Genomic DNA, 44,061 nt, shown 5'->3' with positions numbered 1-44,061 from the left:
CCGCGACAACCGCCCACAACAACAGGACGGCCACGACGGCGGACAACTGGAGCAGCAGGAGCCCGGACCGCCCGGGGCCCCCGGGCCGGGCGCGCACGGTGGTGCGCACCCGGCCGGGGGCCGGACGCCGGCCCTCGGTGGAGATGGCCATGGTTGGTCTACCTCTGATGTCTGTCAGCTGCCGGTGGTGGTCGGAGCCTGGTCCCAGTAGATGGCGCTGTCCTTGGGCGAGCTGCTGAGCAGCCCGTACTGGTGCATCTTCGTGATGACGGTACGCATCACGGTCGTGTTGACGGTCTTGTCGTAGTACGAGACCTGCTCCTCCTTGATGTAGTCGGCGGACAGCTGGGTGTACTTCGACTGGATCGCCTTGACCGCCTCGGGGTGCGCGTTGGCGTAGTCGATCGCCTTGGCGACGGCGGCGGTGAACTTCTTGGCCGTGGCGGCGTTGGCGGACAGGTACTTCTGGGTGGAGAAGAGCACACCCTGGGGGATGCCCGGCAGGTCGTTCATGCCGTTGCCGATCGACTGCAGTCCGGCCGACTTGGCGGCCGAGTAGAAGGCGCCGAAGGAGTAGACGGCGTCGGTCTTGCCGGTCTTGGCCGCGTCGGTGAGCGAAGTGGTCGGCAGCGCGACGAACTTGACCTTGCTCGGGTCGCCGCCGTCCTTCTCGACCAGGTACTCGACGATGAACTGGATCGTGCCGCCGAGCGCGGCCAGGCCGACGGTCTTGCCCTCCAGGTCCTTGAAGGACGTGATGGAGCTGCCCTTCTTGACCAGCAGGCCGTCCGTGGGGTCGGTCCTGGTGGTGGCGGACTGGAGTCCGGTGGCGATCCGGATCGGCATGTTCTTCGCCGCGCCCTTGAGGAAGCCCGAGCTGTCCGTCATCGCGAACTGGGCCTCACCGTTCAGCACGGACGGCGCGTTCTGCGAGGTGTCCTGCGCGCCGGCCTTGATGGTGACGTCGAGGCCCGCGGCCTTGAAGTAGCCCTGCTGCTGGGCGATGTAGAGCGGCTCGAAGATGGCGCCGTTGGAGCGCAGCACGGTGATCTTCGTCTTGCCGTCGGCGGACGTCGTCGAGCCGGAGGAGTCCGATCCGCAGGCGGCGAGCGGAGCGGTGACGGCGAGCGTCACGAGGGCGATGGTGAGACGGCGGCCCAGCGGACGTCTCGTGAGCTTCGACATGAAGGTGTGCTCCTTTGCACGGTTGTTGCAGCTCGTGGACGCGTTCCCACGAACGGATGCGGCTCTGAGGGTGTGCGGTACTGCTGTGGGGTTCGGGGTGTCCGGGCGCGGCCCTACGAGCGCGCCGCGAGGGCGAGAGCGGTGGTGGACTCGGCCGGCGCCATGTAGGTCCGGAAGAATCCGTCGGGGTCGTAGGCGGCGCGGACCTTCTCCAGCCGCTCGGCGTTCTCGGCGCTGAGACCGAGGTCGTGGCGGTCGGCGACGTTGTTGTCCGAGAACTGCAGGCCCTTGGACAGGTGTTGTACGGCGGCCAGGGAGCCGTGCACCCAGTTCTCGTGGGCCAGGTCCTGCGCCGGGTCGCTCCAGCCGGCGTTGGGCGAGAGGTAGGCCTTGGCCTGGGCGGACCAGCAGGCGTCGGGACGCGGCGGGTAGTGGCCCCACAGCATCCACAGCACGAAGCTGGTGCCGTCGGGGATGCCGTCGAGGACGGGTGCGGAGGCGGTCAGGATCTCCTCGGCGGCCCCGTCCGCCCATATGCCGTCCACGGCCCAGCGCAGGCCTTCCGGGTTGAGGCGGTCCGCGATGTCGTACAGTTCCTCGATGGTTGTCTCCTGGCCGACCAGGGCACGTATGGCCTGATCGCGGAAGGGGGCCTGTTCCAGGGGCGCCAGGGCTTCCGGGCCGTGGTCGGGGGTGCAGAAGGCGGTGGCGGTCAGGGAGACGGTCCGGGCGTCGAGTCCGGGGGTGAAGCCGACCTTCGCGGAGAACTCCACAGTGGTGGGCAGGGTGTCCAGGATGTCGTAGGACCAGGCCAGCACCTCGTCGCGGAGGGCGAGCGGGTAGCTGTGCACCGTCCGGACGATCTTCGTCGGGCGGTCGTGCACGTCCAGGTGGAAGCGGGTGACGATGCCGAAGAATCCGGGGCCGCTGCCCCGTGCCGCCCAGAGCAGGTCGGGGTGCGTCTCGTCGGTGGCGTGCACGAGGGTGCCGTCGGCGAGGACCACGTCGATCGCGCGGATGCTCAGGCAGGCCGGTCCGAGGTGACGGGAGTTCCAGCCGTAGCCGCCGCCCAGGATGAAGCCGCCGATGCCGACGGTCGGGGCGTGGCCGGTGGGGAAGAACAGCCCGAGCTCGGCCAGTGCCCGCTGGATGGCCGGGCCCTTGGCGGCCGGCTGGACGGAGGCGGTGCGGTTCCCGGGGTCGACGGCGATCTCCGCCAGCCGGGAGAGGTCGATCAGCAGACCGCCGTCGCGCACCCCGTTGCCGACCCAGCTGTGGCCGCCGGAGCGGACGGAGACGCGCAGCCCCTCCGCACGGGCGAGGCGCACGGCCCGGACGACGTCCTGCTCCTCCTCGGCGATGACGATGACATCGGGGAACCGGTCCGGCTTACGCTCGTTCCACACGGCATCGAGACGGGCCTTCTCATAGCTCGCGTCACCGCGCCGGATGACAGCTCCGCGCAGGGACCGGGCAGGGTTCGGATCGGGCGACCTGGACAAGTGGGGCTCCTTGGGTGGTGCAGACATCCCGACGGTACTGTCGACACAAAATGGCGGTCAAGGGTCTGTAGCGGCCCTCTTTCACCAATCTGTCGACACTAAGGGGTCGTTCGTGTTCGCCGCCGCACGGCGAGCGCCGTTGTGGACTCCTGGGGGGACAGATAGGTGCGGAACAGCCCCTGGGGGTCGTAGCGCTGCCGCAGCCGCTCCAGCCGGGCCGCCTGCTCCGGCTCCAGCCCGTGGTCGGGCCGGTCGGCCGGATTGGCGTCGGCGAACTGGGTGCCGTGCGCGACCGGCGCCATGGCCCCGAGCGCCTCATGGGCCCAGGCCTCGTTGCGCAGGTCGTCGGCGGGGTCGTGCCACACGGCGTTCGGTGAGAAGTACAGCCGTGCCTGCGTGGACCAGCAGGCGTTCGCCCGGGTGGGCTGACCTCCCCAGAGCATCCACAGCAGGAAGCTGTCCCGGTTGGGCAGCCCGTCCAGCACCTCGCGCCCGGCGTCCAGCACCCGCTCCACCGGAGCACCGGTCCACACCCCGTCGACCGCGTACCGGCGGCCCTTGGGGGTCAGCCCGTCGGAGAGGGCGTACAGGTCGTCCAGGCTCGACGGCAGCCGCTCCGTGCTGCGCAGGGCGTGCCGCAGGAAGGGCGCCTTCTCCAGCGGCTCCAGCATCGCGGGCCCCTCGTCCGCGGTGCAGAAGGCGGCCGCGGTGATCATCGTGGTGGGCCGCTCCGCCCCGGGCGTGAAGGCGACCTTGGCCGACATCTCCAGCGAGGCGGAGATCTCCGGCACGGTCTCGTAGCTCCAGGCGAGCACCTCGTCGCGCATCTCGTGCGGGAAGACGTACGCACTGCGCAGGATCCGCTCGTACGCCGGGTACACCCGCAGGTGGAAGCGGGTGACGATCGCGAAGAAGCCGGGCCCCGCGCCGCGTACGGCCCACATCAGGTCGGGGTGGGTGTCGTCGGTGGCGTGCACCAGCGTGCCGTCGGCGAGCACGGCGTCGACCGCCTCCACACTGAAGCAGGCCGGTCCGAGCGCCCGGGAGTTCCAGCCGTAGCCGCCGCCGATCAGGAAGCCGCCGACGCCCACGGACGGGCAGTGGCCGCTGGGGAAGACCAGGCCCTCGGCGGCGAGCAGCGCGTTGAGGCGGGTGCCCTGGACCGCGGGGCGGACGGCGGCCCGGCGGTTCGGGGCGTCGACGGCCACCCCGTCCAGGGCGGACAGGTCGATCAGCAGGCCGCCGTCGCGCACCCCGTTGCCGATCCAGCTGTGGCCGCCGGACCGCACGGAGACCCTCGTCCCGCGCGCGGCCGCCCAGCGCACCCCCTCCTGGACGTCGCGGTCCGAGGCGGCCACGAGGATGGCGTCGGGGTGGCGGTCGGGTTTGCGCTCGTTCCAGACCGCGCCGAGCCGGGCCTCCTCGTAGCCGGGGGCGCCCTGGGTGAGGAAGGTGCCGTCGAATCCGGTCATGTGCGCTCCGTGGGCGAGTCGTGCGAGCAGTTCGGGTCGTGCGGGTCGTGCGGGTCGTGCGGGTCAGGCAGGGCGGACGGGCCGGAGAGGTCACGCGGACCGGACGGGCGCGGCGGACCCGGCGGACCGGGAGGCCCGGACGGACCGGGCGGGAAGTCGAAGAGGTCCGCCGGGTTGTCCACCATGAGCCGGCGCAGCAGGCCGGGGTCGGGGGCGATGTCGGCGAGCAGGTCGACCAGCAGGCCGTCGTCCGGTGCGGCCCCCTCGATGTTCACGTGCGGGTAGTCGGTGCCCCAGACCACCCGCTCGGGCGCGTGCGCCACGAAGGAGGCGGCCAGCGCGACGGCGTCCGCGTAGGGCGGGCCCTGCCGCGAGACCCGGTCCACGCCGCTCACCTTGAGCCAGACGTCACCGGTGTCGAGCAGGGCGCGCAGGCTGCGCAGGGCGGGGTCGCGCGGGCCGGCCGCCAGATCCACCCGCGCGAGATGGTCGACGACCACCCGGCCGGGGAGGGAGCGGATGAGGGACTCGTACCGGGCCGCCTCCTGCCCCTTGAGATGGAGCTCGGTGACCCAGCCGAGGCCGTCCACGCGCTCCAGCACGGAGTCGATCTCCTCCCGCGTCGGCGCGGTGCGCAGGTGCGGCAGGAAGTTGAGGCGGAAGCCGCGGACTCCCGCGCGGTGCAGTTCCTCGATCTCCGCCCGGGTGGTGGTCTCGCCGATCAGGGCGACCCCGCGCAGCCGGCCGCCCCCGGCGGCGAGCGCGTCGAGCAGCACCCGGTGGTCGGAGCCGTTGCAGGACGACTGGACGACCACGGCGCGCGACAGACCCAGATGGGCGTGGAGGGCGGCGGCCTGTTCCTTGGGGGCGTCGACCGGGGTGAAGGTGCGCTCGGGCGCGTACGGGAACACCGCGGCCGGACCGAGGATGTGGCAGTGCGCGTCGCAGCTGCCCGGCGGCAGCACGAGGGAGGGACTGCGCGGCGCCGGGTGCGGGGGCGGGCAGCCCGGGGAGGGCGCCGCGTCGTGCAGAACCGGTTCAGTCACAACGGGCCGTCATTCCGCCGTCGACGACGATCTCGGTGCCGGTGACGAAACGGGCCTCCTCGGACGCCAGGAAGAGCGCCGCGTACGCCGTGTCCCGGCCGTCCCCCATGAACCCGAGCGGGATGCGGGACTGCCGCTGGGCGAGCAGCTTCGCCACGTCGCCGCCCGCGCGCTGCCCGGCGAGCCTGGCCTCCACCATCGGGGTGTGCAGCTGCCCGGGAACGACGGTGTTCACGCGGATGCCGTCGGGCGCGTACTGGACGGCCGTGACCCGGGACAGCTGGATGACCGCCGCCTTGGCCGCCGCGTACCCCACCTGCGCGGCACCGGTCCAGCGCAGTCCGGAGCAGGACGCGGTGTTGACGATGGCACCCCCGCCGCCGCGCCGCATGATCGGCACGACCTGCCCGCACGCCAGGAAGGCACTGGTGAGGTTGGTGCGCAGCTGGCTGTCCCAGTCCTCCAGGGAGAGTTCGGCCGCCCCGCCGGCGCGGGAGCCGCCGACGTTGTTGACAAGGATGTCGATCCGGCCGGCCTGCCGTTCGGTCTGCTCGAAGTAGGCGGCCACGGCCTCCGGTTCGGTCACGTCCAGAAGTTCGGTGTGCGCCTCGCCGCCCTCCTCCCGGATCTGGCGGGCGGTGACCTCCAGCGCGTCCTTGTCGCGGTCGGTCAGGTACACGGTGGCGCCCTCGCGGGCGAAGATCACAGCGGTGGCGCGGCCGTTGCCCCAGCCGGGACCGACGCTGCCGGCGCCGCTGATCACGGCGGTCCGTCCGGCCAGCCGGCCGGGCCGGGCGGTGGGCACGTCTTGGCTCACGGATGTCTCCCTCGGTTCGCGAATGGCGTTCCAACTGTCGAAAGTTTCACTTAGTGTCGACAGAAAGTAAACATCGAAAGGAACCGATGCCGGTCGAGCCGTCAATACAGAGGCTAGTGTCGACAGCATTGAGGTGGCGGTGCTTGAATGACAGAGCAAAGACCGCCCCAGACAGCCGCCCGGAGGGCCCATGGACAAGCCGGCCGTGTTCACCGACGAGGAGATCGCCCGCTTCCGCGCGGAACTGGCCGCCAAACGCGCGCCGGGTGCCTACGAGCCGGGACGCTGGTCGGTGAGCCCGCTCAACCGCCGGCCGGAGGTCCGCGGACCCATGCCCGGATCCGTACGGCTGCGCGACGCCACCCTGCGGTCGGTGGAGACGCTCCCCGGCGTCGTCGCCTCCACCGAGGCCAAGGAGGCCTACCTGCGCCGGCTCGTCGGTGCGGGCGTCCACGAGGTCGTCACCGCGGGGCTCGGCGGCCGGGACGACAAGGCGCTGCGCACCGAGGTCGAGGTCATCAAGGGCGAGAACGGCGACTGCCGGGCCGTTCTGCCGCTGCTGCGCACCACGCAGGACATCGACCGCGCCGCCGACGCGGGCTACGACGCCGTACAGATCTGGGTGCAGGGGCTGGGCGAGGCGTCCCTCATCTACAACCCCGCGATCTACCAGAAGGCGTGGCGGGGCGAGGAGTGGCGCACTCCGGACACCCCGCGCGGCCGGGCCGACGTCCTCGCCCGGGCCGTGCCCCTCGTCCGGCACGCCCGGTCCCGGGGCCTGGACGCGATCGTCCCGATGCTGATGGTGTCGTACCTCACCGAGGAGGTCCTCGAGGAGTCGGTCGCCGTGCTCACGGGGGCGGGCGCCACCGAGCTCACACTCTTCGACGGCCCCGGCGCCATGAGCCCCGAGGCCTACGGACACCTCGTCGCCCGCACCCGGGAACTCGCCCCCGGCGTGCAGGTGGGGCTGCACCCGCACAACACCTTCGGGCTGGCGGTGGGCTGCGCGGTCGCCGCGGTCCGGGCCGGCGCCGACGTCGTCGAACTGTCCGTCAACGGCTACTGCGGCGGCCCCGGCAACGCCGATCTCGCCGCCACCGCCATGGCGTTCGAGACGCTGTACGGGGTGAGCACCGGGATCAGGACCGAGCGGCTGACGGAACTGGCCCGCGCCGGCGAGGCGCTGACCGGCTACCACCTCGCCTGGAACCACCCCGTCACCGGCACCAGCGCCTTCTCCTGGGGAGGCATGGACCTCATCACCCAGGAGACCGCCGTCGACCCGCTACTGCACAACTGCCTGGAGCCCACGCTCGTCGGCAACGCCCGCAGGGTCCCCTTCACCCCCGACAGCGGTCCCTACACCCTCGCCGACAAGCTGGCCGCGCTCGGTGTCGACACCACCCCCGCTCAGGTCGACGAGGTGCTGCGGCGGGCCCGCGCGGTGATGGCACGCGAGGGCCGCCTCCTCACCGACGCGGACCTGGCGTCACTGGTGTCGCAGGTGTCGCAGGTGTCGCAGGTGTCCCAGGCGAGCGAGACCGCGGACGGGTCCGCGACGGACGGGACCGCAGCTGACGGGACCCCGGCTGACGGATCCTCGGCGGACGACGGGACGACCGCCCGCTCATGACGTCCGCACCCCGCACCGGCCGGCTGCCCCTGTTCCACCCGGACCGGCTCTCCCCCGAACAACAGGCCCTGTACACCGAGATCACCGGCGGCCCGCGCGCCGCCGGCCCACGGCTCTTCGCCCTCACCGACGACCGGGGACGCCTCCACGGCCCCTTCAACGCCATGCTGTCCAGCCCCCCGCTGGGCGGCGCGCTGCAGGCCCTCGGCTCGGCGATCCGTTTCGCCACGGACCTGCCGCCCCGGGTGCGCGAGACCGCGATCCTGGTCGTCGCCACCGTGTGGGACAGCGACTTCGAGCGGTACGCCCACGAGGCCGTCGGCAGGGCCGCGGGACTGACCGAGGCCGAACTGCGCGCGCTGCGCGAGGACACCGACCCCGCTTTCGCCGACCCGTTCGAACACGCCGCCTGGTCCGCCACCCGTCTGCTCGCCGCGCATCCGGAACGGCTGGACGACACCTGGTACACGGCGGCCCGCGCGGCCCTCGGCGAGGCCGTCCTCTTCGAACTGTCCACGCTCGTCGGCTACTACGCCACCCTCGCCCTCCAACTGCGCCTCTTCGGCGTCCCCGCACCGGACCCGGCAGCCCCGAGCCGCCCGACCTCCCCCGCCAAGGAGCCCCAGCCGTGAACAAGGTCTGCGCGACCGCCGCCGAGGCGGTCCACGACATCACCGACGGATCGTCGCTCGCCGTCGGCGGCTTCGGCCTCAGCGGAGTGCCGGAGGTCGTGATCGACGCACTGTACGAGCAGGGCGCCACCGCGCTCTCGGTGGTGTCCAACAACTGCGGCGTGGACGGCGCCGGGCTGGGCGTCCTGCTCGCCGCCCGCCGCATCGCCCGGGTGACGGGCTCGTACGTCGGCGAGAACAAGGAGTTCGCCCGGCAGTACCTGTCCGGGGAACTGGAGGTCGAGCTGGTCCCCCAGGGCACCCTGGCCGAGCGGCTGCGCGCCGGGGGCTGCGGCATACCGGCGTTCTACACGCCGGCCGGTGTCGGCACCCAGGTCGCCGACGGCGGGCTGCCCTGGCGGTACGGCCCCGACGGCTCGGTCGTCGTCGCCTCCCCGGTGAAGGAGAGCCGGACCTTCGCGGACCGGACGTACGTCCTGGAACACGGCATCACCACCGACTTCGCGCTGGTCCGCGCCTGGCGCGGGGACCGCCACGGCAACCTGGTCTTCCGCAGGTCCGCCGCCAACTTCAACCCCCTGGCCGCGATGTCCGGCCGGGTCACGATCGCCGAGGTCGAGGAACTGGTCGAGCCCGGCGTCCTCGACCCCGACCAGGTGCATCTGCCCGGCGTGTTCGTGCAGCGGGTCGTCGCCCTCACCCCCGAGCAGGCGGCCGCCAAGAAGATCGAGAAGAGGACGGTACGACTCTGATGGCCTGGACCCGTGACCAGATGGCGGCCCGCGCCGCCCTGGAGCTGACCGACGGCTCGTACGTCAACCTGGGCATAGGCCTGCCCACCACGATTCCCGGCAACCTGCCGCCGGACGTGCAGGTCACCCTGCACTCGGAGAACGGCATCCTCGGCACCGGTCCGTACCCCTACGAGGCGGACGTCGACGCGGACCTGATCAACGCCGGGAAGGAGACGGTCACCGTGCTGCCGGGCGCCTCCTTCTTCGACTCCGCGCTCTCCTTCGGGATGATCCGGGGCGGTCACATCGACACGGCGGTCCTGGGGGCCATGCAGGTGTCGCAGGCCGGTGACCTCGCCAACTGGGCCATCCCCGGCAGGATGGTCAAGGGCATGGGCGGCGCGATGGACCTGGTGCACGGCGCCCGACGGGTCATCGTCCTGATGGAGCACACCGCCAAGGACGGCGGCCCCAAGCTCGTCGAGCGCTGCACCCTGCCCCTGACCGGCCGCGCGTGCGTACACCGCGTCATCACCGACCTCGGAGTCCTCGACGTCACCGCGGACGGGCTCACCCTCGTCGAGACGGCCCCCGGCACCACCCCGGACGACGTGATCACGCGCACGGCCGCACCCCTGCGGGTCCGCATCCCCGCGTAGCCGGCACCCGCCGCGCGACAGCGGTCACCACGACTGCGCGACCGCCGGCCGCACCCGCGACCTGCCGACCACAGCGACCACAGGCCGCTGGGCCGACTGTCGTGCCGTGCTGTGCGTGACGGCGGGGGAATCGGATGTCCGAGCACGTGATCGAGGACCTCCGAATCGCGGTCGTCGGGCGGATGCCGTTCCAGGGGGGGCGAGGCAGGCCCAGAGGGCCCCGGATCGGCTCGGCCGCGGCGGGCAGACGGCCACGCCCCCACTCTCGTCAGGGCAGCAGTTGCCGTACGAGGGCGTCCGCCGCCCAGTGTTCCCAGCGGGCCGGGGGCCAGCCCTGTTCCGTCACCAGCAGGTGGTAGGTCTCGGGGCCGAGGAGGGCGGTGGCGATGTCGGCGGCCGAGGCCGCGTCGTGGCCGTCGCGCAGGGTGCCGCCCGCCTTCTCCACCAGCGCTTCGGCGAAGAGCAGCTGGATGGTGTGCCGCTGCCCGGTGTTCGTCCGCCACAGTTCGGCGAGTTCCGGGTCGGCGGCGGCCACGGACCGGACCACTTCCAGCACGGGGGCGGCGCGCTCCAGCACCTGACGAGCCCCCGCCGCCTGCCGGGCCAGCTGGGCGTCGGGGTCGGGCTCCGCGACGACCTCCCGCGCCCAGGCACGGTCGAGGGTGGCGACCGGGTCGGTGTCACCGGCGACCGCGGTGTCGAGGACCTCTTTGAGCAGCTTCCGCTTGTTGCCGAACGTGAAATAGACGGTCTGCACGCCGACTTCCGCGGCGCGTGCAATGTCCTCGACGGTCGTCCGCGTCCAGCCGCGCTCGACGAAGAGACGGTGAGCGGCTTCGAGCATCCGCCGCCTGGTGCGGAGGGTCTTCTCGGCGCGGGTGGTGGGCACGGGGTCAGCCTTTCTCGTTTTTGACTGTAGTGAGACTACAGTGTAATTCATTGGAGCATGACTACAGCGAGAGAGTCCGGACCAGGCACTGGCACCGAGGGGCGCATTCTGGTCGTAGGCGGATACGGCGCCGTCGGGTCGACCGTGACCTCGACACTGGACGAATGGTTCCCCGGCCGTGTGGTGCCCGCGGGCCGTGACGAGGCGAGAGTGCGGCGGCTCGGAGGCATCCGTGCGGACGTCGCCGATCCGGACGGATTCAGGCGCGTGCTGGACAACGGTGACGTCGCGCTGGTCGTGCTCTGCGTGGAACCCCCGGACGTGACCGTCGCCCGGCTCTGTCTGGAGCGAGGCGTCCACGTCGTCGACGTCGGTGCGACCGTGGACCTCCTCGACGGGGTGGCCGGTCTGGATCCGCTCGCCCGGCGCGCGGCCGCCTCGGCCGTGCTCAGCGTCGGGGTGGCGCCCGGCCTGACCAATCTGCTCGCGCTCCGCGCCCACGAGGCGGTCGGCGGTGCGGACCGCATCGATGTCACCCTGCTGCTCGGGTCCGGCGAGCGCCACGGCGCCGACGCCCTGCGGTGGACGGTCGAGGGCCTGGCGACGCCCATGCCGGGCCGGCCCGCCCGTGTGGAGTTGCCCGGTTACGGCACCAGAACCGCCCACCCGTTCCCGTTCTCCGACCAGTACACCCTGCCCCGGACCCTCGGCATCCCACAGGTCACGACCCGGCTCTGCCTGGACTCCCGCTTCCTGACGAGCGCGCTGTTCGCACTGCGCCGCGGCGGTCGCGCGGGCCTGGCCGGGCGGCCCGCCGTACGACGGCTGCTGACGAACGCCATGGGCCGCGTCCACCTCGGCGGTGACGGATTCGCCGTGCGCGCCGACGCCGTACGGGGAGACCGGCACGCCGGGTACGTACTGGCCGGCCGCGAGCAGAGCCGGGTCACCGGCCTGGTCGCGGCCCACACCGCCCGGGCGATCCTCACCGGCACGGTGCCCCCGGGCGTCCACCACATCGAGCAGACGGCCGGGTTGGCCGACCTGCCCGATCGACTCGCCCGGTACGGAGTGGAGGTGCGGCGTTCGGCGAGCGGTGGACCGAGGTGACGCGGAACGGCCGACACGGCACCGGTGAAACTCGGATGCCCGGTGCCGGTCCGCCCCGCTACCGTCCTCCGCGTGCAGGTGCGCAGGCTGCGGATACTTCGCCTGAATGCGGGTGACGCGGGTTCGAATCCCGTCGCCGGCCCCGGCCGGTGTCGTCCAGCGGCCGAGGACGCCTATGTCTCCGCCGCCGACTCCGATCTCTGCACACCGGCGACGGACCGTACGGGGCGGCGCTCAACTCCCGGTTCGTGCGCGTTCCGCGTGCGCTTTCGCGTCACGGAGCGAGTCGGGCGGTCCTGTCGGCTCGTCCCAGGCGGAGTGCGGAGAGCAGGAAGAAGACCCCGCCCAGGAAGGCGTAGCCGCCCAGGGAGCTGAAGGAGGCGTCGGTCCTGTCCGCCTGGGCGATGAAGGAGGCTCCCGCGAGAGTGGAGATGGCACCGCTGGCGATCATCGGCCAGTGGCCCGCCATGGCGCGCCGGTGCACGCCGACGACCAGCTGGACGAGTCCCGCGGTGACGGCCCACGCGCCCCAGACCCGCAGCACGGCCGGGATTCCCGAGGTGGCGGCGGCGACGAGTCCCACGGTGGTGAGGACGCTGAGCGCGATGTTCGCGTAGAGGCCCCGCACCGGGCCGCCGCTCGTCCGGGCGGACCTGAGGTCGACGACCGCGCAGGCCACGTCGAACAAGGGGTAGACCACCAGCAGCGTCGCGCCGAGCGGGGTCAGGGTGTGGGCGGAGGCGAGCAGAAGTGCGGCCCAGACCGTGGCGAACGCGAAGCGCAGGAGGTACAGGCGGCGCAGCGCCGCGGTGCCGCTCGCGGCGGGGGCGGCGGCCGGGGCGGCGACGGAGGAGTCCATCGGAGTCCTTTCGGCGGAGGCCGACGGTGACGGCGAGTCGGGTCCCGGGGCGCCGTGATCCGCACGGGCGTGCCGCAACCCTCCGCGCGCCGGTGATCGGCTTCAGCGGGATGATGAGGAGGAGGAGATAACGAGGGAGAACGTTCGGTCTCTCTCCTCATCTAAATCACGCCCTCGCTCCCCTGTCAAGACCGAACGTTCTCCCTCATCGGCTGGTACCGTGGGCCCCATGAGTGCGGGCACAGAAGGCAAGAGCATGTCCGAGGCGCGGGCACGGCTGCTCGACACGGCGACCCGGATCTTCTACACCGAGGGGATCCACTCCGTCGGCGTGGACCGGATCATCGCGCAGGCCCAGGTCACTCGCGCCACCCTGTACCGGCATTTCAAGGGAAAGGAGGAGCTGATCCTTTCCTACCTGCAACTGGCCGATCACGGCATCCGGGGACAGGTCGACGCCGTCCGGGCGCAGGGCCTGCCCGCCGCCGACACGGTCCGGGCCGTGAGCCGGTCGATCGCCGAGGGCATCCGGTCCGCCGGGTTCCGCGGGTGCGCCTTCCTCAACGCGGCGGCCGAGTTCCCCGACCCGGCACACCCCGTCCACCGGGCCGTGCTGGCCCACCGGCAGTGGTTCCTGGACACCGCGACGCGGTTGCTGGAGGACGCCGGCTGCGCTCCCGCCGACGCGGCGGGCCGGCACTTCGTCATGCTCCGGGACGGCGCGATGGCAGCGGGCTGCCTCTTCGACCCGGCGCTGATCTGTGAGACGTTCCTGGACGGCGTCGAAGGCATCCTGCGCGCGGGCACGGCACCGGCGCGGGCGTGAAACGTGGGCGGCGATCCGCCGCCCACGGGGCGGGGCTTCAGCAGAGCAGGGAGCGGCTCAGGGGGCCCGACTTCAGGTGGCGGCCTCGGGGTTCGGGCGCCACGAGGCGGCCCGCCGCCACCACGGGGCGGCCTCCGACCACCACCGTCTCCGGCCAGCCGGTGACCTCCATGCCCTCGTAGGGCGTGTAGTCCGTGGCCATGTGCAGGTCCCCGCTGCGTACGGTGCGCGTGGTGCGGGTGTCCCAGACGGCGAGGTCCGCGTCGGCGCCGGGGGCGATGACCCCCTTGCGGGGGTAGAGGCCGTTGAGCTTCGCCGGGTTGGCGCACATCAGCTCCACGAAGCGCCCGACCGGCAGACCGCCCTTGACGACCAGGTCGCTGAAGACCACCGGCATACGGGTCTCGACCCCCGGCAGGCCGTTGGGCATGGCCCGTACGTCGTGGCTGACGGACTCCTTCTGGGCGGTGTCGTAGCAGCAGTGGTCGCTGCCGATCGTCGCCACCTGGCCCATCAGCACGCGTGAGCGCAGCCCCGCGACCGTGCCGGCGCCGCGCAGCGGGGGGCAGCACACGAAGCGCTCCGGGTGCGGGCCCGCGTAGGCGCTGTCGTCCAGGGTCAGGTGGTGGGCCACGGTCTCCGTGAAGGCGCGGACGCCCCGGCCGCGGGCCCGGGCCACGAGGTCCACCGCCTCGGGCGTCGACTGGTGGACGAAGTAGACGGGGGCGTCGACGGACTCGGCGATCGCCAGGATCTCGGCGACCGAGGCGTTCTCGGCCAGTTCCGGTCGCGTCCCGGCGTGATGGCATGCGCTGATGCCGCCCGCCGCCTCGCCGCGCTCCTGTGTGTCGGCGATGATGTGGTCGGCCTCGCAGTGGATGACGACCATGCCGCCCAGGTCTCTCAGGGTCGTCATCACGTTGAGGATCGTCTTCTCGTCGGCCATGGTCTCGCCGCGGTACGTGGTGAACATCTTCACGGTGACGATGCCGTCGGCGGTCATCGACCGCAGTTGTTCGGGCACGGTGTCGTCCCACTCGACCACGCACCCGTGCAGGGCGCTGTCGCACAGGCCCTGCTCCGCCTTGGCCCGCTGGACCGCGGCGACGTCGGCCGGGTTCTCGCCGGGGCGCGGGATGGCGAAGTCGACGATGGTCGTCGTACCGCCGAAGACGGCGGCGGTGGTGGCCTGGCGGTAGTCGTCCAGGGAGGTGAAGTCCCCGGAGGTGAAGCCGACATGGCAGTGCGGGTCGACTCCGCCGGGGAGCACGAGGCGCCCGGAGGCGTCGATCTCGGTGGTGCCGGGGTGCCGGGCCGGGCGGTAGGAGCCCGGCTCCACCACTCCGATCACCTTTCCGGCGCCGACCAGGACGTCGGCGACGCCCTGCCAGTCGGCGTTGACCACGGTGCCGCCCCGGACGATGAGGTCGATGGGCTGCGGAAGGGACATGGGGGCCTCCGACGGGGGTGCGGGAGAGGGGAGTTGACGGTCAGAGGGTGGCGAGGTAGGCGTGCCAGCCGCCGTGCGCGGTGATGTCGGTGACGCCGGGGGCGGTCAGGGCCTCGGCGCGCATCCGCATCGACAGCGAACCCGTGCCGTCCTCCAGGGTGATGACGCCCAGTTCGAGTTCCGCCGGCTCCTCGGGGAGCAGCTTCTCCCGCAGCACGTCGTAGCCGACCTCGTAGACCTCGCCGAGGATGGCCGCGCCGCCGACGGTGACCGGGTGGAGTCCGGGGAACTCGTCGCGCACCGAGTGGAACCGGTAGGCGGGGGCCGTGCGGACGGGGCCGAGGAGGCGGGCGTCGCGCAGCGCGTGGCTGAGGGAACCTCCCGACATGGCCTGGCCGTTGACGAACATCTTCAGGGTGGTCATGGTGCGGTGTCCTTCGGGTCGGGGGTCAGAGAACGGGGGCGGCGCTGTCGTGCGTCAGGCGGCCGGGGCCCAGGTCGTCCACCGGGTCGGCGGGGGGCTGCCCCGCGATCATCCGGGCCAGGGTGTCGCCCCACACGGGGGCGAGGGTGAAGGCGTAGGTGCCGCCGGCGACGAAGTAGCCGGGATGGCCGGGGACTTCACCGATCACCGGCATCTCGTCGGGGGTCGCGGCCAGCGGTCCGGCCCACATGCGCAACAGGCGCAGGTCGCGCAGGAACGGCAGGATGCGTCCGGCCTGGGCGAGGTTGCCGGCCATGCTGGGCACGCTGACGGTGCTGCGGCCGTTCATGTCCAGGCGGGCGGCGGGCCAGCCGCCGCCGATCAGCAGGTTGCCGGCGCTGACCTGCTTGACCGACATGCCCTCGCCGATGTGCTGGACCAGGTGGTGCATCACCGGTGCCACGCGGACCGTGACGTGCATCTGGATCGCCACCGGTGCCATGCGCACGTCGATTCCGGCGAGGGCGGCGGTGCCGGTGATCCACGGTCCCGCCACGTTGACGACGGTCGGTGCGGTCCAGCTCCGGTCCCCGCAGGACACCTTGTAGTCGTCGCCGACCCGCTGGACGGCGGTCACGGGCGTGAAGGGATGGAGCTGGGCGCCGTGGCGGCGGGCGGCGGCGAGATAGGCGGGGGTGATCAGGAGCGGGTTGGCGTAGCCGTCCAGGGAGCACCAGCTGGCGGCGCGTACGCGCCGGGACAGCAGGGGCAGTTGTGCACGGGCCTCGTCGCCGGTGAGCACCTCGGTGGGGATGTCGGCCGCCTGTTCCCAGGTGTGCTTCTCGCGCAGTTCCTCCTCCTGGGCCTCGGTCTCGGCGACCATGAAGCCGCCGCCGCGCCTCAGCTCCACGTCCGCGTCGAGCCGTTCCTCGATCTGCGCCCAGTGGTCGGAGGCCCGGCGCTGGAGCGGCAGCAGGCGGGCGCTGTCGACCGGGGTCTCCTGGCCGGGCCTGCGGGTGTGGATGGCCTGGATGTGGAGGTTGCCGGCGGTGGTGCCGGAGCCCTCGCGGTTGGGCGCGCCGCGCTCCAGGACCACGACGCGGTGTCCGCGTTCGGCGAGGTGGAACGCGGTGCTGGCGCCGAGGATGCCGGCGCCGATGACGATGACGTCGGGCTGGTTCACCGTTCGTCCCCTTCTTCGACCGTGGTGGCCATGGGCAGTGGCCGCAGCGGCATACGGGCGGCGAAGCACTCCGGGGTGCCGCGCGAGGTGAGCGCGGCGACGATGTGCCCGCACTCGCGTCCCTGGCACGGGCCCATGCCGGCGCGGGTGGCGGCCTTGGCGCCGTGCAGGTCGTTCCAGCCGATGGCGGCGGACTGCCGGATCTCGCCCGCGCTGACCCCTTCGCAGCGGCACACCTGGGTCTCGTCGGGGATGGCGGCCACCGCGTCGGCGGGCAGCGGGTAGAGGCGGTCGGCGAGCGCCGCGAAGCGGTCGAGGGACCGGGCCCGCCGGTGCAGTGCCGCCACCCGGCGCCGGTCACCGGGGCCCGCGGTCAGCCGGCGCAGGATCGCGTGCGCGGCCAGTTCGCCGCGTACGCCCGCCGCGTGCACTCCCGCGATGCCCGCGCAGTCACCGGCGACGTACAGGCCGTCCACCGAGGTCGCGCCGTAGGCGTCGACGACCGGGAGGAACTCCGTGCCGGTCGGGTCCGGTGCGGTGCGGCAGCCCAGCAGCCGGGGCAGTTCCGTGCTGGGCCGGAAGCCGAAGCCCACGCACAGCGCGTCGGTCTCCAGCCGCCGTACCCTGCCGTCGGCGCCGGCGATCTCCACGGCCTGGACCTGGGTGTCTCCGTGGGCGGCGACGACGCGGGCGCCCTGCTCGACGCGTACGCCGTGGCGTGCCAGGGTCAGCAGGTAGCGGGCCGCCTCGGCCAGCCGGGCGGGCTGCCGCAGCGCGCCGGCGACGGCACCGGGAGCGGGCCGGTAGGGGTGGTTCAGCTCGATCAGCGCCTCGATGCGGGCGCCCACCTCCAGCAGTGCGCAGGCGACGGGGAGCAGGAACGGGCCGGTCCCGGCCAGCACCACGCGGCGGCCCACGGGCACCCGGTCCATGGTGGCCAGGTGGAGGGCGAAGCCGGGGGTGACCACGCCCGGCAGGGTCCATCCCGGGAAGGGCAGGGAGCGTTCGTAGGCGCCGGCGGCGACGAGGGTGGCCCCGGACCGGACCCGGCCGAGGGCTCCGGTGCGGACGTCGCTGGTGAGGAGCGTGTGCCCGTCGTCCTCGGCGCCCCACACCAGTGTGCCGGTGCGGCAGGTGACCCCGGCCGCCCTGACCTCGTGGATGAGTGCGGTGCCGCGGGGGCGGAAGTCGCCGAAGGCGGCGCTCAGGTGCGGGGAGCGGCGCTTGTAGTACTGGCCGCCGAGTTCGTCGGACTCGTCGAGGAGGACGACGTCCAGGCCGCCCTTCGCCAGGGTCAGTGCGGCGCGCAGTCCGGCGGGTCCGCCTCCGACGACCGCGACATCGGTCTCCGGCTCACTCATGGGTCGTCGTCCTGATGTCCATGCCGTCCGCGACATGCGCGGTGCAGCTGCGGGAGAGCGGGCGGCCGTCGATGGTCACCTCGCACTCCAGGCAGACGCCCATTCCGCAGAACGGGCCGCGGAGCTGGCCGTTGACCGGGTTGCGGCGCAGGGGCCAGATGCCGGAGGTGACCAGGGCGGCGGTCACGGACTGGCCGGCCCAGGCCGTGACGGGGGTACCGTCCACGGTCACGGTGACGGTCTCGGGTGTTCGGGGTGTGCGTCGGGTGGTGCTCATGGCAGTGCTCACAGACATCAGAGGATCCGGTCCAGGAACTGGCGGGTGCGGGCGTGTTCCGGGGCGGCGAAGAAGCGGTCGGGTGCCTTGTCCTCCACGACGACGCCGTCGCTGATGAACACCACCCGGTCGGCCGCGGCCCTGGCGAAGCCCATCTCGTGGCTGACGACGATCATGGTCATGCCCTCTTCGCGGAGCCGGACCATCACGTCGAGCACCTCCCCCACCATCTCGGGGTCCAGGGCCGAGGTCGGTTCGTCGAAGAGCAGCAGTTGCGGGCGCATGGCCAGGGCCCGGGCGATGGCGACGCGCTGCTGCTGTCCGCCGGAGAGCTGGGCGGGGTAGTTGCCGGTCTTGTCGGCCAGGCCCACCATGGCGAGCAGTTCGCCCGCCGTGGCGCGTGCCTCGGCCCTGGGGACGCGGTTCACATGGACGGGGCCCGCCGCCACGTTGTCGAGGGCGGTCATGTTCGGGAACAGGTTGAACTGCTGGAAGACCATCCCGGTCAGCCGGCGCTGGACGGCGGTGCGCCGTTCGCGCAGCGCGCCCTTCTCGCCGTAGCCGATCCGCTCGCCGCAGACGGTGACGGTGCCCGAGTCGGGGGTCTCCAGGTGGTTGAGGGTGCGCAGGAAGGTGCTCTTGCCGCCGCCCGACGGGCCCAGGACGAGGACGACCTCGCCCTGGCGGACGGTCAGGTCGATGCCCTTGAGGACTTCGACGTCGCCGTACGACTTGCGGACCTGGCGGGCTTCCACGACGGTCTCGATGGTCATCGGGTCTCCAGTTCGGGTGCCGCGCCGCGGATGCGTCGGCCGCTGGTGGGCCGGGCCTGGTAGCCGCGGCCGACGCGGGCTTCCAGCCACTGCTGGACCAGGCCCCACAGCGTGGTCATCGCCAGGTAGTAGAGGGCCGCCGCGGTCAGCCCCTCCAGGACCCTGAAGTTGGTCTGGACGGCGAACTGGGTGCGGCGCAGCAGTTCCTCGACGGAGATGACCGAGACCAGCGTCGTCGTCTTGAGCAGGCCGTTGAAGCTGTTGCCGAGCGAGGGCACCATGACCCGCAGGGCCTGTGGCATGACCACCACCCGGAACACCTTCCAGGGCGGCATGCCCAGGGCGCGCGCCGCTTCGGCCTGGCCGCGCGGGACCGACAGGACGCCGGCCCGGACGATCTCCGACAGGTACGCCGCCTCGTTGAGGACGAGGCCGGTCAGGGCCGAGGTGATGACGCCGAAGCGCAGGCCCAGCTGGGGCAGGCCGGTGTAGATGATGACCAGCTGGACCAGCAGCGGGGTGCCCCGCATCAGCCAGACGTAGCCTCCGGTGACCAGGCGCAGCGGCGCGAACCGGGACGCTCTGCCGAGCGCCACCAGCACGGCGAGCGGAAGGGCGAGCGCCATGCTGACGGCCGTCAGCCATACCGTCGTCCAGGCTCCCTGGAGGAGCAGGGGATCGTGGAGAAAGGAGAAGAAGGCTTCCCAGGACCACATGGGTCTCGCCCTTTCGTGGTGGTGAAGTGGCGCTACTTGGCGCTGATCGTGCCGGTGGACACCTTGAGCGGACCGGAGTAGGTGGTCACGCCGTACTTCTTGAACAAGGTGGCCAGGTAGCCGTTGTCGCGCAGGGTGTTCAGCGCCTCGGCCACGGCGTCGGCGGGCTTCTGCTTCCCGAACCCGAGGGCGAGCGGTGCGGGGTTCATGCCCTTGACGGCCGTCTCGAAGGCGCCGTCCTTCTGGTAGTGGCTGGTGACCGACTCGACGATCGCGACGCCTTCCACCTGGCCGGCGGAGAGGGCCTGGTAGGCGTCGGCGGTGGTGGTGAACGTGCGGACGGTGACCTGCTTCTTCCCCGCGGCCTTGAGCTTCTTGTTGAGCGCGGTGAGGGTGTCGAACTCGTAGCCCGGGGCCTCCACGGCGATGGTCCGGCCGGACAGGTCGTCCTCGGAGGCGATGCCCTTCGGGTTGCCCTTGGCCACCGAGACGGCGACGCCCTGGATCTCGTAGGGCACGAGCTTGATGGTCTTGGCCCGCTCGGGCGTGTAGAACATGCCGGTGTCGATCATGTCCCAGCGGCCCGACTGGACGCCCGGGATCTGCGCGTCGAAGGGGATGTTGACGAACTTCGGGGTGAGGCAGAGCAGCTTGGCTATCGCGTCGCCGAGGTCCACCCGCATGCCGACGATCTTGCTGGAGGAGTCCAGGTACTGCATGGGCGGCAGGGTGGCGTTCGTGGATATCGTCAGCGTGCCCGCCGTGACCAGCTCGTCCTTGCCCAGCTTGGGCGTGCAGCCGGTCGGTGCGGCGGTGGACGAGGCGTCCGAGTCCTGGCCGCCGCAGGCCGTGGCGGTCAGCAGCAGGGCGACGGACGCGGAGGCCGCGATGAGAAGTCTGCGCACGGTGGGTTCACCTTTTTCCGGTGTCGGTGGAACAGGGGTGCAGGCCGGCCTGGTCGAGCGCCGCGGACAGGCGGGCCAGGGCGGACGGGTCCTCCAGCGGGAGCAGCGGGGGGCGTACCTGTCCCCCGGGCTGCCCGAGCAGCCGCATGGCGGCCTTGAGCTGTGAGGTGGGTGAGGCGAACCGGGAGCTGTAGTCGTCGTTGACGAGCAGGTTCACGAGGCGTTCGTAGCGGGCGGACCAGGTCCGGGCCAGTCCGAGGTCACCGGCCCAGTAGGCCTCGTAGAAGGGGACGGCGAAGGGCGCGCCCAGGGCGCCGCCGTCGATGTTCCCCGCGCCGCCGAACTCCGCCATGACGGCCAGGCCGCGGCGGTGGATGAAGCGGCCGAAGACCTGGACCCGGCCGGCCAGGGCGGCGCAGGTGTCGGCGACCTTCAGCTCGTCGCCGGAGCTGTCCTTGACGGCGACGACGGTGTCGAGCTCGGCCAGTCGGACGAGGGTGTCGACGCTGATGTCGACGGCGGTGCCGCGCGGCCAGTTGTAGACCATGAGCGGCAGGTCGACGGCCTCGGCGAGGGTGGTGTAGAAGGCGACGATCTCGTCCTGGCTCGGGTGGACGTAGGGGGGCGGAGTGGTGAGGATGCCGTCCGCCCCGATCGAGCGGGCGTGTTCGCCGTACCGGATGGACTCCTGCGCGGTGAACGCGCCGCAGCCGATCACCACGGGCATCCGCCCGGAGAGTTCGGCGACCGCGATCTCGGCGAGCCGCAGGCGCTCCTCGGCGCTCTGGGAGAACCACTCGCCGGTCGTGCCGTTCACCAGGACCCCGTGCACGCCCTGTTCGGCGTAGAGGCCGAGCAGCGCGCGCCAGGCGTCCTCGTCGAGCGAGCCGTCGGCGGCGAACGGGGTGGGGGCGGCGGGCCAGTAGCCGTGCCAGGACACGGCGGCCGAAGTGTTCATTCTGAGGGCTCCGATCGAGCGTCCGCGTCACGAGTGGTGGACGCTTTGTGGGATCGATTGCACAGAACGCTGGCAGGGCGCCGAAGACCAAGTCAAGAAATGACGACCGAAAATCGCCGCTGAAACGCATTGTTTACGCCACCGACTCGACCAGATCTGCCATGATGGGGCCCACGATCCCGCCAGCGAGCGGGAAACCATGGGATCGATTTCACGATCGGGGGTGGACCGGTGGCAGTCACCTTGGACGAGGTAGCCGACGCCGCGGGGGTCTCCAAGAGCACGGCCTCACGGGTGCTGAGCGGCTCCAGCCGGGTCAGCGCCCAGACCCGGCGCGCCGTGCAGTCGGCGGCGGAGCGCCTCGGCTACCGCCCGAACAGGGTCGCCAGCGGACTGCGCACCCGGCGCAGCAATCTGGTCGGGCTGGTGATCACCAACCTGGTGAACGCCTCGTTCCACGTCATCACCGAGGTGCTCCAGCAGCGGCTCGACGAGTGCGGCTACCAGGTGCTGCTGTGCGTCACCGACTCGGACCCCGCGCGGGAACGCGGCTATCTGGACACGCTCCTCGACCACCGCGTCGACGGGCTGGTCATCGTGGGCACCGGCGAGAACAACGACATGGTCCGGCAGGTGAGCAAGGCGGGCATCCCGGTGGTCAACCTGATGCGCGCGCCCGTCGGCGTCTCGGGCGACTGCGTGATGGCCGGTGACCGCGAGGGTGCCGAACTGGCGGTCCAGCACCTGCTCGGCCTGGGACACCGGCGCGTCGCCTTCATCGGCGGGCCGCCGGAGGTCGACTCCGGACGGGACCGCCACGCCGGTTTCACGGCCGCGCTGGCCGCGGCCGGGATCGAGGCCGATCCCGCCCTGGTGGCGCGCGGCCCCTACACCGTGCCCTTCGGCACCGAGTCGGTCATGCGGCTGATGACCGCCGACCGGCCGCCCACCGCCCTCTACAGCGCCAACCACGAGGCGACGTTCGGCACACTCGGCGCGCTGGTCCAGCTCGGCGTCCGGGTGCCGGACCGGCTCTCGCTCGTGTGCCACGAGGAGGCACCCTGGTTCCCGTACTGGCACCCGCCGATCACCGTCGTCGACAACAACGCCCGCGACCTCGGCGAACTGGCGGTGGAACAACTGCTGCGCCGCATCGACCGCCGCCCCGAGGGCGCGGACTCCGCGGCGCAGGGGACGGGCCGGCTCCTGCGGGTCGGTTCCCGGCTGATCGTGCGCGGCTCGACCGCGCCGCTCGGGGACCCGGCGCCGTGACCGGGTGGCGGCGTCGGTGCCGAGCCGCTCGGCACCGGCGCCGCCACCGGCAGACGGCCCTCTGACCTGGCCCGGTCAGAAGGAGTCGCCGTACCAGTGGGTCGCGCCGGGTGCGGTGACCGTGGCGTGGACCGGTTCGGGGGCGGACAGGACGGGGCGGGCCATGCCGCAGTGGTCGGTGACGGGTGTGCGGGACGGGAAGAGGGCGTCCGCGGCGGCGCGGAGTTCGGGGGTGTCGGGGAGGCGGGCGGTGAGGGTGCGGTGGCCGCGGGCGGCGGCCCGGGCCGCCGCGGCGGCGAGCAGGGCGCGCGCGGTGTCCTCGGGGGCCGGGCCGCCGAGGGCGATCTCCAGGAGCGAGGCCCGGTCGGGGGTGAGGCGCAGGACGGCGAAGCCCTCGGGCGGGGCGCCGGCGACCAGGGTCGTGGTGGCGGGGCCGTACCAGTGCGGAAGCCGGACCCGCCAGTCGTGCGGGGTGCGCACGGTGGTGAGCGGACGGTGCCGGTCGTAGCCGTCCCTGAGGACGGCGAGGCGGGGCGGATCGTCGGGCCGGGCGGGCCGTACGCCCGAAGGGTGGGGAGTGCCGGGTGCGAGCGGGGTGTGCCAGGCCGGGCTGGGGAACGTCCGCCAGCCCGCCGAGCGGTAGACACCGGGGGTGCCGGTGAACAGGAGGGACCAGGCGCAGCGTTCGGCGGTCATGGCCCGGACCGTGTCCGTGAGGAGCCGGGCGACCAGGCCCCTCCCCCGCGCCTGCGGGAGGGTGGCCACGCCCCCGACGCAGCCGACCCGGTCGGTGCCGCCGTCCGCCGTGCGGATCGGCCTCGGCTGCCAGTGGAGCGCGGAGAGCACCTCGCCGTGCTCGGTGGCGAGCAGGGTGCGCGGGTGGCGGTCCGGTCCGGTGCGCCAGAGGGGGAGGACGGGGGCCTCGCCGAAGGCGGTGCGCCAGAGGCGGCCGAGGGCGGGTTCGTCCTGCGGGGTGGCGGTCCTGAACTCCATGGGTGCCTTTCCTGACGCGGAGCAGCGGGGCCGGCCGAGCCGGTGTCAGACGAGCAGGTTGCCGTCGTCGTGGACGCGTTCGCCGGGGGCGGGCCAGTCGGAACGGGTGACGGCGCGTTCGGTGCAGCCGGTGTGCAGGAGGGTGGAGTCGCCGGTGAAGGCGTCCGGGCGCAGGTCGAGGGTGCCGCCGGTCAGGCGGGCGCCGACGGCGGTGTAGTGGTTGGTGCCACCGGTGATCCGCAGGTGGGCGGTGCCGTCGGGGGCGTCGGCGCGGACGCCGTCGAGGTCCCAGACGACGGTGGCGGTGCCGGCGGCCCGGGCGAGGAGGGCGCGGGCGGAGTTGGTACCGGTGAGGCGGGCGCCGCCGCCGACGCTGACGCGCTGATCGCGTACGGCGGTGAGGGCGATGCCGGTGTCGGTGAGGGTGCCGCCGTCGACGCGGACCTCGGCGGAGCCCACCTGGAGCGGCGCTCCCGTGCCGCCGTCGGCTCCGGTGAGGGTGCAGGCGGTGAAGGTGACCGCGCCGGGGCCGCGCAGGATGTTGCCGTCCAGGCCGGAGAGCGTGGTGCGCACGAAGTGGACCGCGCCGGTGACCGGGGTCTGCACCAGGACGCTGCCTGCGGGCAGGGCGAAGGAGCAGTCCGTGATCGTGGTGGGGCGCGAGGAACGGGCGGAGCGCTGGGCGACGGCGAAGAACTTGGCGGTGCAGCCCTTGAGTTGGGCGCCGTCGGCGTTGACGACGAGGGTGCCGTCGGGGTCGAAGGCGGGGCGCGCGATCACCCTGACGTTCTCCAGCGTCAGGTCGGTGATCTTCGTGTTGGCGGTGAACCAGGAGCAGACGTGGTCCCGGACCGTGATGCGCTTGGCGGAGATCCCCCACTGCGCACCGGAGTTGGCGATGTCCATCAGGCCGGAGTTGCCCTCGAAGAGCAGGTCGTGCTCGTACTGGCCGTGGGTGGTGAACGGGTTGCCGCCCGCGTCGTCGCCGTCGCCGTGGCAGTTGACGACCGTGCAGTACGCGGACGCGGTCAGGTCGTTGAGGTGGCGGACGTTGCTGGTGACGCAGTCGGCGACGCGGCCGTAGAGACAGTAGATCTGCTGGGTGAGGTAGCCCGCGCCGCCGTAGAAGACGGTGGGCGGGTTCTTGAGCGAGCAGTGCTCGGTGCGGAAGCGGGTGCACCAGCGGCGCATGATCACCGGCCAGAAGGTGCCGGTGGCGTGGATGCCGGAGACGTCGCAGTCGACGGCGTACTCGTAGGCGACCGGGTGGGAGCCGCTGTACTCGTCGTCGGTCGCGCCGGTGTCCTGGCCGGCGCCGAGGAACACCAGGTCGCGGACGTGGACCTGCTCGACGGGGCGGACCCTGGTCCAGGTGAGGGTGCGGCCGGCGGCGAGTTCCCAGCCGTTGAGGTAGTTCACCCGGACGTGGGTGGCGTCCACGATCTCGGTGATCTCGACCAGTTTCTGCAGCTCGCGCTCGTCGGCGCCGCCGCCCTCGACCTCGTCGCCGCGCAGCGCCCACCACTGGCCGACGGCGAAGGCGCGGGAGTCGGGGACGGGGAAGCTGTCGGTCAGCTCGATGACCTTCTCGGGCAGGTCGTACGTCACGACGGTGTCGGTCACGGTGCCGGCGCAGTACAGGAGCGCGCCGAACGGGTTGTCGTGGGTGTTCCTCTCCATGCCGCCGGTGTGCACGGTGTGGCCGCCGAAGTCGAGGGTGAGCCGGGAGCGGGTGACCTGGTGGCGGCGGCGGAAGAGCAGGTCGGTGTGGGCCTCGATGCGGTGCACGGTGGCGTCGGCGAGCAGTGCGTCGAGCGCGTCGTCGGCGGGGTGTTCGGCGTCGAAGTGGCCGAAGCGGCGGAAGTCGGCCACGCCGTAGTGGAGTTGGAGCCAGCGGCCCTGCGCGGGGCGGTCCTCGGGGCGCAGGACGGTGCCTCCGTTGGCGGCGGCGGTGGAGCGGGCGGTCCAGCGCAGGGCCGTGCCGCCGCCGTCGCCGGGCGCGTGGTACCCGGCGACCAGGGCGAGTTCGCCGTCGGTGCGGGAGCGCGAGGGCAGGGCGAGGAGGTCGGCGACGGTGTCGGCGGTGATGCTGCCGGGGGTGCGGGGGTCGGGTGTGCGGGGGTCGGCGGTGGCGGTGCCGGGGGCGGCGAGTACGGCGAGGGCGGCGCCCAGGCCTCCGGCGCCGATCAGGCGCCGCCCGATGGCGGGGTCGGGTCTCATCGCGGGAGGGGTGCCTTCCTGTCAGGGGGCGGGCCGGCCGGCGGGGTCGACGGGGAGGGTGGGGCGGTAGGGCGGCATGAAGCGGGTGCGGGGCATCTGGTCGGCGAGGACGCCGCCGTCCACGACGAGGCGGGTGCCGGTGAGGTAGGCGCCCGCGTCGGAGGCGAGCAGCAGCAGGGCGCCGGCGCACTCCTCGGGTTCGGCGTACCGGCCGAGCGGGATGCGCTCGCGGTAGGCGGCCTCGAACGCCTCGCGGTCGAAGGGGAACTCGTCGTCGATGGGGGTGGCGACCATGCCGGGGGCGATGCTGTTCACGGTGATGCCGTGCGGGGCGAGTTCGACCGCGAGGGTCTGGGTGAGCAGGTCGACCGCGGCCTTGGAGGCGTTGTAGTGGGCCAGGCCGGCCTCGGCGACGAGGGCGTTCTTGGAGGTGATGCCGATGATCCGGCCGGGCACCCGGTCGGCGATCATGTGCTCGGCGATGCGCTGGGTGAGGAAGAAGACGGCGTCGAGGTTGACCCGCATGACCCGGTACCAGCTCTCCGGGGTGATCTCGTTGAAGCGTTCCAGGGCGGCCGTGCCGGCGTTGTTGACGAGGATGTGCAGGGGGCCGGCGGTGGCGCGGACGCGGTCGGCGAAGGCGTGCAGGGCGCCGGTGTCGCTCAGGTCCTGGGGCAGGACGTGCGCGGTGCGGCCCAGGGCCTCGATCCGGGCGGCCGTCTCGGCGAGGTCGGGACTGCCGGGCAGGTCGGTGAGGACCAGGTCGGCGCCGGCTTCGGCGAGGGCGGTGGCGAAGGCCCGGCCGAGGCCGCGGGCCGCGCCGGTGACCAGGGCGGTGCGTCCGGTCAGGTCGAAGCGGTCCGAGGCCATGGCGGCTCCTGTCGTGCGTGGGTGCGGGGGTCAGTCGAGGCCGAGCAGGCCCAGGGAGGGCCGGTGGACGAGGGCTTCGACGGCGTCCTTGTCGAGGGGGTCCAGGCCCGGGATGCCGGGGATCGCGGCGATCCGGCGCAGTCCTTCGACGGAGTCGTCCACGGTGGTGAACGGGTAGTCGCTGCCGAAGAGCAGCTTGTCCCACACTCCGTAGTCCTGGACCAGGCGGAGGGTGTGCCAGAGCTGGAACGGCCGGTAGTGCAGGGCGCTGATGTCGGCGTAGACGTGCCGGTGCTTGCGGATGACGGCGATGCACTCGCCCTCGAAGGGGTGGCCCATGTGGGCGAGCACCATGCGCAGTTCGGGGTGGCGGATGGCGACCTCGTCCAGGTGACGGGGCATCGCGTACTCCAGGCGGGCCTGGGAGACGAAGGTGGTCCCGGTGTGCACCAGCAGGGGCAGGGCGTGCCGTTCGGCGTAGGCGTACAGCTCGTCGTACTCCTCGGCGGCCGGGTCGAACCCGGCGTACATCGGCATCAGTTTGATGCCGCGCAGGCCCAGTTCCTGGTGTCCGTGGCGGAGTTCGTCCTGCCAGCCGGGCTGGGTGGGGTCGAGGGCCAGGTAGCCGATGAGGTGGTCGGGGTGCTGTGCGACGTACGCGGCGACGGCCGTGTCGTCCACCCAGAGTCCGCTGCGCCGGGCCTTGCCGCCGACCACGACGGTGCGGGTGCCCGGCGGGGCGGTGGCCGCGTAGTCCTCCCAGCGGACGGTCAGGTCGACCTCGCCGGCGTGGGCGCGGGCGGACTCGGCGCGGAAGGTGTCGTCGAAGTCGTGGCTGTGCCTGAAGAGGTGCGAGTGGACGTCGACGACGGGGCCCGCCGTGGCCGTGCTCATGTGCGGTTCCTCTTCTCCCAGCCCTCGGCGAACATGTTCCAGAAGCGGTGGGTGGGCGGGTGCTCGGCGAAGACCTCGTCGACGAGTTCGATGCCGAGGCCGGGGCGTTCGGGGAGGGCGATGTGTCCGTCCTCGACCGGGAGGGCGCCCCTGACGGCGTCGAAGACGTAGGGCTCCAGCAGGCCGTCGAAGGTCTCCAGGACGGTGAAGTTGGTCAGTCCCAGCGCCGCGTGGACCGAGGCGGTCGTGCACAGCGGGGAGTTGGAGTTGTGCGGGGCGACGGTCATGCCGTGCGCGTCGGCCTGGGCGGCGATCTTGCGGAGTTCGGTGAAGCCGCCGGCCATGGAGAGGTCGGGCTGGACGATGTCGACCGCGTTGGCGGCGAACAGCGGCTTGTACTCGTACCGGTTGTGGAAGTGCTCGCCGCCGGAGAGCGGGAAGGGCGCGATGGCGCGCAGCTCGGCGTAGCGCTCGATGTGGGTCCAGGGCAGGGGTTCCTCGAACCAGCCGATGTCGAACGGGGCGAGTTCGTGGACCAGCCGTCGGGCGGTGGCCATGGCGAACCGGGCGTGGCCCTCGATGTAGAGGTCGACGTCGGGGCCGACGGCCTCGCGGACGGCCTGGACCAGCGCGAGGGAACGGCGCAGTTCGAAGCGGTCGAGTTCGTGCAGTCCGGCGCCGAACGGGTCGACCTTGAGGCCGGTGTAGCCCTTGGCGACGGTGGCCTTGGCCTTGGCGGCGAACACCTCGGGCTCACGCTCGCCGGTGTACCAGCCGTTGGCGTAGACCCGGACCCGGTCGCGGGTGGCACCACCGGTGAGGCGGTAGACGGGGACGCCGAGGGCCTTGCCCATCAGGTCGTGCAGGGCCTGGTCGACGCCGGAGACGACGATCCCGCCGATGTCGCCGCCGCGCAGGAAGTCGCCCTGGTACATGCGCAGCCAGATCTCCTCGACGTCGAAGGGATCGGCGCCGATGAGGTGGCGGCGGCCCATCGCCTCGGTGAGGGCGCAGGTCTCGGCTACCCGGTAGGGGTGGGTGATCTCGCCGACTCCGGTGAGGCCCTGGTCGGTGTGGAGGCGGACGTATCCGAAGTCGCGCCAGGCGGTGCCCAGGGCGAGGGTCTCCACTCGGGTGATGCGGCCCGCCGGTCCGGCCGGGCGTCGGGTGTCGACGGTCAGCATCAGCGCAGCGCTCCGCCCATGGTCGAGGTGTGCTCCAGGTCGTCGGTGCCGCCGTCGGCGAGGACCTGGCGGACGGCGACGGCCGTGGCCTCCAGGAGCCGGTCTACGTCGGCGTCGGTGTGCGCGTAGGAGAGGTGGCTGCGCTTGAGGTTCAACGGCAGCTCGAAGACGCCCTGTTCGACCAGGTGGCGGCGGTAGCCGATGAAGCGGGCGGCGTCGTTGGCGAGCAGGTCGTCGTAACTGCGCGGCTGGGGGCCGGACATGAAGTAGGTGACGAAGACGGAGCCGAAGCCGGTGACGACGGCGGGGACGCCGAGGTCGCGGTAGAGGCCGGTGAGCCCGTCGCGGACGCGGTCGCCGAGGCGGTACACGTGCTCGTGGACGGGTTCCTCGCGGAGTTTGCGCAGGGTGGCGAGGGCGGCGGCGACCACGTCGGGGTGGCCGTTGTAGGTGCCGGCGAAGAAGACCGGGCCGCCGGGGCGGGAGCTGAAGCGGTCCATGAGGTCGGCGCGGCCGCCGAGGGCGCCGACCGGGGCCCCGTTGGCGATGGCCTTGCCGAGGGTGGTGAGGTCGGGGGTGACGCCGGAGATCTCCTGGTAGCCGCCGAGGGCGTGCCGGAAGCCGGTGATGACCTCGTCGAAGACCAGGACGCTGCCGGCCCGGGTGCACTCGGCGCGCAGGGTGCGCAGGAAGTCGTCGGTGGGCAGCAGGGCGCCGACGTTGTGCGGGATCGGCTCCAGGATGACGGCGGCGATGTCGTCGCCGTGCTCGGCGAAGGCGCGGCGGACGCCCTCGGTGTCGTTGAACCGCAGGACCAGGGTGGCCTCCAGCACCTCCGGGAGGATGCCGGTGGAGGTGGGGTCGGGGCGGCCGACGCGGTCGGGGGCGGAGATGACGTTGAGGCTGACGGAGTCGTGCCAGCCGTGGTAGCAGCCCTGGAACTTGACGACCAGGCGGCGGCCGGTGACCGCGCGGGCCAGCCGCAGGGCGTGGAAGGTGGCCTCGCTGCCGGTGCTGGTGAGCAGCACCTTCTCCATCGAGGGCACCAGTTCGACGAGTTGTTCGGCGAGGTGGACCTCGCCCTCGGTGACGGCGACGCCGGTGAGGGAGAGGGAGGAGCGGGCCGCGGCGACGGCCGCGGCCACGTCGGGGTCGTTGTGGCCGAGGAGCGGGGGGCCGAAGGCGGCGTGGTAGTCGGTGAACTCCCGGCCCTCGGCGTCCCAGAAGCGGGAGCCCTCGGTGCGGGTGATCACCAGGTCGGTGAGTCCGGGGATGCTGCGCTGGCCGCTGTTGACCCCTCCGGGGATGACCCGGCGGGCGCGCTCGGCGAGCGTCATTCGCTGCTCCTTGCGTTGAGTGCGGGTGTGGGGGAGGCGGCCCTGCCCGGCCGCTGGTCCCCGGACGCCATCCGCCCGGCAGTCATCGCAGGTGGTTCGCAGTCGGACCAGCCGAACTGCGTTTTTCAAAACACTGTTCTGAATAGCAAAACAGTGAGGATCGTAGATCTCGGGAACCGGACACGTCAAGGGTCGTTAGCGGATACGCTGTTCGGCTATGCAGAACAATGAGGGTGAGGGCCTCGCCGACGAGGCCCCTCACCAGCCGAAGTACTGGGTCAAGACGGTCGGCCGCGCGGCCGAGATCCTCCAGGTCCTCGCCGTCGGCGCCCCCGGCCAGGGGCTGAGCGTCACCGAGATCGGGGTCCGCTGCGGGATCTCCAAGAGCGCCGCCTTCGGGATCCTCCAGACCCTGCGCCATTACGGCCTGGTGGCGGACGAGGGCGAGGGCATGAACCGGCGCTACCGGCTGGGCATGGGCCTGGCCCGGCTCGGCGAACGCGCCCAGGAACAGGTGTCGTTGCGCGACGTGGCCCGCCCGGTGCTGCGCCGGCTGAGCGCGGAGTGCGGGCTGGCCTCCCGGGTCGCGGTGCTGGAGAGCGGGCACGCGGTCGTCATCGACCAGGTCGACCTGGACAGCGGCCCCCGGCTCGACCTGCGGATGGGCACCCGGGAGCTGGCGCACTGCTCCGGCCTGGGCAAGGCCCTGCTCGCCGCCATGACACCCGAGGAGGCACATGCCCTGATCGCCCGGGCCGGACTGCCCCGCCGCACCTCACGGACCATCACCGACGAGGAGACCCTCTTCGCCCACCTGCGCGACGTGCGCGCGGCCGGCTACGCGCTGGACGACGAGGAGGACGCCGACGGGATCTTCTGCATCGGCAGCGTGGTGCGCGACCACGCCGGGCGCTCCGTGGGCGCGATCAGCGTGACCGGCCTCAAACTCGGCCTGCCCGGCTGGCGGTTCCAGGAGCTGGGCCGCCAAGTCCGGTCCGCCGCCGCCGAGATCAGCAGAGAGCTGGGCGCGGAGGTGTCCGAGACCGAGTCGGCGCAGGTCACCGCCGAGCGGAACGGCTGAGACCGGGGCGACAGGGCGCCGGATTCCGGTTAAATCCCGGTTTCCGGCGCCCTGTTCGCCGGTCGCATGTCTTGACGGCGCTTTACGGACCGCTTAACTTCCTCGGACAGCGCAGTGGTTCAGTCCACTCGCACACCGGTCGCCGTCCCCCTGCCCCGGGGCGCGCTCCCCCACGACCGCACCCAGCCATCCGCCCGACGCACGGCACCCACCACCGTGCGGGAGCGGGTCCGGTCCCCCTCTCCGGCCCGTTCGACGTCATCGCGGGATCCCTCACCCATCGCCCTCGGATGAAGGCTTGAGGTCCCGTGAGCACTTCCCCCCGTCCCCGTGACACGTCCCGCTCCCGCGACGAGTCCTGTCCCCGCCCGCTTCCCTCCCCCGCCGACGCCGGCAGTACGGCCGGCACCGGTCCGTCGCCGGCCCGCCGCGCCCTGCTCCGGGCGGGCGGCGTGACCGGCCTGATCGCCGCCGTCACGGCCACCGGAACGGCCGCCGCGTCCGCCTCCTCCGCAGGCGCCGACGACATCCGTGCGGTGGACGCCGTCGCCGCGCTGCGGGCCCTGAAGACCGCCTCCCTGTCCGACGGGGCGCTCGCCGTGGTGGCCGGCTACCACAAGCCCGGTGACGGCGGCGGCATGCTGGTGCGCTGGTCGGCGTCCTCGGCCGCCGCCCACAACGGCGGCACGGTCCTCGCCCCCGAGCACGCCAAGGCCAAGGGACGCTGGCTCCAGGTCCACGACGGCGTCATGGACTTCCGCCGGTTCGGGCTCTTCGACGACTCCGCGCCCGCCGACGCCGCGCTCGACGCGATGGTCGCCGACGACTCGGTGCACCGGGTCGAGGCCCACACCGACCTGCTGTTCACCAAACGGCACACCTTCGGCCGGTCCCGGATCGAACTCGACTTCGGCGGCCACCGGGTCTCCACCGAGGGCATCGAGAAGAACAGCTACGACAACCCGTTCGGCGCGGTGCTGTACTTCCGCGGCGAGGTCACCGACACGGTGGTGAAGTCGAAACTGTCCGCCGCCATGCCCGATCTCGCCGACGTCTTCGAGGTCCCCGACTCCGGGGCCTTCGCGGTGGGCCAGTGGTGGGCGGTGGTGATCGACGCGGCCTCGGGCGGCGGCACCTACGAGAAGGAGGTGCAGAAGCTCGTCCAGGTCACCCAGCTGGTCGACGCCACCCACATCCGCGTCAACTACAAGATCGGCTGGGATCTCGCCGCGGGCCGCACCTTCACCTGGACCAAGGTGAACCCCGTGCACCGCGCCCACGTGCGCAACATGGTGTTCCAGGGCGTCGCCGACGGCGACACCTACACCGGCTCGCACCCGGTGGCGTACGAGTACGCCGTCTCCTGCGACGTCTCCGGCATCGACGCGACCGGCACCTTCTGGCCGGTGGTGATGCGCCGCTGGTGCACCTACTTCCACACCTACCAGTGCCAGTTGAAGAACCCGGCCTCGGTGACCTGGGGCGGAGCCGGCTACCTGACCCAGCAGATCTACTGCCTGTACGGCCACGTCGAGGACTGCCACGTCGCCAACTCCCGCCACCTGAACGACTGGACGGCCTCCGCCTACGGCTACGTCACCAACTGCCACGGCGACGGCGACGACCAGGGCCCGTTCGTCACCCACGGCCAGTTCGAGCACGACCTCGTCTACACCGGCAACTCCGGGCTGATGACCTTCGCCAACTCCGGTGCCGCCTGGGGCTCCGCCGCCAAGCGGATCACCGTGCGCAAGCACATCTGCTCCTGGTTCGTGGCCCGGGTCAAGGTCACCGACCTGACGCTGGAGGACATGCACGTCATCGGCAACGCCCAGGCCGGCTCCGGCATGCTGTGGGTCAACGCCGACGGGGTGCAGATCCGCGGCTGCACGGCCTCCGGACCACTGGTGATCAGCCAGGCCTCGGCCCGCTCCAAGCGGCCCAACGTGATCGCCGACTCCGGGTTCACCCAGGGCAACACGTACGCCGTCACCGCCGCGAACGTCGACACGCCGCTGCACCTCCAGCGGGTGCGGCTGACAGGACTCGACTCCAGCGCCTTCAGCGGCACCGGGCGCCTGCTCCTGGAGGACTGCGTGCTGACCGGCTCCGCGACGGCCGGCCCGACCACCGTCGCCCACACCGACGTCACCGTCCGCGGCGGCGTCCTCACCGACACCGGGCTGAAGCTGAACTCGGCCAAGGACCAGCGCCTGCGGATCGGCTCCGGTGCGAAGATCACCGGCACCAACTCCGCGGCCGTGCTGCTCGCCCGGACCGGCGGCGACCGTACCGTCACCTGGCAGCTGGACGGGCTGGTCAGCGAGGCCGCCGACGGATCCACCGCGCACCTGGCGGTCACCGACGGACCCAACCGCTACCAGGCGACCGGCTGCTCCTTCCGCTCCGGGCGGCTGGAACTGACCTCCGCCGCCTTCGGCTCGGGCAGCCATCTCCTGCACACCGGCTGCGTGGAGGACGGCACCGAGCGCACCGCGATGCCCGACGAGGGCGACCGGGTGCGGCACACCGAGGGCAACCTGCTGCTCTGAATCGACTGCGGCGGGCCGTGCGCAGGACGCCGGGGGCGAAGGTACCGGACGCAGGCACCGGGGGCGAAGGTACCGGGCGCAGGCGCCCGTGCCGTCGTACGGCATCCGTGCCCGTGCCGCGATCTCCGTGCCCGCGCCGCGATCTCCGCGCCGGCGCCCCTGTGAACCCGTGGGCGGGCCCCGTGGCCCGCGGCGATCCCGTTACCCGTGACCGAGAACCCTTCCGGCTCCGACCTTGGACGACATCATGCCCCACACTCCCTCCGCCGCGGCGGCGACGGACGCCGCGCCGCTCGGCCGCCCGGTGCGCGTCGCGCTCGTCGGCGCCGGCAACCGCGGTCTGACGTACGCCGGCTGGATCCACCAGCACCCGGACCGGGCGGTGCTGACGGCCGTGGCCGACCCCGACGAGGGGGCGCGGGCGGCGTCCCGGGCCGATCGGCACCTCACCGGCTGGCGGGAGCTGGTCGCCGCCACCGAGCGGGAGGGCCGGCTGGCCGACGGCGTGATCGTGGCGACCCAGGACCGCGACCACGTGGAACCGGTGCTGGCCCTGGCCCGCGCCGGGTACGCCGTCATGACCGAGAAGCCGCTCGCGCCCACCGAGCAGGAGTGCCGCACGCTGGTGGCCGGGGTGGCGGAGACCGGCGTGCCGTTCGCGGTCTGCCACGTGCTGCGGTACACGCCCTACACCGACCTGGTGCGCGAGGTGGTGGCGAGCGGGGTGCTCGGCACCCTGACCGGGGTGGAGCACCTGGAGCCGGTCGGCTGGTGGCACTTCGCGCACAGCTACGTACGCGGCCCCTGGCGGCGGGAGGACCTGTCGTCGCCGATGATCCTGGCCAAGTCCAGCCACGACCTGGACTGGATCGCGTACGTGACCGGCCGCCGGATCGAGACCGTGGCCAGCTTCGGCGGCCTGACCCACTTCCGGCCGGAGAACGCCCCGGCCGGCTCCACCGACAACTGTCTGACCTGCCCCGTCGAAAGGAGCTGCCCCTACTCGGCGCCCAAGCTCTACTACCCCGCCCTGCGGAAGACCGGCGGCGGCTGGCCCGTCTCGCACGTCACCCCGGCGGCCCACGGCCCGGACGACGAGGCGGCGCTGACCGAGGCGCTGCGCACCGGCAGGTACGGGCGCTGCGTCTACCGCTCCGACAACGACGTGGTCGACCACCAGGTCGTCGCGATGCGTCTGTCGGGCGGGCTCACCGCCACCTTCACCATGTCCGCGTTCACCGAGCAGACCCACCGCCAGACCCGTCTCTTCGGCAGCCACGGCTGGCTGCGCGGGGACGGTGAGCGGGTGTGGGTCCACGACTTCCGCGACGACTCGGTGACGGTGCGCACCACCGGGCCCAGCGGCTCCAACGCCGCGGACGGGCACGGGGGCGGCGACACCGCGCTCACCGAGGCGTTCGTCACCGCCCTCGCGACCGGGGACCGGAGCCACATCCGCTCCGGTCCGGCCGAGTCGCTCGGCAGTCATCTGGCCGCGTTCGCGGCCGAACGGTCCCGGCGCGGCGGCACCGTCGAGACCGTGCCGTCCAGCTGAGCCGGGCGGGGGCGCCGCCCGGCTCAGCGGGGCGGGGGCGCCGCCCGCTCCCGGCCGCCGGGGGCCGCCCCGCACGGTTCCCCCGGCGGCGGAGTCCCGCGAGGAGCCCCGCGTGGTCCCCGGGTCCGGGGCCCGGCCGTCCTGGTCCGGGGCCCGGCCGTCCTCCGCCTCCCCGAAGGCCCCGCACGGCCGACCGGCTCACCTCTCCCCAGGGACCGCACGGCGCGGCCCCGCCCCCACCGTCCGGGCCACCGCCACCGGGCCCGCCCCGTCTCACCGCGTCTCCTCGCCCCCCTCCGAGGACGCCCATCCCCTGAAACCCACCTCATCCGAGGAGTCCCCGTGAGAATCCGTACCGCGCGGCTGACCGCCGCCGCGACCGCCGTCGCCTCCGTCTTCACTCTCGCCGCCTGCGGCTCGGGCGGCGAGTCGGCCGGCGGCAAGGCCTCCGTCACCACCTGGGTGTACCCGGTGATCAGCGACGAGAAGAAGAACGCCGCCTACTGGGACGGCCTGGTGAAGGCGTTCGAGAAGGCCAACCCGGACATCGACGTCAAGGTCGAGACGTACCCCTGGGCCGACCGCGACACCAAGCTGACCACCGCGCTCGCGGCCGGCAAGGGCCCGGACGTGGCGTACCTGATCCCCGACCAGCTCGCCGCCTACCGGCGCAACCTCACCCCGGCCGACGAGTACATGTCGGCGAAGGACAGGTCCGCCTACCGGGACAGCGCGCTGAAGGCGGTGACCGTCGACGGGAAGGCGATGGCCACGCCGGTGCTGATGTCGGCGTACCCGCTGCTGTGCAACAAGAAGGTCCTCGACGCGGTCGGCACGGACGCGGTGCCCACCACCTGGGACGAACTGAGCGACCTTGCGGCCAGGTTGAAGAAGAAGGGCTACTACGCGATCACGTACAGCGGGGACACCACCGCCACCCTCAACATGACGTACTACCCGCTCCTGTGGCAGGCGGGCGGCGACGTCTTCAGCTCGGACGGCACCCGGGCCGCGTTCAACAGCGAGGCCGGCGTGACCGCGCTGACCTGGCTGAAGGAGTTCGTCGACAAGGGCTGGACGCCGAAGGACCTGATCACCAAGACGCCGTCGATCGAGCAGACCGACCTCGCCAAGGGGAAGGTCGCCTGCACCTGGCAGAACAGCGCCGCGGAGGTGGCGGGTTACTGGGGCGAGGACAACATCGTGATGGGCTCGGCGCTCGGCGAGCAGAAGTCCGTGGCGTACGGCACCGTCGGCACACTCGCCATGTTCAAGGGCGCGGACACCGACGCGGCCGGCAAGTGGATCTCCTTCGTGGCCGAGCCGGACCACGCGGCCGGACTGGTCACCCCGGGCGGCTACTTCGGCGCCCGTACCGACGGCGACGACCTCTACCCCGGCAACACGCTCCAGCAGGCGACGGAGAAGGTGCTCGACTCCGCCGACGTCGGCCCGCTCAACACCGCCGCCCGCGACGTGATGGGCGCGCTGGCACCGGAGCTCCAGTCGGCGCTGCTGGGCAAGGAGAGCCCGCAGGACGCGCTGGACACGGCGGCCGAGGCCGCCGACCAGATCATCGCCCGCAAGCGCTGATCCGCACCCCGGCCCGGGCGGCACGGACCCTCCCCGTGATCCGTGCCGCCCGCCACCGACCGCCCGCCACCGACCGCCCACCGCCCGCCCCTTCGTCACCCGCCCCTTCACCACACCCCAAGGAGGTCCCGTGGCCGCTGTCGCGGAACACCCCCGCACCGAACGGCCCCGAGGAGGGGTGCTGCGCCGCGCCGAGGCGCGGGTCGGGCTGCTCTTCGTGCTGCCCTGTCTGCTGCTGTTCGTCGTCTTCCGGTTCGGCCCCGCCGTGGCCGGACTGGCGCTCGCCTTCACCGACTACACCCCGGGCGCCGTCACCCACTTCACCGGCCTGGACAACTTCCGGCGACTGTGGGACGACCCCTTGTTCTGGTCGTCGCTGAAGGTGACCGTGGTGTACACGGTCCTCGCCGTCCCGTTCGGCATCGCCGCCTCGCTGGGGCTGGCGCTGCTGACCCGGCGGGCCTTCCGCGGCAGCAAGCTGCTGCGGTCGGTGTTCTTCCTGCCGGTCGTCACCAGCCTGGTCCTCGCCTCCACCGTCTTCGTCTGGATCTTCTCGACCGACGGCCCCTGGTCGGCGGTGACGGGCTTCCTCGGGCTGCCGTCGCGGAACTGGCTGAGCGACTCGGTGCTGGTGCTGCCGGCCCTCGCCCTGGTCGGCGTCTGGTCCCGGTGCGGCTACGGCATGCTGATCCTGCTCGCCAAGCTCCAGGAACTCCCCGTCGAACTGGAGGAGGCGGCGCTGGTCGACGGCGCGGGCCCGGTGCAGCGGTTCCGGTACATCGTCGGACCGCAGCTGCGGCCGGCCTTCTTCTTCCTCGCCGTCATCGAGACCACCAACAGCTTCCAGGTCTTCGACGCGGTCTACATGATGACCGGCGGCGGCCCGGCCAACGCCAGCTACACGCTGGTGTTCCAGCTGTACGACGCCGGGTTCAAGTACTTCGACTTCGGCTACGCCAGCGCGCTGGGCTGCGCGCTGTTCCTGCTGACCATCGTGGTGGCGCTGGTGCAGCGGCTGGTTCTCGGAAAGGAGAGGTGAGATGGCACCCGTCACCCAGGAGGCCCTCGTGCCCCCGGACGCCGAGGCCGACGCCCCCGCCGGCCCCGCCCACGGTCCCGCACCCCGTGCCCCCCGGCGACGGGCCGCCGGCGCCCAGGACGCCGTCCCGTTCGGGCTGCGCACCGGCCGTGGCGGACGCGTGCTGCGCGGAGGGCTGCTGGCGCTCGCCGCGGTGGCCACCCTGTTCCCGTTCTACGCGATGGTGGTGCTCTCGCTGCACCCCGAGGGCGCCGTCCACCTGCCCGGCAGCCTGCTGCCCTGGCACCTCACCGCCGACGCCTACGCCGAGGTGCTCGGCTCCCGGGACGTGCCCCGCTGGCTCTTCAACACCCTTGTCTACGCGCTGGTCTCGGTGGCCGGCGTGCTGCTGCTGGCCTCGCTCGCCGGGTACGCGTTCGCCAAGAAACGCTTCCCCGGCCGGGAGACCATGTTCTGGTCGTTCCTGTCGATGGTGATGGTGCCCTACCACGTCACCATGATCCCGACCTTCATCCTCCTGTCGAAGCTCAGCGGGGTCGACACCTACTGGGGCCTGATCGTCCCCACCCTCGCCAACGCCCAAGCGGTGTTCCTGATGCGGCAGTTCATCATGGGGCTGCCGGACGAGATCTTCGAGGCGGCCCGGCTCGACGGGTGCGGCGAACTGCAGATCTTCTTCCGCGTGGTCCTGCCGCTGCTCAAGCCGGTCCTCGCCACGCTGGGCACCTTCGTGTTCCTGTGGCACTGGAACGACTTCCTGTGGCCCCTGATCGTCGGCCAGAGCACCGACATGCGCACCCTCACCGTCGGTATCGCCTCGCTCCAGCAGGAGCAGGTGCCCCTCAACCAGGTCCTCGCCGGTTCGGTCGTCGCCTTCGTGCCGATCTTCAGCGCCTATCTGGTCGGGCAGCGGTACTTCACGGAGGGCGTGATGGGCTCCGCCGTCAAGGGCTGACCCCTCCCCTCCCGTCAAATCCCCTACGACAACGTCCGGGCCGCGGACCCAGGTCCCGGTACCGGTCCCCGAGGAGTCCCATGCACCCCGCATCCCCCGCACAAGCGCCCGTGCCCACACCTGCGCCCGCGCACGCGCCGTCGAAGCGGCCCGAGGACGTCGCGGCCCTGGAGGCGCTGCTGGCCACGCCGTCCCCCGCGCTCGTCGCGGACCTCGCCACGCTGGACGGCGATCTGCTGGTGCTCGGCGCCGGCGGCAAGATGGGCCCGAGCCTGTGCCGGCTGGCCCGCCGCGCGCTGGACGCGGCCGGCCGCACCGACCTGGCGGTGCGCGCCGTCTCCCGCTGGTCGGACCCGGAGGCCGCGGCGGCGCTGGCCGCGGACGGCGTGGAGACGGTGCCGTTCGACCTGATGGAGGACGATCCCGCCGGGCTGCCGGACGCAGGGAACGTGGTCTTCATGGTGGGCGCCAAGTTCGGCTCGGCCGCCGACCCCACCACCGCGTGGGCGGTCAACGCGGCGCTGCCGGACCGGATCGCCCGCCGCTACCGCGACTCGCGGATCGCCGCGTTCTCCACCGGCAACGTCTATCCGCTGGTCTCCGTCGTGGAAGCGGGCAGTGTCGAGTCCGACCCGACCGGACCGGTCGGCGAGTACGCCATGTCCTGCCTGGGCCGTGAGCGGGTCCTCGCCCACCACGCCCGGCGCTCCGGCACCCCGCTGGCGCTGATCCGCCTCAACTACGCGGTCGACCTGCGCTACGGCGTGCTCGCCGACATCGCCACCACGGTCCGCGACGGCGCGCCGGTCTCGCTCGCCACCGGTCACGTCAACGTCGTCTGGCAGGGGTACGCCAACGAGGTGGCGCTGCGCTCGCTCACCCGGGCCGCCGCCGAGCCGTTCACCGTCAACGTCACCGGTCCGGAGACCGCGTCGGTACGACGGCTCGGCCACCGCTTCGCCGCCGAGTTCGGCACCGCCGCCCGCTTCTCCGGCGAGGAGTCCGGCACCGGCCTGCTCTCCGACGCCTCCTTCTGCCACGCGGAGTTCGGCTATCCGGCGGTGCCGCTGGCCACCCTGGTGTCCTGGCAGGCGGGGTGGATCCGGGACGGACTGCCGCTGTCCGGCAAGCCCACCAAGTTCGACGTCCGCGACGGAAGGTTCTGACCGACGTGCCCCAGTCCGCGCCCCACCCCGGATCCTCCGCCGCTCGGCCCGGGACGTCCCCGACCCCGCCAGGGACGTCTCCCGCACCGCCCCGGACATCCCCGACCCCGCCAGGGACATCCCCCACACCGCCCCGGACGTCCCCGACCCCGCCAGGTGCCTCTCCCGCGTCGGGCGCGGGCGCCGCGCCGCTCGCCCTGCTGGCCGAGGGCACGGTCATCCCCGCCCACCCGCTGGCCCTGGACGCCGGCCGCCGGCTGGACGAGCGCCGGCAACGCGCGCTGACCCGCTACTACCTGGCGTCCGGCGCCGGCGGCATGGCCGTCGGCGTGCACACCACCCAGTTCGAGATCCGCGACGCGGGGCTCCTGCGCCCGGTCCTGGAACTGGCCTCCGAGACCGTACGGCGGGAGGCCGGACGGCCCGTCGTCCAGGTGGCCGGCGCCTGCGGCTACACCGCGCAGGCCGTCGCCGAGGCCGAGCTGGCGGCCGAACTCGGCTATGACGCGGTGCTGTTGAGCCCGCGGGTGCCGGGCGCCGACGAGGCCGGGCTGCTCGACCGGGCCCGCGCGGTCGGCGAGGTCCTGCCCGTCATCGGCTTCTACCTCCAGGAGGCGGTGGGCGGCCGCTATCTGTCGCCGTCCTTCTGGACCCGGCTCGCGGAGATCCCGTCCGTGGCCGCGATCAAGACGGCGCCGTTCGACCGGTACCGCACGGCCGAGGTGATCGACGCGGTGACCCGCTCCGGCCGGGCCGGCGAGGTCGCGCTGTACACCGGGAACGACGACGCGATCCTCACCGACCTGCTCACCCCGTACCGCGCGGACGGCGAACTCCGCTGGTTCGCGGGCGGCCTTCTCGGCCAGTGGGCCGTCTGGACCCGTACGGCGGTACGGCTGCTCGACGAGGTCCGCCGGGCCCGCGCCGGGGACCATGCGCTCACCGTGGACCTGCTGCGCCGGGCGCCCCAGCTCACCGAGGCCAACGCGGCGGTCTTCGACGTACGCGGAGCCTTCCGCGGCTGCATCGCCGGTGTGCACGAAGTGCTGCGCCGTCAGGGCCTGTTGGCGGGCACCTGGTGCCTGGACCCGGCGGAGCGGCTGTCGCCGGGGCAGGCCGAGGAACTGACCCGGGTCTGCGCGGCCCACCCCTGGGTCACCGACGACGCGTTCGTGGCGGAGCACCTCGATGACTGGCTCCGCTGACCCGGCCACCGGGCCCGCCGCCGGGATCCGTACCGTGGTCGCGGTGCCGCCCGCGCTGCGCGCCGAGTTGTTCGCGCCCGGGACCTGGCAGCGGCTGCTGGCGGTCGCCGACGTCACCGTGGTCGACGCGCACGGCGACCGGTCCGCGCTGGCCGCCGCGCTGCCCGGCGCCCGCGTCCTGGTGAGCGCCTGGGGCACCGCCCGCATCGACGCCGGACTGCTCTCCCATGCCGACTCGTTGGAGCTGCTGGCGCACACCGGTGGCGCGGTGAGTCCTTACGCGGGGCCGGAGTTGTTCGCCCGCGGGGTGCGGGTGACGCAGGCCGGAGCGGCGATGGCCCGTCCGGTCGCGGAGGTCGCGCTCGCCTTCACGCTGGCCCTGCTGCACCGGACGCACCGTTTCGACCACGCCCTGCGCTCCGGTCTGGACTGGGAGTCCGCGTCGTCGGCGCCGCCACGGCACGAGATCCGGGGCTGTCCGGTCGGTGTGATCGGCGCCTCGCGCACCGGCCGCGCCTACCTGGCCCTGGTCCGCGCGCTGGGCGCCCGGGTCGGCGTGTACGACCCGGTGCTGACCGACGAGGAGGCGGAGCGGCTGGGGGTGCGCCGGGTGCCGCTGGACGAACTCCTCACCACCAGCCGCGTGGTGGCGGTCCACGCGCCCGCCCTGCCGGAGACGCGGCATCTCCTGGGCCGGCGCGAACTGGCCCTGCTCCCGGACGGGGCCTGCCTGGTCAACACCGCGCGCTCCTGGCTGGTCGACGAGAACGCCCTGGTCGCCGAATTGCGCACCGGCCGGATCGACGCGGCCCTGGACGTGTACGACACCGAACCGCTGCCGGTGGACCACCCGTTGCGCTCCCTGCCCAACGTGCTGCTGACGCCCCATCAGGCGGCGGCCACCGTCGAGGGCAGATACGCCCTCGGTGACACCGCCGTCGCGGAGATCGAGCGCTTCGCGGCCGGGCTGCCGCTGCGGCACGAGGTCGGCAGCGACGCCCTCGCCCGGGTGGAAGTCCCGGCTGCCCGCCCTCCCCTGACGAACGGAACCGACCCGTGCGCCTGATGAGGATCGGCCCGCCCGGCCGCGAACGACCCGTGGCCCTCACGGCGGACGGCCGCTGCCACGACCCGTCCGGGCCGACCCCCGACATCGATCCAGCCCTCCTGGCCGCCGACGGCCTCGCGCGGGCCGCGGCGGCGCCGGCGTCCGGCGAGCCGCCCGAGACGGACCCTGCCGGCGAGCGGATCGGACCGCCGCTCGCCCGGCCGGGTGCGCTGCTCTGCATCGGCAGGCCGGAGCGGTGATCCGCACCCGGTGTGCCTGCTCGCCTGGTGTCCCTGGTCGCCTGACCGCGAGCCCGGCGAGCTCACGCCGCCCCGGCCCCGTACCACCGCGGCAGCCCGTCCGCGTACGTCTCCAGTCGTTCTTCCAGCACCTGGGGCGTCGGGTCGTCGCGGCCCAGGGTGTGCCAGGGGCCGGCCAGTCTGGTCGTGTCGGGGCAGTAGTGCAGGGCGTCGAGCAGCCGCCAGTAGAGGTGATCGGGGCCGTGGGCGAGACCGTGGCCGCCGTGTGCCTCGTACCGTGCCCGGAAGCCCAGCCCGTGCTCCGGTCCGTGCAGCAGCGCGAGCGCGGTCGAGCAGTGCGCCACGTCCAGGTCCGCTGGTCCCCACGAGGTCTCGACCCAGTCCACGACGCCGGCGAGCAGGTCCAGGCGGCGGTCGAGGTCTTCCTGTACGGCCTCGGTCACCGCGGGAGGGATCACCGTGTCCGTGCCCGGCACCGCGAGCACCGCCCGGCCGTTGTACGCCCGCAGCACCTCAAGTGCGGGTGACCGCCGCCGGCCGTCCGGCTGCCTGATGGTCTCGCCGAACCCCACCAGGACGAGCGGCGCGTCCGCCCCGGCGTACGTGTCGATCACCGCCACGGCCTGCTCGAACCGTCGGCGCAGGCTCGACTCGGCCAGTTCTCCGGTGCTTTCGCCGTGCCCGGAGAAGTCGAAGGCGACCGTTCGACAGCCGTGGGTCACGAACTCCCTTACCAGTGGCAGCAATCGCTCGGTCCTGCTGGTGCCTGCGCCGTGCAGCACCACGGCGGTGACCCCGCCAGGAGCACCGCCGTACACACCGTTGAGCCGTTCACCGTCCTGTTCGTGCGTGAGGTCGACGAGCATGTCCCCCAGTCACTCGCGTCGTGTGCCGGAACCGCCCGCCTCCTGTGGCCGTCTTGTGCGCCGACTGTGTACGAAGCGGGGCCATGGGGGGCGTTGTGGTGCGGAGCGTGACGAAGGCCGTTCTTGCGGGGACGGCGATGGTGGCGGTGCTCGGGGCCTCGGGCTGCGGCAGTGAGGCCGGCAGCGGCGGAGGCTCCAGGGACGGGGAGCCGTCCGGCGGCTCGGCGCGGACGGCTCCTGGCACCGTGGGGACGCTGTCCGGGTTCGCGGGGACCACAGCGGTTCCCGTGACCCGGCACGTGCCGTGGAACCTGGACATCCTGGACCAGCGCTCCCGCCCCCTCGACGGGAAGCTCACCACTGCCGCCACCGGCAAGGGTGTTCACGTCTACGTGATCGACACCGGGTTGGACGTCGGTCACGCGGAGTTCGGTGGACGCGCGCGACGGGCGTGATCGCGCTGGGGCCTTGACCCCGGAGTTTGAACACGTCTATGCGGCTCGGGCCAGGGTAGTTGGTGTTGGGTGGACGGTGATCTCGTAGGTGATCGGGGCTCG

General features: G+C 72.6%; 41 protein-coding genes. 18 read left to right on the top strand and 23 right to left on the bottom strand.

The genetic code is table 11. The features are described from left to right. Positions 1-174: 174 nt before the first annotated feature. The 5 genes from ACZ619_RS43540 to ACZ619_RS43520 form a co-directional block, all read right to left on the bottom strand. Positions 175-1,185 carry an ABC transporter substrate-binding protein gene (locus ACZ619_RS43540; RefSeq protein ID WP_469611511.1) on the bottom strand — a complete coding sequence of 337 codons (1,011 nt, stop codon included), beginning with the start codon at positions 1,183-1,185 and terminating at the stop codon, positions 175-177. A gap of 113 nt (positions 1,186-1,298) precedes the next feature. After that, entirely contained in the window at positions 1,299-2,687 is a 1,389-nt protein-coding gene (locus tag ACZ619_RS43535; protein ID WP_469611510.1) for an FAD-binding oxidoreductase, read from the bottom strand. A 98-nt stretch (positions 2,688-2,785) separates the two neighbouring features. Further along, on the bottom strand, positions 2,786-4,159 hold the full coding sequence (locus ACZ619_RS43530) for an FAD-binding oxidoreductase (protein WP_469611509.1): 1,374 nt from the start codon (positions 4,157-4,159) through the stop codon (positions 2,786-2,788). Next, the gene (locus ACZ619_RS43525) at positions 4,156-5,205 is read right to left on the bottom strand and encodes an amidohydrolase family protein (protein ID WP_469611508.1); all 1,050 of its coding nucleotides are present in this window, start codon (positions 5,203-5,205) and stop codon (positions 4,156-4,158) included. Before ACZ619_RS43525 ends, ACZ619_RS43530 begins: the two co-directional genes overlap by 4 nt. Continuing rightward, a complete protein-coding gene (locus tag ACZ619_RS43520) occupies positions 5,198-6,022 on the bottom strand; it encodes an SDR family NAD(P)-dependent oxidoreductase (RefSeq protein WP_469611507.1) in 825 nt (274 codons plus the stop codon). The genes ACZ619_RS43525 and ACZ619_RS43520 overlap by 8 nt, the downstream gene beginning before the upstream one ends. Positions 6,023-6,212: 190 nt before the next feature. Here ACZ619_RS43520 and ACZ619_RS43515 point away from each other — a divergent pair, with 190 nt between their 5' ends. The 4 genes from ACZ619_RS43515 to ACZ619_RS43500 are packed head-to-tail and all read left to right on the top strand — an operon-like array spanning position 6,213 to position 9,683. Next, positions 6,213-7,658: a hypothetical protein gene (locus ACZ619_RS43515; RefSeq protein WP_469611506.1), complete on the top strand. Its 1,446-nt coding sequence runs from the start codon at positions 6,213-6,215 to the stop codon at positions 7,656-7,658. Continuing rightward, complete coding sequence (locus ACZ619_RS43510; protein ID WP_469611505.1) at positions 7,655-8,290, top strand: carboxymuconolactone decarboxylase family protein; 636 nt, start codon at positions 7,655-7,657, stop codon at positions 8,288-8,290. Before ACZ619_RS43515 ends, ACZ619_RS43510 begins: the two co-directional genes overlap by 4 nt. Then, the gene (locus tag ACZ619_RS43505) at positions 8,287-9,042 is read left to right on the top strand and encodes a CoA transferase subunit A (RefSeq protein WP_469611504.1); all 756 of its coding nucleotides are present in this window, start codon (positions 8,287-8,289) and stop codon (positions 9,040-9,042) included. The genes ACZ619_RS43510 and ACZ619_RS43505 overlap by 4 nt, the downstream gene beginning before the upstream one ends. Next, positions 9,042-9,683, top strand: coding sequence for a CoA transferase subunit B (locus ACZ619_RS43500; protein ID WP_469611503.1), 642 nt, complete (start codon positions 9,042-9,044; stop codon positions 9,681-9,683). The genes ACZ619_RS43505 and ACZ619_RS43500 overlap by 1 nt, the downstream gene beginning before the upstream one ends. Positions 9,684-9,951: 268 nt before the next feature. Here ACZ619_RS43500 and ACZ619_RS43495 read toward each other — a convergent pair whose 3' ends face one another. Further along, entirely contained in the window at positions 9,952-10,572 is a 621-nt protein-coding gene (locus ACZ619_RS43495) for a TetR/AcrR family transcriptional regulator (protein WP_469611502.1), read from the bottom strand. A 57-nt stretch (positions 10,573-10,629) separates the two neighbouring features. Between ACZ619_RS43495 and ACZ619_RS43490 the strand changes: the two genes are divergently transcribed. Beyond that, positions 10,630-11,682 (top strand): saccharopine dehydrogenase family protein, encoded by a 1,053-nt coding sequence (locus tag ACZ619_RS43490; RefSeq protein WP_469611501.1) that lies wholly within the window; start codon positions 10,630-10,632, stop codon positions 11,680-11,682. 274 nt (positions 11,683-11,956) lie between these two features. Here ACZ619_RS43490 and ACZ619_RS43485 read toward each other — a convergent pair whose 3' ends face one another. Beyond that, positions 11,957-12,541, bottom strand: a complete 585-nt coding sequence (locus ACZ619_RS43485) for a hypothetical protein (RefSeq protein WP_469611500.1) — start codon at positions 12,539-12,541, stop codon at positions 11,957-11,959. Positions 12,542-12,770: 229 nt separating this feature from the next. On the opposite strand from ACZ619_RS43485, the gene ACZ619_RS43480 reads away from it, so the two are divergent. Beyond that, positions 12,771-13,367: a TetR/AcrR family transcriptional regulator gene (locus ACZ619_RS43480; RefSeq protein WP_469611499.1), complete on the top strand. Its 597-nt coding sequence runs from the start codon at positions 12,771-12,773 to the stop codon at positions 13,365-13,367. A 37-nt stretch (positions 13,368-13,404) separates the two neighbouring features. Here ACZ619_RS43480 and hydA read toward each other — a convergent pair whose 3' ends face one another. Genes hydA through ACZ619_RS43435 form a run of 9 tightly spaced genes read right to left on the bottom strand, consistent with a single transcriptional unit; the run spans position 13,405 to position 21,414 of the window. Further along, a complete protein-coding gene (hydA, locus tag ACZ619_RS43475; RefSeq protein WP_469611498.1) occupies positions 13,405-14,817 on the bottom strand; it encodes a dihydropyrimidinase in 1,413 nt (470 codons plus the stop codon). Positions 14,818-14,857: 40 nt separating this feature from the next. After that, on the bottom strand, positions 14,858-15,241 hold the full coding sequence (locus ACZ619_RS43470; RefSeq protein ID WP_469611497.1) for an allophanate hydrolase-related protein: 384 nt from the start codon (positions 15,239-15,241) through the stop codon (positions 14,858-14,860). Between the two features lie 25 nt (positions 15,242-15,266). Then, complete coding sequence (locus ACZ619_RS43465) at positions 15,267-16,424, bottom strand: NAD(P)/FAD-dependent oxidoreductase (RefSeq protein ID WP_469611496.1); 1,158 nt, start codon at positions 16,422-16,424, stop codon at positions 15,267-15,269. Next, positions 16,421-17,785 (bottom strand): FAD-dependent oxidoreductase, encoded by a 1,365-nt coding sequence (locus ACZ619_RS43460; RefSeq protein ID WP_469611495.1) that lies wholly within the window; start codon positions 17,783-17,785, stop codon positions 16,421-16,423. Before ACZ619_RS43460 ends, ACZ619_RS43465 begins: the two co-directional genes overlap by 4 nt. Next, complete coding sequence (locus ACZ619_RS43455) at positions 17,778-18,062, bottom strand: (2Fe-2S)-binding protein (protein WP_469611494.1); 285 nt, start codon at positions 18,060-18,062, stop codon at positions 17,778-17,780. Before ACZ619_RS43455 ends, ACZ619_RS43460 begins: the two co-directional genes overlap by 8 nt. A 17-nt stretch (positions 18,063-18,079) precedes the next feature. Then, on the bottom strand, positions 18,080-18,835 hold the full coding sequence (locus tag ACZ619_RS43450) for an amino acid ABC transporter ATP-binding protein (protein ID WP_469611493.1): 756 nt from the start codon (positions 18,833-18,835) through the stop codon (positions 18,080-18,082). Beyond that, positions 18,832-19,551, bottom strand: a complete 720-nt coding sequence (locus tag ACZ619_RS43445; RefSeq protein ID WP_469611492.1) for an amino acid ABC transporter permease — start codon at positions 19,549-19,551, stop codon at positions 18,832-18,834. Before ACZ619_RS43445 ends, ACZ619_RS43450 begins: the two co-directional genes overlap by 4 nt. A 32-nt stretch (positions 19,552-19,583) precedes the next feature. Further along, on the bottom strand, positions 19,584-20,456 hold the full coding sequence (locus ACZ619_RS43440; RefSeq protein WP_469611491.1) for an ABC transporter substrate-binding protein: 873 nt from the start codon (positions 20,454-20,456) through the stop codon (positions 19,584-19,586). Between the two features lie 7 nt (positions 20,457-20,463). Next, positions 20,464-21,414, bottom strand: a complete 951-nt coding sequence (locus ACZ619_RS43435) for a dihydrodipicolinate synthase family protein (protein WP_469611490.1) — start codon at positions 21,412-21,414, stop codon at positions 20,464-20,466. A gap of 231 nt (positions 21,415-21,645) precedes the next feature. On the opposite strand from ACZ619_RS43435, the gene ACZ619_RS43430 reads away from it, so the two are divergent. Then, on the top strand, positions 21,646-22,686 hold the full coding sequence (locus ACZ619_RS43430) for a LacI family DNA-binding transcriptional regulator (RefSeq protein WP_469611489.1): 1,041 nt from the start codon (positions 21,646-21,648) through the stop codon (positions 22,684-22,686). A 75-nt stretch (positions 22,687-22,761) separates the two neighbouring features. Here the strand turns inward: ACZ619_RS43430 and ACZ619_RS43425 are convergent, their stop codons facing one another. Genes ACZ619_RS43425 through ACZ619_RS43400 form a run of 6 tightly spaced genes read right to left on the bottom strand, consistent with a single transcriptional unit; the run spans position 22,762 to position 30,184 of the window. Beyond that, the gene (locus tag ACZ619_RS43425; protein WP_469611488.1) at positions 22,762-23,679 is read right to left on the bottom strand and encodes a GNAT family N-acetyltransferase; all 918 of its coding nucleotides are present in this window, start codon (positions 23,677-23,679) and stop codon (positions 22,762-22,764) included. A gap of 45 nt (positions 23,680-23,724) precedes the next feature. Then, positions 23,725-25,899, bottom strand: coding sequence for a peptidase C14 (locus tag ACZ619_RS43420; RefSeq protein WP_469611487.1), 2,175 nt, complete (start codon positions 25,897-25,899; stop codon positions 23,725-23,727). A gap of 21 nt (positions 25,900-25,920) precedes the next feature. Continuing rightward, a complete protein-coding gene (locus ACZ619_RS43415) occupies positions 25,921-26,769 on the bottom strand; it encodes an SDR family NAD(P)-dependent oxidoreductase (protein WP_469611486.1) in 849 nt (282 codons plus the stop codon). A gap of 30 nt (positions 26,770-26,799) precedes the next feature. Further along, the gene (locus ACZ619_RS43410) at positions 26,800-27,663 is read right to left on the bottom strand and encodes an amidohydrolase family protein (RefSeq protein ID WP_469611485.1); all 864 of its coding nucleotides are present in this window, start codon (positions 27,661-27,663) and stop codon (positions 26,800-26,802) included. Then, the gene (locus tag ACZ619_RS43405; protein ID WP_469611484.1) at positions 27,660-28,847 is read right to left on the bottom strand and encodes a mandelate racemase/muconate lactonizing enzyme family protein; all 1,188 of its coding nucleotides are present in this window, start codon (positions 28,845-28,847) and stop codon (positions 27,660-27,662) included. Before ACZ619_RS43405 ends, ACZ619_RS43410 begins: the two co-directional genes overlap by 4 nt. Beyond that, positions 28,847-30,184, bottom strand: a complete 1,338-nt coding sequence (locus tag ACZ619_RS43400) for an aspartate aminotransferase family protein (RefSeq protein WP_469611483.1) — start codon at positions 30,182-30,184, stop codon at positions 28,847-28,849. The genes ACZ619_RS43405 and ACZ619_RS43400 overlap by 1 nt, the downstream gene beginning before the upstream one ends. A 217-nt stretch (positions 30,185-30,401) precedes the next feature. Between ACZ619_RS43400 and ACZ619_RS43395 the strand changes: the two genes are divergently transcribed. From ACZ619_RS43395 to ACZ619_RS43350, 10 genes are all read left to right on the top strand, one after another. Continuing rightward, the gene (locus tag ACZ619_RS43395) at positions 30,402-31,265 is read left to right on the top strand and encodes an IclR family transcriptional regulator (RefSeq protein WP_469611482.1); all 864 of its coding nucleotides are present in this window, start codon (positions 30,402-30,404) and stop codon (positions 31,263-31,265) included. A 749-nt stretch (positions 31,266-32,014) separates the two neighbouring features. Further along, positions 32,015-33,817 (top strand): peptidase C14, encoded by a 1,803-nt coding sequence (locus ACZ619_RS43390; protein WP_469611513.1) that lies wholly within the window; start codon positions 32,015-32,017, stop codon positions 33,815-33,817. 247 nt (positions 33,818-34,064) lie between these two features. After that, the gene (locus ACZ619_RS43385) at positions 34,065-35,372 is read left to right on the top strand and encodes a Gfo/Idh/MocA family protein (RefSeq protein WP_469611481.1); all 1,308 of its coding nucleotides are present in this window, start codon (positions 34,065-34,067) and stop codon (positions 35,370-35,372) included. Positions 35,373-35,714: 342 nt separating this feature from the next. Then, a complete protein-coding gene (locus ACZ619_RS43380; RefSeq protein ID WP_469611480.1) occupies positions 35,715-36,965 on the top strand; it encodes an extracellular solute-binding protein in 1,251 nt (416 codons plus the stop codon). A gap of 130 nt (positions 36,966-37,095) precedes the next feature. Then, positions 37,096-38,004, top strand: a complete 909-nt coding sequence (locus tag ACZ619_RS43375; protein WP_469611479.1) for a carbohydrate ABC transporter permease — start codon at positions 37,096-37,098, stop codon at positions 38,002-38,004. A gap of 1 nt (position 38,005) precedes the next feature. Further along, positions 38,006-38,959, top strand: coding sequence for a carbohydrate ABC transporter permease (locus ACZ619_RS43370; protein ID WP_469611478.1), 954 nt, complete (start codon positions 38,006-38,008; stop codon positions 38,957-38,959). An 80-nt stretch (positions 38,960-39,039) separates the two neighbouring features. Beyond that, positions 39,040-40,125, top strand: coding sequence for an NAD-dependent epimerase/dehydratase family protein (locus ACZ619_RS43365; protein WP_469611477.1), 1,086 nt, complete (start codon positions 39,040-39,042; stop codon positions 40,123-40,125). A 197-nt stretch (positions 40,126-40,322) separates the two neighbouring features. Continuing rightward, a complete protein-coding gene (locus ACZ619_RS43360) occupies positions 40,323-41,330 on the top strand; it encodes a dihydrodipicolinate synthase family protein (RefSeq protein WP_469611512.1) in 1,008 nt (335 codons plus the stop codon). Next, a complete protein-coding gene (locus ACZ619_RS43355; RefSeq protein ID WP_469611476.1) occupies positions 41,314-42,396 on the top strand; it encodes a hydroxyacid dehydrogenase in 1,083 nt (360 codons plus the stop codon). The genes ACZ619_RS43360 and ACZ619_RS43355 overlap by 17 nt, the downstream gene beginning before the upstream one ends. Beyond that, complete coding sequence (locus ACZ619_RS43350) at positions 42,387-42,638, top strand: hypothetical protein (RefSeq protein ID WP_469611475.1); 252 nt, start codon at positions 42,387-42,389, stop codon at positions 42,636-42,638. Before ACZ619_RS43355 ends, ACZ619_RS43350 begins: the two co-directional genes overlap by 10 nt. Before the next feature lie 62 nt (positions 42,639-42,700). Here the strand turns inward: ACZ619_RS43350 and ACZ619_RS43345 are convergent, their stop codons facing one another. Further along, positions 42,701-43,504, bottom strand: a complete 804-nt coding sequence (locus ACZ619_RS43345) for an alpha/beta fold hydrolase (RefSeq protein WP_469611474.1) — start codon at positions 43,502-43,504, stop codon at positions 42,701-42,703. 107 nt (positions 43,505-43,611) lie between these two features. Between ACZ619_RS43345 and ACZ619_RS43340 the strand changes: the two genes are divergently transcribed. After that, positions 43,612-43,959 carry a hypothetical protein gene (locus ACZ619_RS43340; protein WP_469611473.1) on the top strand — a complete coding sequence of 116 codons (348 nt, stop codon included), beginning with the start codon at positions 43,612-43,614 and terminating at the stop codon, positions 43,957-43,959. Positions 43,960-44,061: the final 102 nt, after the last annotated feature.

The organism is Streptomyces sp. NPDC104367 (genome assembly GCF_055583825.1).
Note: the sequence above shows the minus strand (reverse complement) of the source record. Positions and strands in the feature narration are given on the sequence as shown.

Bases quoted from the DNA above. Each gene is read 5' to 3' on its own strand.
- hydA (WP_469611498.1), bottom strand. From the start codon at position 14,817: ATGTCCCTTCCGCAGCCCATCGACCTCATCGTCCGGGGCGGCACCGTG.
- ACZ619_RS43450 (WP_469611493.1), bottom strand. From the start codon at position 18,835: ATGACCATCGAGACCGTCGTGGAAGCCCGCCAGGTCCGCAAGTCGTAC.
- ACZ619_RS43470 (WP_469611497.1), bottom strand. From the start codon at position 15,241: ATGACCACCCTGAAGATGTTCGTCAACGGCCAGGCCATGTCGGGAGGT.
- ACZ619_RS43445 (WP_469611492.1), bottom strand. From the start codon at position 19,551: ATGTGGTCCTGGGAAGCCTTCTTCTCCTTTCTCCACGATCCCCTGCTC.
- ACZ619_RS43400 (WP_469611483.1), bottom strand. From the start codon at position 30,184: ATGACGCTCGCCGAGCGCGCCCGCCGGGTCATCCCCGGAGGGGTCAAC.
- ACZ619_RS43345 (WP_469611474.1), bottom strand. From the start codon at position 43,504: ATGCTCGTCGACCTCACGCACGAACAGGACGGTGAACGGCTCAACGGT.
- ACZ619_RS43480 (WP_469611499.1), top strand. From the start codon at position 12,771: ATGAGTGCGGGCACAGAAGGCAAGAGCATGTCCGAGGCGCGGGCACGG.
- ACZ619_RS43415 (WP_469611486.1), bottom strand. From the start codon at position 26,769: ATGGCCTCGGACCGCTTCGACCTGACCGGACGCACCGCCCTGGTCACC.
- ACZ619_RS43515 (WP_469611506.1), top strand. From the start codon at position 6,213: ATGGACAAGCCGGCCGTGTTCACCGACGAGGAGATCGCCCGCTTCCGC.
- ACZ619_RS43405 (WP_469611484.1), bottom strand. From the start codon at position 28,847: ATGCTGACCGTCGACACCCGACGCCCGGCCGGACCGGCGGGCCGCATC.
- ACZ619_RS43485 (WP_469611500.1), bottom strand. From the start codon at position 12,541: ATGGACTCCTCCGTCGCCGCCCCGGCCGCCGCCCCCGCCGCGAGCGGC.
- ACZ619_RS43385 (WP_469611481.1), top strand. From the start codon at position 34,065: ATGCCCCACACTCCCTCCGCCGCGGCGGCGACGGACGCCGCGCCGCTC.
- ACZ619_RS43490 (WP_469611501.1), top strand. From the start codon at position 10,630: ATGACTACAGCGAGAGAGTCCGGACCAGGCACTGGCACCGAGGGGCGC.
- ACZ619_RS43425 (WP_469611488.1), bottom strand. From the start codon at position 23,679: ATGGAGTTCAGGACCGCCACCCCGCAGGACGAACCCGCCCTCGGCCGC.
- ACZ619_RS43365 (WP_469611477.1), top strand. From the start codon at position 39,040: ATGCACCCCGCATCCCCCGCACAAGCGCCCGTGCCCACACCTGCGCCC.
- ACZ619_RS43420 (WP_469611487.1), bottom strand. From the start codon at position 25,899: ATGAGACCCGACCCCGCCATCGGGCGGCGCCTGATCGGCGCCGGAGGC.
- ACZ619_RS43500 (WP_469611503.1), top strand. From the start codon at position 9,042: ATGGCCTGGACCCGTGACCAGATGGCGGCCCGCGCCGCCCTGGAGCTG.
- ACZ619_RS43540 (WP_469611511.1), bottom strand. From the start codon at position 1,185: ATGTCGAAGCTCACGAGACGTCCGCTGGGCCGCCGTCTCACCATCGCC.
- ACZ619_RS43410 (WP_469611485.1), bottom strand. From the start codon at position 27,663: ATGAGCACGGCCACGGCGGGCCCCGTCGTCGACGTCCACTCGCACCTC.
- ACZ619_RS43390 (WP_469611513.1), top strand. From the start codon at position 32,015: ATGGACTTCCGCCGGTTCGGGCTCTTCGACGACTCCGCGCCCGCCGAC.
- ACZ619_RS43435 (WP_469611490.1), bottom strand. From the start codon at position 21,414: ATGAACACTTCGGCCGCCGTGTCCTGGCACGGCTACTGGCCCGCCGCC.
- ACZ619_RS43370 (WP_469611478.1), top strand. From the start codon at position 38,006: ATGGCACCCGTCACCCAGGAGGCCCTCGTGCCCCCGGACGCCGAGGCC.
- ACZ619_RS43530 (WP_469611509.1), bottom strand. From the start codon at position 4,159: ATGACCGGATTCGACGGCACCTTCCTCACCCAGGGCGCCCCCGGCTAC.
- ACZ619_RS43355 (WP_469611476.1), top strand. From the start codon at position 41,314: ATGACTGGCTCCGCTGACCCGGCCACCGGGCCCGCCGCCGGGATCCGT.
- ACZ619_RS43460 (WP_469611495.1), bottom strand. From the start codon at position 17,785: ATGAGTGAGCCGGAGACCGATGTCGCGGTCGTCGGAGGCGGACCCGCC.
- ACZ619_RS43395 (WP_469611482.1), top strand. From the start codon at position 30,402: ATGCAGAACAATGAGGGTGAGGGCCTCGCCGACGAGGCCCCTCACCAG.
- ACZ619_RS43510 (WP_469611505.1), top strand. From the start codon at position 7,655: ATGACGTCCGCACCCCGCACCGGCCGGCTGCCCCTGTTCCACCCGGAC.
- ACZ619_RS43455 (WP_469611494.1), bottom strand. From the start codon at position 18,062: ATGAGCACCACCCGACGCACACCCCGAACACCCGAGACCGTCACCGTG.